This window comes from Candidatus Poriferisodalis sp. (assembly GCF_965208925.1).
Lineage (GTDB): Bacteria > Actinomycetota > Acidimicrobiia > Acidimicrobiales > Poriferisodalaceae > Poriferisodalis.
In genome coordinates this window covers 2,872,473-2,928,831 of sequence record NZ_OZ242364.1, presented here as the reverse complement: position 1 = coordinate 2,928,831, position 56,359 = coordinate 2,872,473, and the positions used below count along the sequence as shown (strand labels likewise).

Sequence of the window (56,359 nt, the reverse complement as noted above, 5' to 3'; positions counted from 1 at the left end):
GGTACATCCCCAGGCGACGCCCCGAGTACCTGCGACGCAATGCTCTCGTCGTGCTCGCCAACGTGGGCGATCCTCGCTCGCCCGCCGTCGACGAGGCGTTGCGCAGGTCGCTCTCGTCATCGTCCGACGTGGTCGCAGCGCATGCTGTGTGGGCGGCGCGCCGGCTGGGACGGGACGAACTGGTCGCCGAGGCGCGATCCGCCGGGCTCGGCAATCAGGACCCGGACGGTTTGGTGGCGGCTGAACTCGCCAGACCGGTGCCGTTGCGGCACCCAGCCGGCTGATGCGCCGTCACCTCTTGGTCACCAACGACTTTCCGCCGAAGGTCGGCGGCATCCAGAGCTACCTGTGGGAGCTATGGCGCCGCCTGCCGCCGGAGTCCACGACGGTGCTCACGACACCCCACCGCGGCGGCGCCCCCTTCGACTCGGTACAGCCCATGCGGATCGTGAGAACCCGGGACCGTGTGCTGCTGCCGCATACGGGCTTGGCGAGACGGATCCGTGCCCTGGCCGACGAAGTAGGCGCTGAGATTGTGCTGCTCGACCCGGCACTGCCGCTTGGCGCACTGGGACCATGGCTTGGCATGCCCTACGGCGTGGTGCTCCACGGCGCAGAGGTGACGGTGCCGGCACGATTGCCCGGCCTGTCCGCCGTTCTGTCACGGGTGCTTCGAGATGCCTCGATGGTGATCTCCGCGGGCGGGTACGCAGCCAGCGAAGCGGAGCGATGCGCATCCCGTGAGCTGCCCGTCATCGAGGTGCCCCCTGGGGTTGATACCGACAGGTTTGTGCCTCTCGCTGCCGAGGACCGGTTGCGTACTCGCCGCAGGTTCGGCCTGGCGCCCGGACCGCTGGTGGTTTGCCTGAGCAGGTTGGTCCCGCGCAAGGGTTTCGATGCAGTCATCGGCGCCGTATCGCGCCTCCGGTCAACCCATCCTGAATTGCAGCTGGCGATTGCAGGCGCCGGGCGGGACCGGCGGCGACTGGAACGGCTTGCGGGGCGCCTGGGCGTCCCGGTTGTCTTCGCGGGCCGCATCGGCGGCGACGACGTACCGCTGTTCATCGCCATGGGTGACGTCTTCGCAGCGCCGTGCCGCAGCAGGTGGGCGGGACTCGAGCAAGAGGGATTCGGCATCGTGTTCGTCGAGGCCGCTGCATGCGGCGTGCCTGCGGTCGCGGGCCGATCAGGTGGCAGCCATGAAGCGGTAGCCCATGGCCGGACCGGGCTCGTAGTGGAACGGCCCGCGGACGCGCACGATGTCGCCGCCGCCATCGGCGAACTGCTGTCCTCAGAACGCAAACGGGCAGCCATGGGCGCTGCGGCGCGCCGAGAGACAGAACTGCGCTTCTCCTACGATGCGCTGGCGGCCAGGCTTGAAGCGGCTCTGTCCTGATGGCGGATGCTCGCGGCGGGCGCAGCGGATGTCAGAACCGTGAAGATGCGGCGAATATGAGCCACTGGCGGCTTCGATCCTGAGACAATGGAAACAGCCGACACGGGACGTGGAACGCAGCCATGATCGACGAGATGACGATGACCACGGTCGTGACTGCGTCGCCTGAAGACTGCTACGCACTGATCTCCGACATCGAGCAGTACCCCGAGTGGGCAACCGATGTTTCCTCGGCGACGGTGATCGAGAGCGATCCGGACGGGCGGGCCGCCCAGGCCTCGTTCCGTGTCGAGGCACTGGGACGGTCCGCGAGATACACGCTTGCCTACGACCACGGCGGAGCACCCCATCGGCTCTCGTGGAAGCTCGTCGACGGAGACGTCGTCAAGCAGCTCGACGGCAGGTACGAGTTCAACCCGGCAACCGAGCCTGGCCGCACCGAGGTGCTCTACCAGCTCGCCTTGGAACTGGCAGTGCCGCTGCCGGGATTCGTCAAGCGCCGCGCGGAACGGCGCATCGCTCATACGGCACTGGCCGACTTCGCGGCGCGTCTCGAGTCGGGTCCCGCGAGCTAGGGCGCCGAGGGTCGCTGCCAGCGCCATGGAATTCCGCCGGATCGGTGGCCTGCCGCCGTACGTATTCACCATCATCGACACGCTGAAGATCGAGCGCCGGCGCGCCGGCGCTGACGTCATCGACCTGGGCTTCGGCAATCCCGACCTGCCGTCGCCCGAGCGCGCCGTGAAGAAGCTGGCGGAGGCTGCGCTCAACGCCCGCAACCACCGGTATTCAGCCAGTCGGGGCATCCCGAAACTGCGCGCCGCGGTGGGAGACCTGTACCGGCGCAAGTGGAACGTCGAACTCGATCCTGATACCGAGATCATCAACACCATCGGAGCGAAGGAGGGCTTCTCGCACCTGATGTGGACCTTGCTGGCACCCGGAGACGCCTGTCTGGTGCCGGCTCCCTCCTACCCGATTCACATCTTCGGCCCGCTCTTCACAGGCGCGAGCGTGCGAGAGGTGCCGCTCGACGTCGGCGAGACGTTCTTCGAGCGACTGGTGGAGCGCTTCGAATACTCCTGGCCGCGACCGCGGGTGATCGTGCTGTCGTTCCCGCACAATCCCACTACCGCCTGCGTGGATCTGGGATTCATGCAGCGCATCGTGGATTTCGCGCGTGAACGCGAGGTTCTGCTCGTTCACGATTTCGCCTACGCGGACCTGGGCTTCGACGGCTACGAACCGCCGTCGATCCTGCAGGCGGAGGGCGCGAAGGACGTGGCCGTCGAGTTCTACAGCCTCACAAAGTCGTTCTCGATGGCGGGTTGGCGGGTTGCGTTCTGCGTCGGCAACGCCGAGGTGATCGCCGCACTTGCCAAGCTCAAGAGTTATCTCGACTACGGCACGTTCCAGCCGATTCAGATCGCTGCGACGGTGGTCATGAATGAAGATCAGGATTATCCCCGCGAGGTACGCGAGACCTACCGCAACCGGCGAGATGTGTTGGTGCGCGGGCTGGGCCGCATCGGCTGGGAGCTCGCACCGCCGAAGGGGACCATGTTCGCCTGGGCCAAGATCCCCGAGCCGTACCGGCACATGGGGTCGGTCGACTTCTGCAAGCTGCTCGTGTCCGAGGCGAACGTCGCGCTCTCCCCGGGCGTCGGTTTCGGCCCGGGCGGCGAGGGCCACGTGCGCTTCGCGCTCGTCGAGAACGAGCATCGGATTCGCCAGGCCATCAGCCAACTGCGCGGTGCACTGGATCAACTGACCCCGCCGGGTTGACCCCGCTGCGGGGACGGCAGTGCCCTCTGCTCCGGGAATCCAGCAGGTTCCAACCTCGCAGAGTTCCCTGCCGTCCCCGCAGCTACGTCGGGTTGCTGTCAGCCCTCAGTCGGGGGACCAGTGCAGTGTCCGGTCGAGGGCGTGGCGCCACAGCTTGTGAAGCCGGTCGGCGCCGGGCCGGTCGGCTGAGGGCTCGAATCGGCGGTCGAGTCGCCACACCGACGCCGCTTCGGCGGGCGACGACCACACGCCCTCGGCCAGTCCCGCCAGCATGGCAGCCCCCAAGGCGGTGGTTTCGGTCACGATCGGCCGGCTCACCGGCGCGCCCAGCTGGTCGGCCTGGATGCTGCACAGCAGGTTGTTCACGGCTGCTCCGCCGTCGATCCTGAGTTCGGCGATCTGGCGCCCCGCAGATGCACTCATCGTCTCGACGACGTCGCGGGTCTGCAATGCCATGGACTCGATGGTGGCCCGCGCGATATGCGCCGGTGCGGTCGCGAACGTGAGACCCATGATCGCTCCCCGTGCCGTCGGATCCCACCAGGGGCTGCCCAGACCGGCGAACGCCGGCACAACGACGACGCCGGCACTGTCGGGCACGCTTCTGGCCAGCATCTCGATCGCATTGGCGTCCGTGGCCCCGGCCAGAACGTCGGTGAACCAGCCCACGGCGGAACCCGTCGCAAAGATGGAGCCCTCCAGCGCGAACGTAGGTCCAGAGCCGAGATCCCAGGCCACGGTGGTGAGCAGCCCGTCGACGGGCTCGGGGCACCTGCCCCCGACATTCATCAAGACGAACGAACCTGTTCCGTACGTGTTCTTGGCCATGCCGACGTCGTGGCAGCCCTGGCCGAAGAGCGCTGCCTGCTGGTCGCCCGCTACACCGCTGACAGCGATGCCCGGCCCCAGGGCGGTGGTGTCCGCAGTGACACAGAACCGCCCTGCTGATGGATGTATCTCGGCCAGCGCATGCATCGGCACAGACAGCAGGTCGCACATCGGCGCCGACCAGGCGCCGTCGTTGATGTCGTAGAGGAGTGTGCGCGAGGCATTCGTGGGGTCAGTGACGAATGCGGAGCTGCCGCTGAGTCTCCACATCAGCCAGCTGTCGACGGTGCCAAGAGCCAGATCTGCACTTGCCGAAACGCCGCCATCACGCAAGAGCCACTCGGCCTTCGTACCGCTGAAGTAAGGGCTGAGCACGAGGCCGGTTCGACGCCGGACCTCGGGCAGATATCCGGCAGACTCCAGTTCCACGCAGCGCGACGCCGTGCGTACGTCCTGCCAGACGAGTGCACGTGCCAGCGGCTGCGATGAGCGCCGATCCCACGCAACGACGGTTTCACGCTGGTTGGTGATGCCGATCGCCGCCACCGCGGGCATCTGCCCGCCGTCGAGTGCCCGGAGACTCGCACAGAGCTCATCGAGGGTGGCGACCGTTGCGTCCCAGATGTCGTTCGGGTCGTGCTCGACCAAGCCGGGACCTGGAAAGTGCTGAGGGAACGACCGGTATGCGTACGCCACCTCACTGCCGGTCTCATCCACCGCCATCGAACGCACGCCGGTGGTGCCTGCATCGATCGCTACCAGAAGCGCCATGGAGCCTCCCGTGTCATGGTGACTTCTCTTTCCGGCGGCCCGAAGTAGGGTCGCCCATTGTGAGGATTCTCGTGGTGGGGGCCGGCGAGGTCGGAAGCTACATCGCCGAGCGCCTCAGCCGTGAGGGCAATGACGTGATCGTCATCGACCAGCACTCGGGACGCCTCGACACGCTCGCCTCCGAAGTCGACCTGCTGACCGTGAACGGGAGCGGCACCAATCCCAGCGTGCTGGCCGAAGCCGGCCTTGATCGAGCCGAAGTCGTGGTGGCCGTCACCGATTCCGACGAGGTCAACCTGCTCGTGTGCATGCAGGCCAAACAGGCCGGTGTGCCAGCGACGGTCGCACGGCTGCAAGATGGCGACTTGCGCGGGTCGCCGGGTCGCAGCCTGCGAAATGCCATCGGCGTCGATCTGGTGCTCGATCCCGATGAGCAGACCGCTGACGCCATCATGGACTTGCTCGTGTACCACGGGGTGTCCGACATCAACGAGCTCGCGAACGGCGAGGTGCTGGTCGTGGGTGCGCGCTTGGCCGAAGATGCCCCGCTGGTCGGCAAGACCATGGCCGAGATCGGCGCGTACTACGAGCCGGAATGGGACTTCATCTTCGGTGCGCTGTCGCGAGGCGGCGATGTCACCGTCATGCGCCGCGAGACCACGCTGCAGCCGCACGACCTGCTCAGAGTGGTGTGCCGGCGCCAGGGGCGACGTGAGCTCATGGAGATCATGGGATTGAGCCGCTCTGATCTGCGCCGTGTGATGATCCTGGGCGGAGGGCGCACGGCCGGGCTGCTGGCTGGCCGGCTGCTCGAGCGTCACATTGAAGTCGTCATCGTCGAACAGCATCACGAACGCTGCCTCGAGCTGAGCGAGCGTCACGCTGGCGCGCTCGTCCTGCATGGCGACATCACCGACATCGACGTGCTCGCACGCGAGGGCGTCGGCACCTTCGACGCTGTGGTAGCCGTCACCGGAGAGGACGATGCCAACGTCTTGGCCTGCCTGTATGCCAAGTCCGAAGGGGCTACCGAGACCATCGCTGTCGTGCATCGCCTGTCCTTGCTGCCGCTGCTGGAGCAGGTGGGCATCGACGCGGCGCTGTCGCCTCGCACGGCCAGCGCCAACATGGTGCTGCGGATGGTCCGGGGTGACGTCACCGCTGTGGCGACCTTCCTCGAGGGCGATGTCGAAGTACTCGAATTCGAAGTGGGTGCAGGTTCGAGCGCCGACGGCTCGTTTGTGCGGGAGCTTCACCTGCCCGGCCAGATGCTGCTCGCAGCGATCGTGCGGGACGGAAAGGCCCGCATTGCCCGGGGCCGGAGCGAGCTGAGGGCGCGGGACCACGTGGTCGCCTTTGTGACGCCTGACTGCGTGGACGAGGTCAAGCAGGCCTTTCGGTGACACCCCGTCCGGCACGCCGGGCTGCCGAACGCGAGAGGCTTCGCCGATTGGTGGTGCGAGCGGTGCGAAGCGCTGATGGCGCGCTGCACCGGTGGGCACGCGGACCGTACGAGTCGACTCTTGCCATCACGGCCTTGGTCGTGCTCGCCGCCGCCTCGCCTGTGTTTGCGATATGTGCGGCATTTGACTGGCTGTTCGGGGGACGGGTTGCTGCCAGCGGCGAATCCGGAACCGATGCCGTCCCGCTGCTGGTCGCAGGAGCTGCCGTCGCGCTGTTCGCCCTGGGTCTGTTGCGACTGTGCCGGTTCGAGCGGCGCATCACCGAGCGCCAGACCCTGACGGCGCTGGTGCTCGGATCGTTCGCCGCAGTGGCTGCCGTCGCGATTGCGCACCTCGCGACCGGTGCAGTGGAACCCGAGGCGTTGGCGACAGCCTTTGCAGAAGCCGCAGCGACCGTCACCGGAACCAACAGCACGACTCTTTCGGGAGCCGATCTCGGCGGCGGGATGCTGGCCCTGCGAGCTGTGGGGCAATGGCTGGGCGGAGCTGCATTCATCGTGGTGCTCGTCCGCGTGCTGCCGCATCTCGGTGTCGGCGGCTTGGACACCGACGGGGGAGTGGCGACCCGATCAGCTCGCAGGCTGGCACCCCGCAGCGCCGGCACGATGGGTCGCCTCCTGCTGCTGTACGGCGCGCTCACCGTCCTGGTAGGGATCGGCTACGGGTTGGCCGGCATGCCGCTGCTGCAGAGCGGCCTGCATGCGCTGACCACCGCGGGGACCGGGGGCTTCTCCACGCAGGCGGCGTCGCTGGGCGCATTCGACTCGGCAGCCATTGAGTGGGTGGCGATCTTCGGCATGGCGGCGGGAGGCGTGAGCCTGCCGCTCATGTTCTTGGCGATCCGGCGCCGGGACCCGGCCCGGTTCATTCGCAGCTACGAATTCCGGCTGTACATCACGCTGATCGTCTTCGCCACCGTGGCGGTGATGCTGTGGACGCGTGACGGCGTCGGCTGGACGGATGTCCTGCGCCCGGATCACATCCGGGAATCGCTGTTCGCGGTGGTGTCGGTGATCTCGACCACCGGCTTCGAGACCACTCCGCTTGTCGAGCTGTCGACGGGCAGCCAGGCGCTGCTGATGGTGCTCATGCTGATCGGCGGCATGAGCGCGTCGATGGCCGGCGGCTTCAAGGTCGTGCGGCTGCTGACGCTGGCGTCCTTCATCGGACGGGAACTGCGTCGTGCCATCTACCCGTCGCTCGCCGAGCGGCTGCGCCTGGGCCGTTCGACCATCTCCGAAACGACGATCGGCCGCATCACCGGCGAGCTTCTGCTGGCAGCACTGCTGATCATCCCTGCCTCCATCGTTCTGGGCGCCAGCGGGCTGAACATCGTCGATGCGCTGACGTACGCGGTGTCCACGCTGTCCAACGTCGGGCCTGCGATGGCCGCCGCCGACTCGACCGGGCATTTGGCCGTCGAAGGTTCGACCGGCCACCTCGACGCGGTCAACTGGCTGGGACGCGTGACAGCCGGGCTGCTCATGATGTGTGGACGCATGTCGGTGACCGCCGCGGCCGTGGCACTGAGCGTTGCCGTCTATCCGGCGGTGGCTGCGGTGCGACACGGGCAGTGGCGCCGGCGCAGGCCCCACGGAGTGAGAGTGCGATGAGCGGCTTGGCAGTGCTGGCAAAGCGACGCTTCGAGTCCACGCCAGTGCACATCAGTGGGGTGGCGCTGCTGTTCGTGGCGGTCGGCATGGCGGTCTCGGCGTGTGTCGCGCTCATCGACGGCGGGGGAGGCGCATTCGCCTTGGGGGCGTCGGCAGCACTCACTGCGAGCGTGGGCAGCGCCATGATGGGCAGCACCACGGCATCGGGCCGGGCGGATTCCCCGCTGGCGTTCGCCTCGGTGGCATGGGCATGGCTGGCGGTCTCGATAGCGGGAACGATGCCGTACCTGTTCAGCGGCGTGATCGGATGGAGCGAGGCCGACAACGCGCTGTTCGAGTCCATCTCGGGATTCACCTGCACGGGCGCCACCGTCCTGGCCGACATCGACGGCGTTGCCCACGGGATCCTCTTCTTCCGCAGCATGACTCAATGGTTCGGCGGCATGGGCTTGATAGTGCTCGCGGTGAGCGTGCTGCCCGCACTGAAGGTGGGCGGTTTGGAGCTGATCGCCAACGAGGCACCCGGCCCGACTGCTGATCGCTTCACGCCGCGCATCGCCGCCACGGCTCGGCGGCTGTGGATGCTGTACGGGGATTCACCCTGGCCGTGGCGCTCGCCCTGCTGGCAGCCGGAACGAGCTTGTTCGACGCCGTGGCACACGCATTCACCACAGTGGCAACCGGGGGCTTCTCGACGCACTCGGCATCGATTGCATTCTTCGACTCGGTGGCTGTCGAGCTGGTGCTCATCGTCGGCATGATCACCTGCGGCGCGAGCTTCTCGATCCATTGGCATCTGATCACGCGCACCAGATCACAGCGCCGGAGCTACTCAGAGCTGCGCTGGTACCTGGGACTCATCGGCGGTGCCGCCATCGGGTTGCTGGTGCTGAATTCGGGCAAGCTCGACCTCGGCGACAACCTTCGGGAAGCGGCCTTCTACGCAGCGTCGTTGGGGTCGAATACCGGCTACGGCCTCACCGACTATGCGCACGAGCAGTTCTGGACGCCCTCAGCGCAGCTCGTGCTGCTGGCGCTGTTCGTGATCGGCGGCATGACCGGTTCGACCGCAGGCGGCATCAAAGTGCTGCGCCTCCAGATCGTGGCCCGCTACGCGATCCGGGAGGTCATCCGTGCTCGCCACCGCAGGGCAGTGCTGCCCATGCGCCTCGGCGACGCCACCGTGGCCGAGGACGTCGCTGCGCGGGCTCTGGGCTTCGTGCTGCTGTATCTGGGCCTTGCTCTGGCAGGCGGCGTACTGATGACCGCGCTGGGCAATGACCTCGAGACAGGATTCTCCGGTGCAGTCTCCGCCATCGGCACCGTGGGTCCCGCATTGGGCGAAGCGGGGCCGACGAGCTCAGCGCTTGCGTTCGAACGTGCATCGCGTCCGGTGATGATGGTGCTCATGCTGTTCGGCCGGCTCGAGGTGTTCCCCACGATGCTGATGTTCGTGGCGGCGGTGCGCGCCGGCACCCGCTCGCGCTATCAGCGGCCGACCACCACACGCGGACCCCGCCGGCTCACACGCCTCGGAGCGCGCAACCGAAGCTCATCGTGACGAGACCGAGCGCAGCGGGGTCAGCGGCATCAGCTCGCTGAAGTCGTCAACCCGCAGCACGCGGGGCAGCTCACCGGGTCGCACTTGGGCGATCGTGCCGGCTCCATCGGGAAGCGACTGAGCTACCCCGTCGAGAAAGACCAGCACGCCTTGACTGTCACGTGCGAGTGCCGACGCGGTGAGCACCAGCTGCGCTACAGCGCGCACACGCTGCGCTCCTTCGACTTCGAAGAAAACCTCGTTGAGGTGGATCGACACAACGTTGTTGCGCAGGAGTTGTACGTCCACGACTTCGGTGCCGGCCGGGATCGCTGACTCGAGACCGTTCTCGGCCTCAGTGGGAGTCGGTCCGGCCAGCAGGTTGTTGAGCGGGGCATCGAGGAACACGGGAGCCGCGAGCGGCCGCTGGAGCTCCACGAGCAGGCCGTCTCGCAGGAAATAGACAGCGTGCAGGGATGTGGTGGGCGTGTCAGGCTCCGCACCGACCACCGGTTCGTTCTGGTCGGGGAACACGCCAGCAGGCACTTCGATGTGAGTAGGCGCATCATCGGTGGGCAGACCGCACGCAGCGGCCGCGAGCGCGCACGCCATCGACGCGCTGACGCGTCGCAGCGCCGGCGTGCCCGGCAGGTACCTATGCCGCTTGCGACTAGGGGCTCTCACCGGTGCCCCGCAATGGGCAGCTCGACCACGAAACGGGCGCCACGCTGGCCGTCAAGCCGTGACTCGACGCGCACTGAACCGCCGTGACGCCGGGTGTGCTCGTACACCAAGGCCAGGCCGAGACCGGCACCGGTGCCTGCCCCCCGTTTGCGCGCCGCGGCGCCGCGTGTAAAGCGCTCGAAGACCAGATCGCGCTCGGACGGCGTGACCCCCGGCCCGTCGTCCTCGACAGCGACGCGCACCAGGTTGCCGGGCCGTGAGATCCCCACCCGGGTGACACCGCCACCGTGCTTTTCGGCATTGCGCAGCAGGTTGTCGAAGACCTGTGCGAGTCCCCGCTTGTCGCCGATGACCACAGCGTCAGTCGCTGCAGCACTGATGTTCAGCTCCACATCCGGCCCGAGTGTGCCGACGCGATGCTGGACCAGCTCGGTGATGTTGACGAGACCTCGCTCGAAGACCGATCCGTCGGCGTCGGGTCGGGAGATCTCCAAGAGGTCCTGCACCAGCTGCTGGAATCTGTCGACTTCGGCTGCAAGCAGGTCCAGTGCAGTTGCCCCTTGAGCGGACAGCTCATCGCGGTGGCCGTTCAGATAGTCGATCGAGCTTCGCAGGGTCTGCAACGGTGATCGCAGCTCATGGCTCACATCGGACGCGAACCTCGCGTCGCGCGCGATGCGGCGCTCCATCGCGTCGGCCATGTCGTTGAACGACTCGACGATTACAGCGAGGTCGGGATCGTCGCTGCGTTCGACTCGCGTGTCGAATCGACCGTGAGCGATGGAGTTCGCAGCATCGGACACGGTCGCAAGCGGACGCAGCAGCCGCCCGCCGGCCCAGGCGCCGACGGCGACACCGATCAGCACCGTCAGCGCCGCTCCGACACCCAGAATCAGTCGCAAGCTGGCGAGCGTGGCCTCGATCTCAGACAGCGGGACGACCTCGAAGTAGAGCGTCTCGCTGAGCTGCGACACCGCAGCCGGGCGCAGACGCAGGCCGAGTGCGAGCTGGGGGACGCCGTCGAGCCGGTACCGCATAGCGTGGGCCTGATCGGATCGCTCGACGGCTGTCACGAGCTCATCAGGAAGGTCGCTGGGCACGAGGGACGGCGACCGCCAGATGTCAGGTCCCGTACGGACGATGGAACGGCTGCCGCTCAGGCTTGGGAGCGATTCGAGCAGCACGGCAAAATCCGGGCTCTCCGCACGCAGCGAGCCCTGCACTTGGGTCGAATTCGCGAAGAACTGAGCCTCAGAGGAGTCCTGGCGCAGGCCCAGCATCGAACCTCGGGAAAGGCTGTAGGTCATCACCACGAGCAGGAACGCGGCCAGCATCGCGCCGAGAGTGAAGGCACCGACCACGCGGGCGCAGGTACAGCAACCGGCGCAGGGGCCGCGGCCAGCGCAGTCTCATGTAGTGGCAACCGGCGCAGGGGCCGCGGCCAGCGCAGCCTCATGTCACGCCCGCAGCTTGTAACCCAGGCCCCGAGCCGTCGCCACGTAGCGCGGGCTCGCCGGATCGTCCTCGATCTTGAGGCGCAGCCGGCGGACATGCACGTCCACCAGACGACCGTCGCCGAAGTAGTCGTAGCCCCAGACTCGTTCGAGCAGTTGCTCGCGGCTCATCACCTTGCCGGGATTGTCGGACAGCTCGCAGAGCAGCCGGAACTCGGTCTTGGTCAGGTGCAACTCGTTGCCGCCCTTGGTCACGACGCCTTCGTCGGGGTAGATCTCGAGGTCGCCGACAGTTCGCGGCAGGCCGCTGCCGTCCACGGTCCGACTTCGCCGCAGCAGGGCCCTGATGCGCGCGGACAATTCCTTGGGGGCGAAAGGCTTCGTGAGATAGTCGTCCGCGCCGGCCTCGAGTCCGGCAACGACGTCGTGAGTGTCGTCGCGAGCGGTCACCATGATGATCGGCACATGACTGATCCGCCTGATGGAGCGGCACAGCTCGAACCCGTCGAGACCGGGCAGCATGATGTCGACGAGCACGACATCGGTGCTCTCGGGAGTGAATCGCTCGAGAGCTTCCTCGCACGACTCGGCCTCGCTGACCTGCCAGCCTTCGTCCTCCAGCGCGAGGCGCAGCGCTGTGCGGATCCGCTCGTCGTCTTCGACTGCGAGAACGTTGGTGGTCAACGCCGTGTCCCTTTCTTGCGAAGCTGTACCGAGGCTTGGTCAGCCCATTCGCTCATGGAGCGCAGCACAAGGGCCGCGAGCGCGGCCACGCCTGCGGCGGCGGCCAAGGCGCCGATGGCCGTGCCGCCCAGCGCCGGACCGACGCATCCCCCGCTGCACTGCAGAGCGCTCGTCGCGTATCCCGCGAGACCACCGCACACAGCCGCAACGACAATTGCACCGAAGGCCAAGGCCCTGGCCAGCACCGATGGCAGCGCTGTGGGCGCCGCCGTGAGCCCGATGCTGTCGCCGTCGTCATGCATGCTCACCCGCGCCATGGTACGGCCAGGCGTGCAGCAACTCGTCAATCACCGAGCGGTCTCCGCTCATGCTCCCCATAGCCATGCGATTGGGCTCACGAGCCGCTCGGGCCCGGGCTCAGCCTCTGGCCTTGCGTGGCAGACTGCGCCAATGCCGGCTGATGTGCACCGATGGGCTGTGGCCGGCGGCATCCTCGCCGATGATGATGCCGTGCTCATGGTCAACAACCGGCGGCGCAACGGCAGTACCGATTGGAGCACACCAGGCGGTGTGGTCGATCCGGGCGAGACCGTGCTCGGAGCATTGACGCGTGAGGTCGCCGAAGAAACCGGGCTGCGGGTCTCGGTCTGGGACGGCCCGCTGTACACCGTTGAGGCAGACGGCAGCGACGGACCTGGCTGGTTCTTGACGGTCGAAGTTCACGAGGCCCGGCAATGGAGCGGCGACCTGGACATCGCCGATCCCGACGGCATCGTCTTCGATGCCCGGTGGGTACGCGTCGGTGAGCTTGAAGATCTGCTCACCGGCCAGTACGCATGGATGGCCGAGCCATTGCTGACGTACCTCGAGGGCAGCGCACCGCGCGGCCATGTGTTCCGCTACACCGTGACCGGGGACCATCGCGACGGATTGGTGGTGACGCCCGCCGCCTCATGATTCAGCCACAGCATCGACCGCCTGATGAGGCTGAGCCCGACGAGCTGCCGATCCTGCATGTCGACATGGACGCGTTCTACGTGGAAGTAGAGCGCATGCGCGATCCTTCTCTGATCGGACGGCCCGTGATAGTCGGGGGATCCGGCCGGCGAGGTGTTGTTGCCTCCGCCAGCTACGAAGCGCGGGCAGCAGGCGTGCACGCAGCCATGCCGACTGCGCAAGCACGCCGCCTCTGCCCGTCCGCCGTTGTCGTCACCTCAGATTTCTCCGGCTACATCGAAGCCTCATCGGCGATCGCGGAGGTCTTCGAGTCGGTCACGCCCCACGTGGAGCCCATCGCGCTGGATGAGGCCTTTCTGGATGTCTCCGGTGCCCACCGCCTGTTCGGTTCATCGTCGGAGATCGCGTGGCACTTGCGCAACTCCGTTCGGGAAGCGGTGGCGCTGGACTGTTCAGTTGGCGTTGCGTCGAACAAGACGCTCGCGAAGCTCGCGTCGGTCGCGGCAAAGCCGGCCGTGCACCCCGATGGACCACGGCCAGGGCTCGGTGTCTGTGTGGTCAGCGTCTCGCGGGAGCTGGACTTCCTGCAGGCTCACGCTGTCGAGGCGTTGTGGGGGGTCGGTCCCGTAACGCTCCGCCGGCTGAACGAGATAGAGGTCTACACGGTCGGCGATTTGGCGGCTGTGCCGCTGGAACGGCTGGTCTCGACGGTCGGTGCCGCGCACGGTGTCCATCTCGCAGCACTGGCGCAGGGAATCGACGACCGGCCAGTCCACCGGGGCGGGCTCCCGCGATCGGTGAGCCACGAGCAGACATTCGAAACCGATCTGACCGGCCTCGATCGCATTCGGAGCGAGACGGTGCGGCTCGCCGATGCCGTCGCATCACGCCTGCGCGCCAACGGGCTGTCGGGGCGGACCGTGACCGTGAAGGTCAAGCATCCCGACTTCTCGTTGCGGACGCGAGCACAGACGCTGCCAGCGCCGATCCAGACCGGACATGCGCTTGCCCACGCGGCGCAGGAGCTGGTCGGCACGCTTGCTCTCGACCGGGGAATCCGCTTGCTGGGAGTAGCGGTATCGAACCTGGAAGAAACCGCATCGCCAGCGACCGAGACAACGCCCGGGGCGCTCGACGGACGCGAAGCCGGCTCACCGTCACCGCGCCAGCTGGCACTCGACCTGGGCATTCCGCCCGCTAGCGGTGATGCGTGCAGTGGCGAGGCGGTCTGGGGCCCGACGGGTGACACCGAACTCGATCTCAGGCTCGCAGAAGCGCTTGATGCCATACGAGACCGTTTCGGCAGGTCCGTGATCGCCCACGGCTCAGCAGCACTGCGTGATGGCACTCCAGGCGAACGCCGTTGGGGCCGCTGAGCACAACGCACTTCGTGGGTGCGTGGAAGTAGGGCCGAGCGCGGTTCTACACTGGCAGCAACATCGGCAATACAGCATTTGGAGCCTGTGCGTGCCGCTTTCGGAAGATGAACAACGCATCCTGCTCGAGATCGAGAAGGACTTCTACGACACCGATCCTGAATTCGCGCGGGAGGTGTCGGAGACCACGCTGACTCGCCATGCGCTGCGCAACATCCGCTGGGCCGTGCTCGGCGGGATCCTGGGATTGGTCGGCATCGGCTTGGGTCTGCAGGTGCACTTTGCGCTGTCATTTGTCGCGTTCCTGGTGGTCTTCGCCAGCGCGGTGGTGATCGAGCGCAACGTCCGCAAGATGGGCAAGCTCGGGCTCGAGAAGGTCTCAGACTCGATCGCCAAGCGCTCGCGGCCGAACAATCCGGATTCCTTCGGCGACCGCATGCGACGCCGTTTCCGCAACGACCCCAGCTAAGCCCTGCTGGCGAGCCCAACTCGGTGCCGGCGGCGAGAGCGGGGACCGGCCGTCAGCGCTGCCGGTCGGCATGCGGTCCCGATGCGATCCCAGCGGCTGCGCGCGGACCGGATGCGCGCTTCGAGATGCTGTGCGTCCAGCCTGGCGTCAGTGACCGTCTGCGGTCCCGGGGGCTCGGCCGCGTAGGCAGCCTCTTGAGCGGCAGCCGCCAACGAGCGCAGCTCGCCTGAATCGATGCGCAGTCGACGGTCGACACGATCGGCGAACTCAGCGTGTGTCTCGACTGCCCGCTGGTCGATGCCAAGGTTGAACAGCGTCTCAGCAACGTCATCCCATGCGGCACCGATCGCGGCGCGGGCATCGTGACGGGCGCGGCGATGGTGCAGTGCCCGGCGGACTCGCACGGCCGACGGCACGATGATGATCCAGCCGATCCCGACCGCCAGCACTGCATAGAAGGGAACGACGAGCCATTCCGACCAGCTCCCCGTCGGCGCCTGCGAGCCCTCGAAGTCGAGGACGTCTACGAAGCCTTCGAGATCGCCTGACAGGCCTTCCAGATCTTCGAGGCCCAGCTCGCCGATGAATCCCGATCCGCCTTCGCCGGCCGCCTCGGGGTCGCCCGGCACTGCTTGCTGGGGCGCCACACCGGTGTAGACGACAGCCCCGGGAGCGCCTCGCCCTGGGGTCGGCTCGAAGTACACCCAGCGTCCGCCGATCCAGACTTCGGGCCATGCGTGATAGTGCTCGCCCCTGACCACGTAGACGCCGTCGATCAGCTCACCCGGCGTGAATCCGACCGCCACTCGCGCGGGCAAGCCGATCGCCCGGGCCATAGCGGCATAGGTACCGGCGAATTGCTCGCAATAGCCGCGCCGTTCGGTGAACAGGAACTGTTCCATGCGCTCGGTGTCGTGCCCGCTGGGCACTCTCAATGCGTAGGCGAAGTTCTCGAGGAAGAAGTTCTGCAGCGCCAGGGCCTTCGCGTACGGGCCAGCTGCGTCGGCGGTGATGTCACCCGCGAGGCTCGCCACCCGCGGGTTGAAGTTGTCTGGCAGGCCCAAGTAGTTGTCGGCAATGTCGGAGGGCACGTCTCCGCTGGCTGCCACGAGCCCTGCGACAGAGGGAACGTCGACATTCGAGCTGACCGTGTAGGTCATGCCCGACTCCAGCTCGCTGCTGTGCTCGGTGACCAGCGTGCCGGTTTCCGGGTCGTACAGCGCCTCAGGGCCGTCGTAGGCGACCGGTTCGTATGCGGCCGGCAACCAGATGCTGTCGAGCGCCCCGATGGTGACTTGCTGGGTGAGCAACTCGTCGCTGGTTCGCCCGTCCAGATGCCTGGACGCATTTCCGTAGAGCTGTTCGGATCCCCAGAACGTTCCGTCGAAGCGGCTGAGACCTGAAACCCTCCAATACGCAGGTGCATCTGCGGTAACCCGGAACAACTCGGCACCCGACGTGCCCACCAGCCGGCCTTGGGCATTAACTAGGGGGCTGATCGTCACCCTCGACGCTGGGGCACTGCCATCGAGGTCCTTCCACGAGACGATTGCCGGGGCGTCGCTGCCGGGCAGCAATGGCACCAGCAGCGCGGCGCCCAGCGCGGCGGGGATTCCCAGGCGCAGCGCCGAGCGCATGGGCACGGTTGCACGTCGTCGGTCGGTCGCACCCACTGAGGTCCGGTCCCCGGTGTAGTGGATGCCGTGCGCGGCAACGAACGCCGCGGCGCAGATGACCATCGCGGCGGCACTGCGGATGCGCCACGCATCGGTACCCAATGCCCCCACGAAGGCGAGCACGCAGAAGGCTGGAAGCAGCCCTTCTCCTACCGACTTCGCGCGCAATGCCAGTGCGTCGGCGGCAAAGGCCGCCAGCCAGATGACGGCACCGCCGACCAGCAGAAAGCCTGCGGTGGCCGGTGTCGGCGCTTCCACGATGCCGAAGGCATCCCAGGCCGAAGTCACGTCGGCCGCCGCTTGCCGCAGTGTCTCGGCGGTGGGAAGCAGGCGCAGCCAGAGTGTGTCGGAGTACAGGGCCAGTCCTTCGACGATGATCAGCATCACCGCCGATGCCGTCGCGGCCGCTGCAAGGGGCCAGCGCTGACGCCGAGTGACCGCAGCCGAGGCATGACCGCCCAACGCCAAGACGAGCCACAGCGGCGCGTAGTCCCAAGCGTCGAACAGGCGACGAGCGGTGAGCACCGCGAGCAGCGTCAGCAGCCAGAGCGAGACCTCCACCTGCCACAAGCTGCGCCCTCTCATGTGCGCACCCCGTTCGCTTGGGACGATGTCTGCGCTGCGGCCCACTTGGGTCCGAGCTCGGCGAGCGTGCGGATATCGACCACTCCCGGGCCGCCTGCCGGCAAGGCATCACCGGATCTGCACACGCGGATGACAGTCATCGACGACGTGCGCGACCCTGCTGCAGAGATCGCTTCGGCATCGCGCGCCGCATCGAATGCGGTGCCTCCGAGCACCACGACCACTGCGCCTACGGCCGAAGCCGCGGCGGCCGCAAGCGTGCTGCGCAGGGATCCTTGCGCAGATGTAGAGACGTCGGCGAGATGATCGAACAGCTGGGCCAAGCCTTCCCCCGATGTCACGAAGCCGGTGTCGGCGCCCGCCACCGTCAGCAGTCGCAGCGGGTCATGCCGAGCAGCGCTGGCCAGTACGACGCTCGCGGCGGCAGATACGGCAAGCTCGAAGCTCCCGTCGGCGAGCGGATCAGCGTCAAATGCGGTGCTGCGGGTGTCGAGCACCACCGTGACCCTGCTCCGGCGGGGCACTTCGTCTTCTCGCACCATGGGACGCCCGAGACGCGCCGTCGAGGGCCAGTGGATGCGGCGGACATCATCGCCGGCCGTGTAGTCGCGCAGCGCGTAGAAGTCCTCGCCGATGCGCTGCAAGGTGTGAGCGTCCGCAGCAAGGCCCAACGGTTCAGGCCCGCGAGCCAGGCGAGGCGGTACCAGTGTCAGCGTCGCGGGATAGACGACCAGCATCGTCCGCGGGCCGTAGCCGATGGAGGTGCGGGCCAAGCCGAACGGATCGACGACATCTACCTCTGCCGGTCCGATCTCCAAGCGTCCCCGACGTTGAGTCGGCAGCAGGTATGACGTGCTCAGACGCTCGGCGGCGAGCAGCGGGCCGACCTGCAGGCGTGCGCCGAGCGTGCCGGTCACCGGATCGGTGAGCTGGAGCACGGGGGCATGTCCGCCCAAGTTGGTGAGGACGAGCTGTACCCGTGCCTTGCCTCCAGCATGGACACGTGCCGGCTGGACCGAACGCTGGATCCTGAGACGGATCCGGCGCGTCCGCGTCCATGCCACCGAGCCCGAGATCAGTGCTATCCCCGCCAATGCGAGCACCAAGAGTTCGCCCATGCCGAACAGCCGGCCGGCGCCGGCGGCGACTGCCGAGCCGATCCCGACGGAGATGCCCCGCCGCGTCAGCACGCTGCTCAGCCTCTTAGCCGGCGGTGGGGACAGCGACGGCGTCGAAGACGTCGCGCAGTGCTGTCTGGGGCGTCAAGCCTTGCAGTTGCGCATCGGCGCTCAAGCGGATCCGGTGACCGAGCACTGGCTCAGCGACGGCCTTCACATCGTCGGGCACCACGTAGTTCCGGCCGGCGGCCAGTGCGCGTGCTTGTGCAACGCGCTGGAGGTCGAGCGTGGCGCGTGGACTGATGCCCAGCGTGATCGTGCCGCGCTGGCGCGAAGCATCGGCCACGGCGACGATGTAGCGGCGCAGCGCCGGGGCAACGTGGACTTCGGTGACGGTGCGGGTCATGGCCAGCACCTCGCTGGCGGCGGCGACGGGCTCGAGCACGATCTCCGTGGTGCCGTCGTGGAGATCGAGCACCTCGACGGCCGAGTCCGCATCCGGATAACCGATGCTGACGCGCATCAGGAACCGGTCGAGCTGAGACTCAGGCAACGGGTAGGTGCCCTCGTGCTCGATCGGGTTCTGTGTGGCGATCACCATGAACGGCTGGCCGAGCGGACGTGTGGTGCGGTCGGTGGTGACTTGGCGTTCCTGCATGGCTTCGAGCAGTGCCGCCTGCGTCTTCGGCGAAGCTCGGTTGATCTCGTCAACCAGCACGATGCTGGAGAAGAGCGCGCCGGGACGGAACTCGAATGCGCGCTCGCGCTCGTCCCACACGTTGACGCCGATGACATCCGACGGCAGCACGTCGGGCGTGAATTGGATCCGGCCGAACGGTGCGTCAATCGAAGCCGCAAGCGACTTGGCAAGGCTGGTCTTGCCGACCCCCGGCACGTCTTCGATCAGCAGGTGTCCGTCGCACAGCAAGCACAGCAGCGATAGCCCGACCGCGTCGGGCTTGCCGCGTATGACCCGCTCCACGTTCGCAGTGATGCGCTCGAACGTTTGCCGGAACGTCTCGGCATCGGCAACGTGCGATTGCGAAGGAGTGTGATTGCGCACGGCGTCTGGCTTTCGGGGCTGGAGAATTCCGTTGTGCCGGCCTCCAGGCCGGGACTCGGAGAACGCTGTGAGGCTACTCAGCATCACTTCACCGTCACCGTCGCTTCCCGCTGTCGCTTCTAGAGTGGCCCGGTGCGCCGATCACGGACTCCACGCGGCCCCCGCATCGGGGCGGCGCTCGCGGCCGTGGCCATGCGCCCGCGGCTGTGGCTCACTGCCGGGCGAGCCATGAGGCGGCTGATCCCGTCGCGCTGGTGGATGCGCCCGCCGTTCCTGCCCGTGCCTCACCGCGATTATGTGCGATTCCGGCTGTTGACCGCCGTCGGCTCTGAGGGCCGTGCAGCCGCCGCACCAGCTGATCTGATCCAATGGCTGGAATGGTGCAGACGTTGGCCCTCCGCTGCTGCGGTACAGCCGTCGCATGAAGTCCGTGACGCTGGACCGGCGGCGCTGAGGCCGTGACGTGACTTCCGTTCGAACGGTCGCGTACCCGCCGCAGCCTGTCGTCGATGCGGTCAACGGGAACGGTGCGATCAACGGCCATGCGGTCAATCGCGATGGCAAGATCACGCGGCCACGCACTGTGCTGTCGGAACGGACGCTGGTGCTCAACGTCACCTACCAACCGCTGTCGATCACGACTGTGCGGCGCGCCCTGTTGCTGGTGCTGGCGGGCAAAGCCGATGTCGTTCACACCAGGCCCGGCAGCATTCGCTCTCCTCGTCTGACGATGTCGGTGCCCTCAGTCGTGCGGCTGACGTATCACGCACGGGCGCCTTACCGGAGACGTGCCCCGCTCCACCGGCGTGCCGTGTTCGCGCGTGATGCCTTTCGCTGCCAATACTGCGGGAGGGGGGCCGAATGCATCGACCATGTCCATCCGCGCAGCCGCGGTGGGGAGCACACGTGGGAGAACGTGGTGGCCTGCTGCCGGGCGTGCAACGTGGGCAAGGGGGATTCGTTGCTGTCAGAGAGCCGGTTCCGGCTGCGCCAGACTCCCTACGCCCCCGAGCCGCTCGCCGTCGTGGCGGCGATGCGTGGCGATACCCCCTCTGAGTGGACCGACTACCTCGGCGACCTGCGACCCCAACTCGTCTGAGCCACACGATACGAAAGCGCGCACGGCTGTCTGCCATCGTGTGCCTGTGGCCATGTGGGTACACGACGAATGGCACGCAAGCGCTGCATTGCTGCATGCACGTCCGATGCCACGCGACGGTCGCCGCCGCGTCTCGTGGATGCGCCCGACCGCACCCGCACTGATCCTGGGTTCTGCCAGCCCTGACCTCTTCGGCGGGATGCAAACTGAGCTTGTCCGGCGACACAGCGGTGGGGGACTGGTATGGCTGGACCCGGGGACGAGCGCATGGGTGGACGTCTTCGTGCCGACCGGTGATCCCCTCTGGCACTCTGACGTCGGCAAGGCTTTTCACTGGCTGGGCCGCACGCTGGCCGCGGCCTTCGCCGATGTCGGCTTGCCCGCCAGCATGCATCCCGGCCCATACGAAGCTGGACCGTCAGAGGGCCTGCTCTGCTTTGGGTCGCTCGGCCCTGGCGAGGTGGTGGTGGACGGCCGGAAGCTCGTCGGCGTCTCCCAGCGTCGTACACGTGAAGGCAGCCGCTTCCAATGCGTCGCCTATGAGCGCTTCGAGCTCGGACCCCTCGCATCCGTCGTGGATGCCGCCACCGCCGCTCGCGCCCTCGACAGAGCAACCGGCTGGGCCGATCTCGGCCTCGCAGCCTCGCCCTCTGGCATCACCGAGCAGATAATCAGCTTCATCACCGCACGAGATACGCATTAGCGCCGGCACATCCGGGGTGGACAGCGTGGGTGCTTTCCCCATAAAGTGGTGCGAAGTGGTTTGTGAGGGCACAGATGCCCACACGAATCAGGTTCCCATTCGGACGCTGCGGAGGCCCTGCGGTGGAGAGTCTGTTCGTCGGTCAGCACGAGCACTCGCTCGATGCGAAGGGCCGCATCGTGCTGCCGGCAAGCTTTCGCGGCGCTTTCGAACCGTCCGGCTTCTTGATCAAGCACAGCGAGGGCTGCCTCGCTCTCATGACGCCGGACCGATTCGGCGAGATCGCGGGCAGGATGTCCGAGCGTTCCCAGTCCGGCGGGCCGCACGGGCGCGCGGCCAAGCGCTCATTTGGAGCGGGAGCCGCCCGCGTCCTGCCCGACAAGCAGGGCCGGATAGCGGTTCCTGAAGAGCTGCGCCGCTTCGCCGGCCTGCAGCGCGAGTGCGTCGTGATCGGCGCGATTGATGAAGTCGAGATCTGGGACGCGGGGCGCTGGCATGAGATGAACGCCCAGGGCGAATCGCTCCTGGCAGCACCCGAGAGCGGCATCGGGGCAGCGGAGCAGGCGTGAGCGTGTCTACCGCTGCTCGTTCTTTCCATCAGCCCGTCATGGTTGACGAGATCGCCGAAGTGTTCGCCCCTGTTGCCGGCGGGCTGTTCGTGGACGCGACCTTGGGCGGCGGCGGTCACGCCGAGATGCTCCTGCGGCAGGATCCTGAGCGGCAGCTGCTCGGCATCGATCGCGATCCGGAGGCAATCGCGGCAGCACAGGAACGGCTTGCGGCCTTCGGGGACCGGGTCACGCTTCGCTGCGAGCGGTTCGATCGCCTCGGGGAGCTGGTCGATACGGCTGCTGGCGGCCCGCTCACTGGTGTTCTGTTCGACTTCGGCGTCAGCAGCCATCAGCTGGATTCGGGCGAGCGCGGTTTCTCCCACCGTCACGACGCCCCACTGGACATGCGCATGGACTCCCGCTCGGCACTTGATGCGGGCGTCGTCGTCAACACCTACGAGTTCGCTGAGCTGCGAGACCTGTTGAGGCGCCATGCCGGAGAGCGCTACGCCCACCGCATCGCCGCGGGGATTGTGGCCGCCAGACCATTGCGTTCGACCCGCCAACTGGCCGACGCCGTCAAGGCTGCTGTGCCGGCCGCAGCTCGGCGCAGCCGTCGCCATCCGGCGATGCGCACATTCGCGGCGATCCGCATCGAAGTGAACGACGAACTGAACCTCATCGAACCCGCCATGCGAGCAGCGCTCGCGCGCCTGCAGCCATGTGGGCGCCTCGCAACGCTCGCCTATCACTCAGGAGAAGACAGCATTGTGAAGATCATTCTGCGAGAAGCGGCCGACGGCGTGTGCGAATGCCCGTCGACGCTGCCATGCATCTGCGGCGCCGCGCCCACCGTTCGCCTGCTGCGCCGCAAGGTCACCCGGCCCAGCGGTGCAGAAGTCGAGCGGAACCCGCGCGCCGCCAGCGCCGTGATGCGCGCAGCAGAGCGGCTCGAGCCTGCCCGTAGCTGATACCAGCGCCGTCAGAGAGCCGAGCTTCGCCCGATGGCCCTTGCCACTGCCCACTTCACGGTCGCCGATACTCCGCCGCGACTGGTGCAGGCGCCGGTGGGTCGCGCCGTGGGGTTGCGTCTGGTCGGCGTGACTGCGCTGCTGGCTGCTGCTGCCATCACTGTGCTCGCCGGTCTCGCGGTATTCCATTCGATGCTGGCGGCCGGGCAATATCGACTCTCAGAACTCGAGTCGGAGATCGCTGCAGAGCGAGAGCGCCTGATCGACCTTCGCTACGAGCTCCAGACGCTCCATGGTCCCGCGGAGATCGAATTGATGGGCGTGGGCGCGCTCGGCCTGGTGAGCGCGTCCGATCCGATCGATGTGCGGATCGAGCCGCGGCATATTGCCGCCGTCGACTTGCCGCAACGTCGGGTCCATGAAGGCGGAGACTGGCTCTCGATCAAGACGCTGCTGACCGACGCGTCCACAGCGCATGACCGACGTTCTTGACCGGCACACAGCTCCGGCGCCATGGCACCCGTCGATGGGTGCGCCGCCGGGGCTGCGGCCGCCGGCTGAGCGCTCGGATTCCGCGTCGCGTGCAGGCGCAGCGGCAACCGGACGGTCTGATGCGGCGACAACGCGCCGGTGGCACCCGTCGGCGGGAGCGCAGCGTTCACCTGGCGAACCGAGGACATCATCCGCAACGAAGCGGACCGAACGAGATCCCCGCCGGCGCACGGCTCGCGCCGGGTCGCCTCGCCGGCGGGCGCTGCTGCTGATCATCGCCTCGGCCGCGGCGCTGGCCACCCTGGGCGTCCGACTGGTTCAAGTGCAGGTGCTCGACCGCGAGACCTATGCCACCCTCGGTGAGCGCCAGGGGACGGCACAGTGGGAGCTCGAATCGGTCCGCGGTGCGATCTTGGATCGGAATCTGAACCTGCTCGCTGTGTCTGACAACTTGCCCACGATCTGGGCCGATCCCCGCCTCGTGACCGATCCCTACCAGACGGCGGCAGTCTTGGCATCAGTGCTCGACATCGACGCCGGCGTCATCGCCGAACGGCTCGCAAGCGACCGGCACTTCGTTTATGTGGCGCGTCAAGTGAGCCCCTCAGATGGGCTGGCGGTACAGGAGCTGCAACTGGCCGGTATCGGCGTGCGTGGGGAATCCTCACGGCTACGACCCAATGGGGACGACTTCGCGCGCGGGCTGCTCGGCGCCACCGATATCGATCAGAACCCGCTGGGCGGTGCCGAGAAACAGTTCGCCGAGGTGCTCGACGGCACAGACGGCCGTGAGGTCGCGCGTATCGCCCAGAGCGGAATGCCGCTGCCGACAGGAACCGAGCTCTTTGAACCTGCCAGCCATGGCGACGACGTGGTGCTCACGTTGCATTCGCAGATGCAGTGGGTTGCGGAGCGGTCTGTCAGTGATGCTGTCAGTGCCACCAATGCCAGAGGCGGCATGGTGGTAGTGATGCAGACCGATACCGGCGATGTCTTGGCGCTGGCGGCGGTCGCCCGCGATCGGGACACGGATGAGATCAGGCCAGTGGCCTACAACCCCGCCTATACAGATGCCTTCGAGCCGGGCTCGGTGGCAAAGAGCTTCACGGTCGCCACGGCGCTGGAAGCAGGCCTCACCACGCCGGTCGAGGTGCATTCGACGCCGGCCGCGTACACATTCGCCGACAAGGAATTCATCGAGCCCTATTCCAAGCCCAGCACGGACATGACGACCTCAGAGATTCTCGTTCATTCGTCGAACATCGGGACCATCAAGCTTGCCGAGCGGGTTGGCGCCACTGAATTGCAGCGTTCTCTGCGGTCATTCGGCTTCGGCCGCTTGACCGGAGGCGATGACGCGCCGGCGTTGCCCGGCGAGAGCCGAGGAATCCTGCGTGCTGCGAACCAATGGCGCGGCACCGACCTCGCCACGATTGCGTTCGGCCAAGGCATCGCGATCACCGCAATTCAGCTCACCGCTGCGTACAACGCCATTGCGAACGACGGCGTGTACGTCACGCCGCGCCTCGTGCTGGGCAGCGTGGGCAGCAACGGTGCGCTGCGACCGGCTGAGGTGGTCCCGACACGCCGGGTGCTGTCCGAGCGGACCGCGCAGCAGATGCAGGCCATTCTGGCTGAAGTGGTCCGTTCGGGAACCGGCAAGCGAGCGGCAATCGACGGTTACCAGGTCGCGGGCAAGACCGGCACCGCGCAGAAGCCCAGCCCTGAGGGCGGCTACTCCTCCGAGGCGTACACCAGTTCCTTCGCAGGATTCCTCCCCGCAGACCGACCTGAGCTCACCGTGGTCGTGGTGCTCGACGAGCCTGACGAATACCGAGCCGCCATCGTGGCCGCACCAGTCTTCGCGGAGGTCGCCGAATACGCCCTGCGCATGCTCCAGGTGTCGCCGGATGTCTGAGCAGCGCAGCATCACGCCGGTGATGCCGATTCCGGTGGAAGAACTGGCTGCGGCAATCGGCGGCACCTGTGTGCTGCCCGCGGCCCAACGAAACGACGAGGCCGCCGGTTCCGCGGCCCTCGTGCGCGGCATTACCCACGACAGCCGTGCAGTCACGCCCGGCGCGCTGTTCGCCTGCGTCGCAGGACAGCACCACGACGGCCACCGGTTCGCCGCTGACGCGCTGCACGCAGGTGCTGTGACGCTGCTGGTGTCACAGGTCCTCGATGTCGATGTGCCCCAGATCGTTGTGGCCGACGTGCGAGAGGTGCTCGGACCGGCATCAGCTGCGGTGTGGGGGCAGCCATGGCGCCGCTGCCCGGTCGTGGGCGTCACCGGGACAGCGGGCAAGACCACGGTCACGCACGCAATCGCCGACATTGCGAGCGCGTGCGGTACCACTTGTGAGGTCATGGGCACGCTGGACGGAACGCACACCACGCCCGAGGCACCCGATCTGTGCCGGCGTCTCAGCCAGGCTGCCGATGCGGGAACCGGGATGGTCGTGCTCGAGGTGTCATCTCACGCGCTCGCCCAGGGCAGGGTCGATGGCGCCAGCTTCGCTGCCGGAGTGTTCACGAACCTGAGCCATGAGCATCTCGATTTCCATAGGACGATGGAGGACTATTTCAACGCCAAGGCGCGCCTCTTCGACGGTCGCAGCGAAATAGCGGTGTTGAATGTCGCCGATGCTTGGGGCCGCCGCTTGGCATCGATGGCCGCTGGCACAACGGCCGAGGTGGTCGAGTGGCAGCCGTCCGACATCGACCACATCGTGGTGAGCACAGCGGGCTTCACAGGCCGGTGGCGCGGTCGATCCGTTCACTGCGGGCTGCTGGGTCGGTTCAATGCCGCGAACGTGGCGGCCGCGGCGGCGACGGCGAGCGCCCTCGGATTCGATGATGATGCGATTGCGGAGGCGATCGCTGCCGTGTCCCCGGTACGAGGGCGCCTGTGGCCGGTCAGCGGTCCGGATGATGACATCACCGTCTTGGTCGACTACGCCCACAAACCAGACGCACTTGCTGCCGCTCTGATCGGCGCACGCGAGCTCGGTGCTGCAGGCGGCCGTCTGTGGGCAGTGTTCGGAGCGGGCGGCGACCGGGATCAGTCCAAGCGGGCTCTCATGGGCGCAGCAGCGGATCGGCATGCCGATGTGCTCATCCTGACCTCCGACAATCCTCGCAGCGAGGATCCTGCTCGTATCGCATCCGATATCGCCGCGGGCGTGGTCAGTCGGCACGACGCAGACGACGGCTTGCATGTCGACTTGGACAGGTCGAGCGCCATCTCGTACGCCATCAGGAATGCTGAGGCCGGTGATGTCCTCGTAGTCGCTGGGAAAGGCCACGAGACAGCGCAGGTGACTGCCGGGCATTCCGTACCGTTCGACGATGCAGTCGTTGCGGCCGAGCACCTTCGACAGCGCAGGAGTGCACAGCGATGATTGCACTCCTCATCGCCGCCAGCTCCGCAATGTTCGTGTCGCTCGTGGGCACTCGCTACCTCATTCCCTGGCTGCAAGCGCGCGGCGTCGGCCAACCCATCCGCCTCGACGGCCCCCGAGGTCACATCACCAAGGCAGGCACGCCGACGATGGGCGGCGTCGCAGTTGTCACGGCAGCCGTCGTGGGGTATGTCGTCAGTCACCTGCGGGCCGAGACCGTCATCACGCGGTCGGGCATCGTGCTGCTGGCCGCCGTCTGCGCTGCGGGCCTGGTGGGCCTGGCCGATGACTGGATCAAGGTCAGCCGTGAGCGCAATCTGGGACTGAACAAGCGGGCCAAGCTGATCGGGTTGATTGCCGTGGGCATCGGCTTTGCCGTCGCGTCGGTGTGGTGGGTGAACCTCGATACCGCCGTCGGATTCACACGACTGGACGGTAACTCGCTGCGGCTTCCCGCTGCCGTGTGGATTCTGTGGGCAGTCATCATCGTCCTCGGCATGTCCAATGCAGTGAACCTGACAGATGGCCTGGACGGCCTTGCTGCCGGAGCCGCCGCGGTGGCGTTCGCGGCCTTTGTCGTGATCGGTTACTGGGCATTCCGTCACCCCATCTCCTACGACGTCAAGCACCCCCTGGACCTCGCCATCGTCGCCGCCGCCATGGCCGGAGCGTGCGCGGGGTTCCTGTGGTGGAATGCGCCCCCGGCGCGGATATTCATGGGCGATACCGGTTCGCTTGCCATCGGCACCGCGATGGCAGGGCTCGCGATGCTGCTGCACGTCGATCTCCTGCTGCCCGTCATCGGCGGTCTCTATGTCATCGAGACCGCATCGGTGATCATCCAGGTCGGCTCATTCCGACTCTTCGGCCGCCGCCTGTTCCGGATGGCGCCGATGCACCACCATCTCGAGTTGGGCGGATGGCCGGAGACCACCGTGATCATCCGACTCTGGGTCGTCAACAGCCTGCTTGTCGCGCTGGCGTTGGGCCTGTATTACGCCGACTTCCTGAGTCTGGATCTCGTCGAGATTCCGGCAGGCTCGTTGTGAGCGCCTCGGTCAGCCATGAACGGGCACCCGACGACGTAATGCCCGACGACGGAGCGGTCGTCGTCGTTGGCATGGGAGTGACCGGACGAGCGGTGGCCTCCGCGCTGGCAGCGCGAGGTCACGAGGTCATCGCTGCCGATGACCGACCCGGCGAGGCGGCGCGCAGAGGGGCCGCCGCAGATGCTCCATTCGACGAGATTCACGATTCCACCGATGCGGGCCTGCTCAGGAGCCTGGTCTCAGGCGCCGCAGCCGTCGTGCCGTCCCCGGGTGTGCCACCGCGTCACCTCAGCTACGCGCTGGCAGCTGCGGCCCGAGTGCCGGTGGTCAGCGAGCTGGATCTGGCAGCACAGTGGGACAGTCGACCTCTCGCAGCGATTACTGGCACCAATGGCAAGACGACGGTCACAGTCCTCACGGAGCGAATGCTGAACCGGAGCGGAATCTCCGCTGTCGGCGCCGGCAACACCGATATCGCCCTGGTGGACGCTATTGATCGCGAGGTCTCCACGTTCGTGGTGGAGGCATCGTCATTCAGGCTGCACCGGGCGCGCAGATTCGCTCCCGCGGTTGCTGCGTGGCTGAATCTGGCCCCCGATCATCTGGACTGGCATCCTGATCTGCGGGACTACGCCGCGTCCAAGGCCAGGATCTGGGCGGCACAAGGTCCCGACGATGTCGCGGTGGTTCCCTTCGGCGACACCGATGTCGAACCGTGGACCTCCGGAATCCGTTCACAACGTGTGACCTTCGCGACGCCGCGGCAGCTCGATGCGCCATGCGATGTGCGCTACGAGCGCGGCATCCTGATTGCACACGGCGACAGCGTTGTGCCAGCGGCGGAAATGCCCCGACAGCGTCCCCACGATTTGTCGAATGCTGCGGCTGCAGCGGCTGTTGCGCTGGAGATGGGTGCATCTGCCGAGGCGGTGGCGGCAGAGCTGCGATCATTCGATGGGCTGCCTCACCGGCTCGCGTTCTCGGGGCGCATCGGCGCCGTGAGCTTCTACGACGACAGCAAAGCGACGGCGCCGCATGCGACGGTGGCAGCACTGCGGGGCTTCTCCGATGCCGTGCTGATTGCAGGCGGCCGGAACAAGGGCCTCGATCTCGGGGAGCTGGCCGCTGTGGCCGATCATGTTCATGGCGTAGTGGCGATCGGCGAAGCCGCCGACGATGTGCTCGACTGCTTCAGCCAGCCTGCATGCGGCCAGATGGAGCTCGACCGTGCAGATTCGATGCCCGAAGCCGTGGAGGCTGCCCACCGGATGGCGCTACCCGACCGCGATGTAGTGCTGTCGCCCGGGTGCGCCTCTTTCGACTGGTACTCGAGCTACGGCCAACGTGGCGAGCACTTCGGCACGGCGGTGGCTGACCTCGCTGAGCGCATCCGCTCGCGGGTTCCGAGTGAGGAACAGCCATGAGCAAGCTGGACGTGCCAAGCACTCCGCCACGCCGGCCCTCATCGGGCCCGTCGGTACGCTACGCCGCCCTCCTGTCCGCGGTCTTCTTGCTGCTGCTCACCGGCGTCGTACTGGTGCTGTCGGCGACGTCAGCGACCGGAATCGGATCGTCGGACCGTCCTTTGCAGTACTTCACCCGGCACTTGTGGTCGGTCGGGATCGCTGTTGCCGTGCTGCTCGTCACGCTCGGGGTCGATTACCGGCATTGGCGGCGCATGGCAGTGCCCCTCGCAGCCGCGAGCGTGACGTTGTTGGCAATCGTGCTGGCGGTGGGAAAACGTACCGGCGGCGCTCGTCGATGGATTGAAGTCGGCCAGATCAGCATTCAGCCGGCGGAGATAGCGAAACTGGCGCTCATCGTTGCGTTGGCGGCTTTTTTGGATGCCCGCAAGGATCAGATCGAGCGTCCCGACCGGATCCTGCGGCCTGCGATGCTCCTGCTCACCGCCGGGTGCTCGCTGGTGTTGCTCCAACCGGATCTGGGAACCACCCTCATCCTGGCGGGAATCGGCATCGGCATGCTCTTCGTCGCGGGTCTGCCAGGCCGCGATCTGACCAAGATCGCTGCCATGGTCATGGTGGCAGCGCCGCTGCTGGCGTACGCGGCGCCGTACCGCCGTGCGCGGCTCGCCGGCTTCCTGGACCCGATCTCTGAACGGGCCTCGAGCGGCTACCAGACGTTCCAGAGCCTGGTGGGTCTGGCGCAGGGAGGGCTGCGCGGCACTGGCCTGGGGGCAGGCCAGGCCAAATGGGGCTGGGTGCCCAATGCACCCACCGACTTCATATTCGTCATCGTCGGCGAGGAGATGGGACTCCTCGGCGCCCTCGGGCTCCTGACCCTGCTGGGGGTCGTTGGCATAGGGGGGCTCCGGACGAGCCAGAAGGCACCAGACCTGTTCGGTTCGCTGCTCGCAGCCGGCATTGCCATCTGGTTCGTGCTCCAGACGCTGGTGAACGTCGGCGGTGTGATTGGATTGCTGCCAGTGACTGGTGTGACGCTGCCATTCCTGTCGTTCGGCGGTTCGTCACTGGTAGTGACAGCAGCGGCCGCAGGTTTGCTGCTGAATGTGACGCGGCGATCCGGTTGAGCGGTGGCAGCACCCGGCAGCACCCCGCACGCCCCCAGCGTCCTGATCGCGGGGGGCGGAACCGCGGGGCACCTGATGCCCGGCTTGGCGGTGGCGTCCGCGCTGACCGAACGTGGCTGGCCCGCGGAAGGGATCCATTTCGTCGGCAGCGCACGGGGAATCGATGCACAGATCGTGCCGGATGCTGGCTTCGGCGTGACCTTGCTCGGAGGTCGGGGCCTGACCGCACGCCGGGTGAACCTGACCAACGCGCGTGCTGCAGCGAGCTTGGCGTGGGCCACCTTGCGCGGCATAGCGCTCGTTGGACGGCGGCGTCCAGCTGCGGTGCTGTCACTGGGCGGCTATGCCGCGCTGCCCGCAACGGTGGGAGCGGTGATCTGGCGCGTGCCGTTGGTGATCGCCGAGCAGAACGCAGTCGCGTCGGCAACGAACCGATTGCTGGGCCGATTCGCACGCGCCGCGGCCGTACCGGTCCGCGGGACGGGGCTGCACAGGGAAATCGTGACCGGGAATCCCGTGCGCCCGTCAGTCGTCGAGGCTGCACTCGGAGCGGGCGACGCCCGTGCGGGGCTCGGCTGGCCCGCAGATGCAACCGTTGTGGTGGTGTTCGGCGGTTCGCAGGGCTCGCTCCGGATCAACACTGCCACCTGGACGGCGCTGCCGTCACTGCGGGACCGCGACGGACTGTTCATCTATCACGTGGTGGGCAAGCGCGATTGGGCTGAGCGGCCGCCATCGCCGCCACGGCGACCTGATGGCTCGCAGGTGCGTGACTGGTACCAGGCCGTGCCGTTCGATGAGCAATTGCCTGCCGCATTGGCTGCGGCTGACCTCGCGATCTGTCGTGCCGGGGCCTCGACCGTGGCAGAGCTGTCGGTCATCGGCACGCCTGCAGTGCTGGTGCCCCTGCCGATAGCGACCAACGACCACCAACGTCGCAATGCGGAAGAGTTGGCCGCCACCGGCGCTGCGTGCGTCGTTGCCGACGCCGAGTTCGACGGCGAGCGGATGCTGGCAGAGCTCGAGCAGATGCTCGGATCGCAGCGTCTGGCCCGAACGGAGCGTCCCACCGAATCCACCTTCGGTCGTCGAGACGCTGCACAGCGGGTAGCGCAGCTCGTCATAGATCACAGTTCAGCGGTGCCTGGCACAGTCGTCGCAGCGGATCGTTCGTCGAGAAAGCACACAACGTGACCACCTCACCGTCCGCCGCTCGAACGCCACGAGCTCCGGGACCGTCAGGCCCGTCATCCGAGCTTGAGGAGGCTCGCAGCATTCATTTGGTGGGAGCGGGCGGCGCCGGCATGAATGCCATCGGGTTGGTGCTCGCTGAGATGGGCCATGCCGTGAGCGGCAGCGACCTGCGAGCAGGCCTCGGCATGACACGACTCGCAGCTCATGGCGCTCGGGTCGTCATAGGCCATGAGGCCGCCAACATCGGCTCGGCGGATGTCGTGGCCCATTCGAGTGCAGTGCCACAAGACAATGCGGAACTGGTCGAGGCCCGCCGCCGCGGCATTCCGGTGCTCAGCCGGGCTGAGTTGCTCGCAGGAATCTGCCGGCGCAAGCAAACGCTGGCAGTCGGCGGCACCCACGGCAAGACGACCACTTCGTCGATGCTGGCGCTTTGCCTGGTAGCAGCCGGTGAACACCCCTCGTTCCTCGTGGGCGGCGAGGTGAACGAAATCGGCTCCGGTGCCGTTTGGGATACGGCGGGGGAGTGGTTCGTCGTCGAAGCAGACGAATCTGATGGGACGTTCCTCGAGTTGGGCGCCGATGCGGTAGTCGTGACGAACATCGAGCCTGACCATCTCGACCACTACGGCAACTTCGACGAGCTCGTGGCTGCATTCGAGGCCTTCGCCAGCAGTGCTGCCGGGCCACGCATCGTGTGTGCCGATGATCAAGGGGCAGCCGCCATGGCCGAGCGCGTTGGCGGCTGCGTCACGTACGGCAGGGCCCCCCAGGCCGACTACCGGATCACCGACGCGCACAGCTCGCGTACCGGTGCGAGCTTCGAATTGGTCACCGGCGCGACGTCGATCGGCCGTTGCGAGCTGCCGCTGCCTGGATTGCACAACGTGACGAATGCGGCCGGTGCACTCGCGGCGGCACTCGAGCTCGGGGCTGCCGCGTCACCGATGATCGATGCCCTCGGTCGATTTGCCGGCATCGCCAGGCGGTTCGAACGACGCGGCGAGCGCGACGGGGTGGCATTCATCGACGATTATGCGCACCTGCCCACCGAGGTGACCGCAGCGATCGCCGCAGCTCGCAGCGGAGGCTGGAAGCGGGTTGTCGCCGTCTTCCAGCCGCATCGCTACTCGCGGACCGCAGCGCTCTGGCAGGATTTTGCGGACTCCTTCGCTGATGCTGACCAGCTGGTCCTCACCGACATCTACTCCGCGGGCGAGCTGCCTCGGCCCGGTGTGTCCGCCGAACTGCTGCTCGGCGCTGTGCTCGACGCCCACCCGTACGCGTCGGTGGCGTACCTCCCAGGCCGGGCCGAACTGCGGTCCTACCTGCGAACCCATCTGCGCCCCGGCGACCTGTGTCTCACATTGGGCGCCGGTGACCTGACGACGCTCGCAGATGAGCTGCTGCATGTCTCCTGAGCAGTGGTCAGACCCTGATGCCGTTCGACGTGCAGCGACCCTGCTTGGCGATGACGCTCGCCTCAATGCCCCGCTGGGTGCGTTGACCACTTCGAGGGTCGGTGGTCCGGCAGCGGTGGCGTTCGTGGCAAACGGCCCGTCCGACCTGCGGCGTGCCCGGGAGGCCGCAGCAGCATCCGGGCTGGAGATTCTCGTGGTCGGGCGAGGATCGAACCTGCTGGTGGCAGACCACGGTTTCGAGGGCATCGCACTCTTCCTCGGCGATGCCTACGGCGAGATCGACTTCGATCATGCGAACACCGCGGTCACTGCAGGCGCATCTGTGGCACTGCCGGTGCTTGCGCGCCAGTGTGCCGCTGCAGGATTCGGCGGTCTGGAATGGGCCGTCGGTGTTCCGGGTTCCGTGGGCGGTGCCGTGCGCATGAACGCTGGAGGGCACGGCAGCGATATGGCGTCGTGCTTGATCGACGCTGACGTCGTCGATCTGCAGGCTGAGTCCGGAGACGAAGCCGAGGCCCGTGATGTCGATGCCTTGGACTTGGGCTACCGCAGCAGTGGGCTCCAAGACGGTCACGTCGTGGTTCGAGCGCGCCTGAGCGGGCAGCAAACGTCACCGTCGAAGGCGATGGATCAGATCGCGGACATCGTTCGCTGGCGCCGGGAGCATCAGCCCGGCGGGCAGAACGCCGGTTCAGTCTTCATGAACCCGCCTGCTGAGCTGGCAGGGGCTGAGTTGGCAAAGACAGTGTCCGCGGGGGCTCGCATCGACCAGACAGGTCTTCGCGGCCTGCGCATCGGCACGGCCGAGGTATCGCGCCTGCACGCGAATTTCATCGTTTCGGATCCAGGCGGCACTGCAGCAGATGTCGTCGCGCTCATGGCCGAAGTGCGGCGCCGGGTGACTGAGTCGTCCGGGATCGTGTTGCGGCCCGAGATCCGCATGGTGGGCTTCGAGACGGCACCGATGCCATTTTGAACGATGGCTCCGGGTGATACGAAGCCTCCGGCGCGGACAAAACGTCGCCGTCGGTGGCTGACCGCTGCAGCGCTCGGGGCCATCGCGACCTCGATCGTCACGATTCTTCTCGCCGCAGGCACCTTCGAAGTAGACCGAGTTCACTTCAACGGTCTGCATCGCGTGAGCTATGACGAGGCTCACGAAGCTGCCGGCATCCGCACCGGGGACTTCATGGGAACACTCGACGCCGGCGAAGCTGAACGATCACTCGAGCAACTGCCCTGGGTCGCTGAGGCACGAGTCCAGCGACGATGGCCTGCGGGCGTGGAAGTGGACATCGTCGAGCGCACCGGCGCGGCGATCACGTTGGCCGCTCCCGGCAGCTGGGTGCTCATCGACATCGAAGGTCGCGTCCTCACCTCGCCGCTCGCTGTCCTGCCTGAGTATCCGCGCTTGTCAGGCATTGCTGCGGCGCCGGGACCGGGTGGGTTCCTCGCGAGCGATGCGGATGCTCTGCTCGCGGCATTGAGTGCCGCCGACGGACAGCCGGAGTATGTGATTGCTTCGATGTGGCGGGACAGACGCGGGGACATACGCGCGCGTGTGCGCCAACAGTCCGGCAACCTCGTACTGGAGGTGACCCTGGGGGACGAGTCGGCGATCGGGGCCAAGACGGCGGCAATTGCTGCGGTCATCGGGGAGATCACGACCTCCGATGCCATATTGGATGTGTCGGTTCCGCACCTGCCGGTGCTCCGCCAATCGGGCTAAGGCGCCGCGCCGGCAGATGAGCCCTCCGTTGCAGTACCTGTTGTTTCCGCTCTTGTTCGCTTCGCTCACGGGCCGCTCGGGCCACGGCTTCGCCTCTCGGCGGCCGAGCGCAGGGTCTTGCCGATCGGCAGAGGCGTCAGTACTGTCGTCAATTGCGCTATTTTCCCGTAGAAGGTGCCCGTCGACGGCACGTGCAGTGTCGCGGCCGGCCAGTGAACGCAAGGAGCCCTGTGGCCTCACCACAGAACTACGTGGCAGTCATCAAGGTGGTGGGCGTCGGGGGCGGCGGCTCGAATGCCGTCAACCGCATGATCGATTTCGGTTTAGGCGGAGTCGAGTTCATCGCCGTCAATACCGACGCCCAAGCCCTGCTGCTGAGCGACGCTGACGTCAAGCTCGACATCGGCCGCCAGCTGACTCGTGGGCTCGGCGCCGGCAGCGATCCCGAGATCGGCACTCGAGCCGCGGAAGAGCACCGTGATGAGATCGCCGAAGCGCTGCAGGGCGCGGACATGGTGTTCATCACCGCCGGCGAAGGCGGCGGCACTGGCACCGGGGGCGCGCCGGTGGTGGCAGAGGTCTCCAAGGAGGTAGGAGCGCTGACCATCGGAGTGGTGACGCGCCCGTTTGCCTTCGAGGGCAAGCGCAGGCAGATTCAGGCCGAACAGGGCATCGAGCGGCTGAAGGAGCGCGTCGACACGCTGATCGTGATCCCGAATGATCGGCTGCTGACCGTGGCGAGCGAGCACACGTCGATCATCGATGCCTTCCGAATGGCGGACGACGTACTGCGCGAGGGCGTGTCCGGCATCTCGGGCCTGATCACCACGCCGGGCCTCATCAATACCGACTTCGCCGATGTCAAGGCGATCATGTCGAGCGCCGGTACCGCCCTGATGGGAATCGGTCGCGCCCATGGCGAGAACCGTTCCAAGAATGCCGCCCGGCAAGCAGTCTCGTCGTCGCTGCTCGAGGAATCCATTGACGGTGCCCGCGGCATCTTGCTGAACATTGCCGCGGGGCCAGATCTCGGGCTGTTCGAGGTCAACGAGGCGGCGGAAGTCATCCGCGAAGTGGCGCACGCCGAGGCCAACATCATCTTCGGCACTGTGATCGACGATTCACTCGGCGAAGAGATACGTGTAACGGTCATCGCTGCAGGATTCGACCGTTACGGACCGGGCCGTTCCGCGAGTGCTGCGCTGGGCGACTACGCCGCCTCGGAGGAAACTGGCGATGTGGCCGACCCGTTCGGCGACCTCGACGAGGACGACGAGTCGTTCGACGTGCCCAGCTTCCTGCGGTGAAGCCTGGCTCACATCACAACTGCTCCAGACTGCCGCACATCGACGTCAATCGAGACGTCGCGACGAGGCTGTACAGCTCGGCACGCTGCGCTGGCAAACGCTTCGAATGCTGACGCTGCGCCGCCGCTGCGGGAACAGCCTGGTACGCATCTCGGTCACTGAGCGCTCCGACGGCGACTGCGCTCCGGTGGACGGCACGGCCCCCGGCAATGTGACTGTCCTGCGGCAAGTCCACGGCACGCGAGTCGTCGAGGTCGGACGACCAGGAGAGCATCAGGGTGTCAGCGCAGACGCGGCGTGGACGTGGGCACCACGAGCCGCACTGGCCGTGCGAACTGCTGATTGCGTGCCGATTGCTCTGTACGGGACCGATGCAGCCGGCCGAGGGGCGGTCGCGGCGGTGCACGCGGGGTGGCGAGGCCTGCTTGGTGGCGTCGTCGCCGCAACCGTCGCCGAACTCAGCCGTCAAGGCATTCGTGACTTACGTGCCGTCGTCGGACCTCACATCTGCCCGCAGCACTACGAATTCGGTGCCGAACAGCTGGATTCAGCCAGCAGGACACTTGGGCCATCGGTGTCGAGCACCACGCAATGGGGCACCCCTGCGTTTGACCTGGGCGAGGCCACACGGCTGCTGCTGCGACGCAGCGGGGCCGTCATCGACAGCGAGATCGGCCGCTGTACTGCCGCCGACGAGCGCTATTTTTCGCATCGAGCTCGTGACGAGCAGGGCCGGACCGCTCTGCTGGTGTGCCTTGAGGTTCAGCAGGAAGGCCCGCACGATCGATGATGGACGCCGACGAGATCCGCCGACGCATCGAGCGAATCAAGCATCGGATCGCTGATGCCGGCGGCGATGTTGCTCACGTCGGCATCGTGGCAGTGACCAAGGGATTCGACAGTTCGGCCATCGAGTCCGCTGCTCACGCTGGGTTGTCGATGATCGGTGAGAACTACGCCCAGGAGCTGCACGGAAAATGGAGCGAAATCGCCACTGCGACCAAGACCGCCCTCGAGATCCACTTCATCGGGCGTCTGCAATCGAACAAAATCCGGCAACTAGCCGGAGTGGTGGACGTGTGGCAGAGCGTGGACCGGATGCGGCTGGTCTCTGAGATAGCGCGCCACGATCCCGGTGCTGCCATCTTCGTGCAGCTCGACGTGAGCGGCAGTGCGACACAGGGCGGCTGCCCGCCGGATGAGGCCTCGTTGCTGGTGGCAGCCTCCCGTCAGGAAGGACTCGATGTGGCCGGTTGCATGGCCATCGGCCCGCAGGGTTCGCCGTCTGAGATCGAACGAGCCTTCAGGGAGGTTGCCCGATTCGCGGATCGCCACGAACTCGAGCATCGCTGCATGGGAATGAGCGCAGATCTCGAGGCTGCGGTCCGAGCCGGTTCGACCATGGTGCGGATCGGGACTGCCCTCTTCGGCAATCGCCCGCCCCGAAACAGCTCAGCGCAGGGTGCCTGACCGCAACTTGACAAGTCGGTACCCTGTGCGACCGAGACAGTTTCTCGACCGGGACTGTCGTTATCGAGGTTCTGCATGGCATCGTTCATGAAGCAGGCAATGAGCTATCTGGGTCTGGGCCCCGATGACAGCTATGCGCCGCCGCCAGAACGCGCCATGCCTGGCGATATGCCCACGGCTGAGGCATTCGCCGACCAGACCGGCCAGAGCGGTGTCACCGTTGTTGAACGACCGGCGGCAACGACTCCCCAGACCGCGCCCGCCGCGCCGACCTCGGCCGTGCGCCGTGTCGCCACGTCGACAGCACAGCCGTTCGTGTTGATGCCCCGGATGTTCGATGATGCACAGCAGATCGGAGACCGCTTCAAGCGCGATCAACCGATCATCCTGAATCTCCAAGGGCTCGATCGCGATACCGCACGCCGGCTCCTCGACTTCGCCAGCGGCCTGTGCTACGCCCGTGATGGAGAGATGCGCAAGGTCGCGAACGCCGTGTACATGCTCGTGCCCGCAAACGTCGTGGTAAGCGATGACGAGCATCATGCAGTTGCCGCACAGGACGCCTCCGCGCAGGACGTCGGCCGCTGAGACGCTCTACCGCGGACCCCCAAGCGGAGCGATGAGATGCTGTGCACGCTGATATCGCTCTACGTGTTCGCCATCTTTGCGCGTGTGCTGTTCAGCTGGATCCCGCTTGCTCCGGAGAGCCCGGTCATGGTGGTGCGAACGTGGCTGGTACGCATCACTGAACCCGTCATGGGCCCATTGCGGCGGGCGCTCCCCGCGGTGCGGCTGGGCCGTGTGGCGCTCGACCTGTCGCCGATCGTGCTGATCATCGGACTGCAGGTCTTCGTGGCGGGCATGCTGCTGGGATGCTGAGACGCTGGTACATTCCGCGCCATGGCGAGCCCTGATTCCCCCCCCGTCGACCCCTCTGATACCGAGGGCGAGGGCTTGCTCGAGACCATCGGCGCGCAGCTCGCGACGCTGGCTGCGCAGGTGTCCGAGATCGACCAACGCATGAGCAGCGTGGAATCGGGCACACCATCACAGCCGGTGGAGGTGCGGCTGTCGCCCGAGACGGTGGCACAGATTGCCGATGCACTTGCTGCACTGCAGGCGGCAGGCAGTCAGGCTCTGGACGAAGCGTTCAAGACCGCGAGCGACGACCTCAACGAGGCACTGTCCGGTCTCGTGCGGTCCGAGATATCGAGGACGCTGACCGACGCCGGTTACACCGTTGAGGTCACCGAGGTCGCTGAACCCGGCACCGGCGACGCGCCGTTCGAGGACGACATCGGCTCCGACGCGACCGCCGAGAGCGATACGGAGGCGCTGCCTGAGCGAGAGCCAATCGCGGCCTCTGTTCGCTCCGCGCCCGACGCTGCGGCCATGCCGTCGATCGTTGCACCGCTGGCCGCAGCCGAACGCGCAGACGCCGCGTACGAATCGATCCGCTCCGGGTCGGAGAGCAACACCGGCGTCGATGACGCCGACGACGTTGACGGTGATGTCATCGACACGGACCGAGCGCCGCTCCGGCTCGACGAGCTCGATGACCCCTTCCTGGATGCTCTGATCCGCAAAGAACCCCTGTCTGCTTAAACGGCTGCGCGCGAGCAGACCACCAGATCGAGGTCGGGCTCGTCGCTGCCGTCGAGCCAGCGGATCTCCTCGGCCAGCACGGCGGCCTCTACCAATGGCTCGTGCTCGCGGATCGCATCCAGATTCGGCGGGCTCCAGCGGATCGTCAGATTGATGCGGTCGGTGACCTCGAAGCCGTGCTCTTTGCGAGCTTGCTGGATGTGGCGGATCAGATCGCGGGCAGCACCCTCGGCTTCCAATTCAGGCGTGACCGTGGAGTCCAGCGTCACGATCAGTTGTTGGTCTTCCAGCACCGACGTTGTGGCCGGGTCCGCGGGTTGCAGGGTGAGCTGGTACTCGCCGTCGCGCAGCTCGTGACCTCCGGCGACCACCGCGCCCTCGGCAGTGACTCGCCAGTCGCCCGTTCGGGCGGCCACGAAGACGTCCTGGACGGCGCCGCCCAAACGCGGCCCCAGCACCGAGCCATCCGGGCGCAGCACATGGGTCGCGAGGTCGCCGAGTTCGTCACAGAGCTTCACCTCCCTTACGTTGATCTCCTCAGCCAGGAGCATGGCGAATGGTTCGAGCAGCTCAGCGCCGACGCCGGCCACGGTCACGCTCCGGAGCGGCAACCGGACGCGCAACCCGGCATCCTCGCGCACTCGCAGGGCCGCCGAGGCCGCCGCTCGCACCGCATCCATCCGTTCGACGAGATCAGGATCGAACGGGAGCAGCTCGGGATCAGGCCAGTCGCTCAGGTGCACGCTCTCGCCGCCGGTCAGCCCGCTGTAGATCTCCTCGGTGATCATCGGCAGCAGCGGGGCCGCCATGGCCGCAAAGATTCTCAGCACCGTGTACAGCGTGTCGAAGGCGTCGGGTTCGCCGGCCGTCCCGCCCTCAGCGGACCGGACTCGGGTGAACTCGCCCCAAAAACGCGTCCGGCTGCGGCGGATGTACCAGTTGTTCAGCGCGTCGATGAATGACTGCAGCTCGGCGGCAGCCCCCGGCAAGTCGTAGGCATCGAAACTTGCCGTGACTGACTGCAGCGTGGCCCTGGTCTTGGCCAGCAGGTAACGGTCGAGCACATGGGCGGAGTCGGCTCGTGCCTTGGCTTCGTAGCCATCAGCATTCGCATACAGCGTGAAGAATGCGTAGGAGTTCCAGATCGGGATCAGCACCTGCCGGGCGACCTCGTCGATGCCGCCGTCGGAGATGCGCGTATCGCCGCCCCGCACAATGTTCGTCGCCATGAGGTACCACCGCAGCGCGTCGGAACCCTGATTGGCGAAGATGTCAGTGGGCTCGGTGTAGTTCCGCAGCCGCTTGGACAGCTTGTTGCCGTCGGCGGCGAGCAGCACGCCATGGCAGATCACATTCTGGAACGCCGGCTGGGAGAACAGCGCTCCTGCCAGTACGTGGAGCGTGTAGAACCAGCCGCGGGTCTGGTTGATGTACTCCACGATGAAGTCGGCGGGGAAGTTCTTCTCGAACCACTCCTTGTTCTCGAACGGATAGTGCACCTGCGCGAAGGGCATCGAGCCCGATTCGAACCAGCAGTCGAGCACTTCGGGCACGCGTCGCATGGTCGAGCGGCCCGTGGGATCGTCCGGATTCGGGCGTGTCAGCTCGTCGATGAAGGGCCGGTGCAGATCCGTCGGGCGCACGCCGAAGTCGGCTTCGAGCTCGTCGAGACTGCCGTAGACATCGATTCGCGGGCAGTCGGGGTCGTCGCTCATCCAGATCGGGATCGGCGAGCCCCAGAACCGGTTGCGACTGATGGACCAGTCGCGGGCACCTGCCAGCCATTGGCCGAACCGGCCGTCGCGCACATGGCCGGGCACCCAGTTGATCTGCTGGTTGGTCTCGGCCAAGAGATCTGAGATCTCGGTGACCTTCACGTACCACGAGCTGATGGCCTTGTAGATGATCGGCGTGTCGGTGCGCCAGCAGTGCGGGTAGTTGTGCTCATAGCTGTCGTGGCGCAGCACCAGGTCGCGTCGTTTCAGCTCGGCGATGATCTTCGGGTTCGCCTCGAAGACGTTGAGGTCGGCCCACGGCGTGACCGGCTGGGCGAAACAACCGCGGTCATCCACCGGCACGGCATCGCCGATCTCGATGCCGTGGACTTCGCAGAGCGACTGATCCTCCTCGCCGAAGCCGGGTGCCAAGTGGACCACGCCGGTGCCTTCCGAAGTGTCCACGAAATCGCCGGCGAGCACCCGGAACGCCTCGGTTCGATGAGCGAAGAACTCGAACATCGGCGAGTAGCGGCGGCCCGCGAGTTCAGCGCCGGTCATCGTGCCCACAACGGTGTACGGCTCGAGATCCGCTGCGTACCGCTCCAGACAATCCGACGCGAGGACGTAACGGCCAGCGCCGAGCGCCTCCGATTGCACCACGGCATAGGTGATCTCGCCGCCGACGGCGACCGCGAGATTGGACGGCAGGGTCCACGGCGTCGTCGTCCATGCGAGCAATCGCAGCGGACCGTCTGTGTTGTCTGAGCTGCCTGCGCCGGCTGGCTCATCGGTGTCCGCGAGTTCGAACCAGACCGTGATGGCGGGATCCTGGCGAGGTCTCGTGGCGTCGTCGAGCCTGATCTCGAAATTGGAGAGCGGGGTCTCGGCGCCCCACGAATAGGGCATGACGCGGAACGCCTGGTACACGAGGCCGCGGTCCCAGAGCTGCTTGAACGCCCACATGACCGATTCCATGTAGGGCAGGTCCATCGTCTTGTAGTCGTCGTCGAAGTCGACCCATCGTGCTTGGCGGGTGACGGTCTTGCGCCATTCGGCCGTGTACCGCAGCACTGAGTCACGACATTGGGCGTTGAAGCGTTCGATGCCGAAGTCGGTGATTGCTGCGCGCCCGCTCACGCCGAGCTCGCGTTCGGTCTCCATTTCGGCAGGCAACCCATGGCAGTCCCAGCCGAAGCGCCGGTTGACGCGGTGGCCACGCATGGTCTGGTATCGAGGCACCACATCCTTGACGTAGCCAGTCAGCAGGTGGCCGTGGTGCGGCAACCCGTTCGCAAAGGGCGGACCGTCGTAGAAGACGAACTCATCGTCCGCGGATCTGTTCGCTATCGACCTCTCAAAAGTCCCTTGTTCGTGCCAACGCGCAAGGATCCGTTCCTCGATCTGCGGGAAGTCTGCTTGCGCAGGCACACGTGGGTACACGGTGTCGGTCGGCTCTCGCTTCACCAGCGCCTCCTGGGCTTCGCCTCACGGCTTCGCCTCCGGGATGCGGACCCGCCCACGAGCCAGCCCACGAGACAGCGAGGGTACCCCTGAGGCAGGGAAATCAACGGGGTTGCGAACTGCCGAACGCAGTCGAAATCGGCGACCTAGACTGCCGCGTCGCTTCTGTGGGGAGGAGCCATGGCCACTGCGAAGAAGGCTTCCGCCCGTAAAGCCGCCGCGAAGAAGGCGCCGGCACGGAAGCGGCCGGCAACCTCCTCGAAGGCCAAGAGCGCCGCTAACAAGGCAGGCGCCGCCAAGAAGGCACCCGCGAAGAAGGCTGTTGCGAAGAAGTCCGCAACGAAGAAGGCTGGGGCAGCCAAGAAGACATCTGCGAAGAAGGCCGCTCCCCGCCGCAAGGCTCCAAAGCCCCGCTTCGGTGAGGTGTTTCTCGAAAAGCAGCGACAGGCGCTGCTGGCTGAGCGCCGTCGCTACACGGAGCACGCCGAGCGGTACGAGGCCGAGGCTGAGCAGCTCGTGAGCGAACGCGAGCCGGGTGATGTTCAGTTCGATGAGGAATCAGGCGAGGGAGATTCCATCGCCGTCGAGCGCGATCGGGCTCTGCAGATCTCGGCGCGGGAGCGTGAGGAGATCGCCGAGATCGATGCAGCTCTCGCCCGCATCGAAGACGGCACCTATGGCATCTGCGTCGTTTCGGGCAAGCCGATCCCCAAGGAGCGCTTGGAAGCGATCCCGCACGCTTCCATGCGGGTGGAGGTCAAGAGCAGCGGTCCGGCGTGGCGTCGGCCCTGACCGGCACGAGGTGTTCGCAAGCCGCCCGTCAACCCCGCAAACCCGCGTGACGCGCAGTCTCGGCATCGCTGCTGCTTCGGGTGCAGTTCTCTGCCTGGATCAGATCACCAAGGCATGGGCCGTCGCCGCTCTGGACGACCGCATCATCGATCTCGTGTGGACGCTGCGCCTGCGGCTGGTCCACAACACCGGCTTCGCCTTCTCGGCGGGCCAGCAACTCGGCCCGGTGCTGGCGCTGGTGGCCATCGTGATCGTCGGCTTGCTCTGGTTGTGGCGACGTCGCGTCCACGGCCGATGGGCCTCCATCGGTCTCGGTGGGATCATCGGGGGAGCGCTGGGCAACCTCACTGACCGTGTCTTTCGCGGCGCAGCCTGGGGACGTGGCGCGGTCGTGGACTTCATCGACCTCCAGTGGTGGCCGATCTTCAACGTGGCTGATGCCTTCATTACGGTGGGGCTCGTCGTCGTGTTGATCGATCTCTATCGCAACGAGCGGCGTCGGACCGGGGCCTCACCGGAGGGGTCTGCGTGAGCGATCGGGCAGGACACTTCGAGATTCCAGAATCGCTGTCCGGCGAACGCATCGACCGAGCGCTGTCGCTGTTGACCGGGAGATCCCGATCAGACACCGCGAAGATGGTGGCGCAGGGGTGTGTCCGGATCGGCGGGCAGACCGCTCGAGCCGGTTCGGTGCGGGTCGCTGCGGGCGCGACGGTAGTAATCGTCGACGCACAGGCTTCCGCAACCGTCCGTGAACACCACGGCGAGATCGTCCCCTTCGATGTCTTGCACGTCGATGCGGACATCGTGGTCGTGGACAAGCCGGCCGGCGTCGTGACCCATCCAGGCAGCGGGCACTCCGCGGGCACGCTCGCGGACGCACTGGTCGAGCGGTACCCGGAAATGGCCGAAGTGGGCCAGCCCGGCAGGCCCGGCATCGTGCACCGGCTCGACCGCGGAACCAGCGGCGTCTTGGTCTGCGCACGCAGTTCACGGGCGTATGACGTGCTCGTCGAGCAGCTCTCGATGCGGCAGGTTCGCAGAACCTATGCCGCCCTCGTACGAGGACACCCTTCCTCGCCGACGGGCACGATCGACGCGCCGATCGGCCGGGATCGGACGCATCGCACGCTCATGGCAGTGACATCCGAGGGTCGCGAGGCCCGGACGCACTACGGCGTCGTGGAGACCTATGTGCATCCTGGGGAGGCCTCGCTGCTCCGCTGCCGGCTCGAGACAGGGCGGACACACCAGATCCGGGTGCATCTGGCCAGCATCGGGCTGCCGTTGCTCGGCGACCTGACCTACGGCGTGCCGGATCCATTCGGCATCGGCCGTCCGCTGCTGCACGCGATCCGGCTCGCCTTCCAGCACCCCGTCACCGGCGCCGATGTGAGCTTTGGGGCCCCGATGCCGGACGATTTCGCCGAGGCGCTGGCATGCTTCGGCGCCGAGCCGTCAGTATTCCCGACAGAGTGAAGCCTCAAGTGGCTGAGCCAGCGGCTCCGGGCCATGGCGCACGACCACGGGCTATCTCGGCCACTGCAGCGAGGCTGTAGGAATCCAGCTCGGCGCGCATGCGATGGCCGACCGAGTCCCAGATTGCGAGCAAGACGCACTGACCTTCGTGGTCGCAGGCACCATCCTGGTGAGGCTGGCCGAAATCGCCGAGAGCGATCGGGCCGTCGACTGCCCGAACGATCATCCCGATCGTGATCTCGGCTGGATCGCGCGCCATGACATAACCGCCGCCGACACCGCGCTTGGACCGGACCAGGCCGGCGCCTTTGAGCGCAAGCAGTATCTGCTCGAGGTAGGGCTGGGGAAGACCTGTGCGTTCCGCAATATCGCGCACCGAGGTCGGCCGGCCGTTGTCGTTGAGGACCAGGGACAGCAACGCGCGGCTCGCGTAGTCTCCCCGCGTCGAGACCGCCACGGTGGCAGCGTAGCCCCGGTGCCGGCTCAGCCTCCTAAGGTCGGTTCCGTGGACGGTGACGCCATCGAGCACAGTGGGAACAGCGGGGCACTGGCACTTGACCGCACGCTGCCGACGTACGACGACCGCTGTATCACCGGCGTGGCTCCGGCTCTCCTCGCCGGCGCAACAACTGATCTCATCAGCGATGCCGTCGCAGCTGCACGCACGGCGGTGCTGTTGGTCGTAGACGGCCTCGGCTGGCACCAGCTGCGCCGTCATCGATCGCTCGCGCCGACGCTTGCTGCAGCGAACGATGCGGCGCCGCCAATCACCACGGTTGCACCGAGCACCACTGCAACAGCTCTGACATCGCTGACCACCGGGGCAGCACCGGGTGAGCATGGACTTGTCGGCTACCGCATTGCGACCTCTCTGGGACTGCTCAACGTGCTTCGCTGGCGAACCGGCGGTCGGGATGTGCGAGCTGCGCTGCCGCCGCACGAACTGCAACCCGTCGAGCCCTTCTGCGGCCAGGCCGCTGCCGTCGTGACCCGCGCGGAATTCCGCCACAGCGGCTTCAGCGGTGCTCACCTGCGCGGCGGCACGTTCCGGGGATGGCACGACTTGCCTGGCTTCGTCGCCGCAGTGCGAGATGCCGTCGATGAGGGCTTCCGGTTCATCTTCGCCTATCACGACACGGTCGACAAGATCGCTCACGAGTTCGGCCTCGGCGAGCGCTATCGCTCCGCCCTCGCAGAGACTGAGCGTCTGGCTGTCGCATTGCGCAGTGGTCTGCCTCCCGAAACCCCGCTCATCGTCACTGCCGATCACGGCGTCGTCGAGGTGCTCGAGCCACCGGTGATGGTCGATCCGGAGGTTGTCGCTCTCACCGAGGGCTGGTCAGGAGAGGCCAGGCTGCTGTGGCTGCACGCCTGCGCAGGCGCCGAGTCTGATCTCGCAGCCGCCTGTGAGCGCTACGCCGCCATTGCCGAGATCGCTCCAGTCGCCCAGGTACTGGACGAGCAATGGCTGGGTCGCCATGTCACCGTCGCGGCCAGGGCCCGGCTCGGCGACGTTGCGCTGGTGCCCCGTGGTCTGCAGGCCTTCACCATGCCCGACGAGGACCAGCCTCACCATGCACTCATCGGCCGTCACGGAGGCCTGACCGCAGAAGAAATGCTGGTGCCATTCGCACAGCTCTGATCACCCCGGGCGGCTGTGCTGGGTCAACGTGTGCCCAGTGTTTATGCGGCCGGGAGCGCTGCGACCCGGCGGGGATGGAATTTCCGCCAGATAGCATTTTGCTGGTGGTAGGCGATCCAGTTCCAGACCCAGAACAGGGCGAGTTGCTGGAGAGCGGACCACTCACGGAAGACGGCATCGACGACGAGGCCTTCGTCCCCGAACCGGCGAAGCTCATGCGCATCGGCGGCATGATTCGCAAGCTGCTCGAAGAAGTCCGCCACGCGGAACTCGACGAAGCAGGCCGCGATCGCATGCGCGACGTGTATCACCTGTCGGTTGACGAACTGGCAACAGCGCTGTCCGAACCGCTCGCTGACGAGCTGAACCGGATTGCGCAGCCGTTCGACGAGGACATCCCGTCGGGTCCTGAGCTGCGGATCGCCCAGGCCCAGTTGGTGGGATGGCTCGAAGGGCTCTTCCACGGCATCCAAGCCGCGGTATCGGCGCAGCAGATGATGGCAGAGCGACAGCTGCGCACGATGCGTGGCAATGCACTCGAAGCCGGCGGGCAACCCCAAAGCTCGTCAGCGGCGGGACGGGGCGGTGTCTATCTGTGAGCAATCAGCGAAGGCAATAACGACCGAATCGATTGGCCGGCATCCGGGGGACCGGTCGGCGAGCATCGCAGGGGGCGAGAATCACATGGCGCTCGAGATTGAGACAAAGGACTGCACGGCACTCAGCGATGCTGAGATCTCCGAGATGGCCGAGCTGGTCACCGGCGAGAACGTTCACTTCGACGTCGGCCACCTGTCCAAGCAACGCGATGCGTGGGTGCTCATCACCCACGTGCGAGACGGTGCCAAGCTCGCTGCATACGGTTTCTGCACGCTCGAGCGGGTCGGCGGCGACCCGACAGTGCTGATGGGCGCCGGCGCTACACGGCGTTCGGCTCGCCGTGACAGCGCGCTGCGGGCGATGATGACCGACCAGCTGCGGCGCGCCGTGCTGGCGTTTCCCGACGAGGACGTGCTGGTGGCCTGCCAGATGGCAGACGCAGCCGCGTTCACGGCTTTCAAACCGCTTGACCGGGTGGTGCCTCGTCCCGGCTACGAGCCGAACGGCGAGGACCGCGCCTGGGGACGGCGACTGGCCAAGCGCTTCGACGTGCAGGGCGAGTACAAGGCACGCGAGTTCAAGGTGTATGGGGACGGCGGGCCGTCATTCGTGCTGAATCACACGGCACCGCGTCCTGAGAAGATCGACCCGGCGATGATCGGACTGTTCGACGGTTTCGACACTGCCAACGGCGATGCGCTGATCGCGTTCGGCTGGGCCAGCCGGGAAGATCTCGCGAAGTTGCTGTAGCGCTCGAGGCCTCATGAGCCTTCGGGCGAGCCGAGCGCATGCGCCAGTGACCCCCGGATTCAGCGAACTCGCCCGCCGGCGACGGATGACCCGGCACTTCTTGCCGGACCCCGTCGACGAGCCGTTGCTGGCACGCGTGCTCGACTCGGCGCGCCGAGTGCCGTCAGCTGGCAATGCACAGGGGTTCGATTTCGTCGTGCTGTGCGGTCCGGAGGAGACGGCTCGCTACTGGGATACGGCCATGCCTGCGGATCGACGGGCTGGCTTTCGCTGGGCCAGTCTGCTCGCCTGCCCCGTCTTGATCACGGTGTGGGCAGATCCACGGGCGTACCTCGAGCGCTATGCGGAGCCCGACAAGGCACAAACCGGCCTCGGCCACGACGCAGGGACCTGGGCGACGCCGTACTGGACGGTGGATGCCGCGTTTGCCGCGATGGCGCTGCAGTTCGCCGCGATCGACGAGGGTCTCGGTGTTCTCTTCTTCGGGATGTTCGAACATGGCGATGCGGTCGCCTCCGCACTCGGGGTTCCGGCGTCGCACGACGCTGTGGGCGTGATTGCCGTCGGATGGCCGGATCGAGCTGCGGAGACTGCCGGCGGCCCCGCCGCCAGCGAGAACCGCCCGCGGCGCCCGCTGTTCGGTGCCGAACAAGCCCCGACCCGTGACGGCGGCAGCACCGCCAGCCGGCCCGTGGTGCACCGGGGCCGCTGGCTGGGTCACTGGTAAGTTGCTGGGGTGGCCGACGAGAGCGCGCCGAATGGAAACCCGCCTGACCGGATCTCCCCAGACCAGATTGCGATGGTCGAGTACCTGCATCTGGACGACGAACCTCACCTGGTCGCGAACGTATGCGACAACTGTGGGGCCACATATTTCGACCGGCGCAATGCGTGCGCAGCGTGCGGGGCGCGCGACTTCACAGCATCACGGCTCGCCAACACTGGCTCGGTGCGGACCTTCACGATCGTGCACCGAGCAGCGAGGGGCGTGCCGGCACCGTACGTCTCTGCTGTCGTCGATCTCGACGGCGGCGGGCGCGTCAAGAGCAACATCATCAATGTCGAGCCCAAGCCCGAGAACGTGACTCTGGGGATGCGCGTTCGCCTCGCCACGTATGTGACGGCGACCGACGACGACGGCGTCGAAGCTGTCGCTTTCGGCTACGAGCCGGCCGCAGCATGACCCTGCGCCATGGGTGACCGTCACCGAACCTGACCTGAACATCGACCACCATCAAGAAGCAATACCTCCGAAAGAGAGCACCCATGAGCAGCGAAGAACCCGTGTGGATTCTCGGCACCTCGATGACCAAGTTCGGGCGCTACACGGACAAAGACCTCATCGACCTGGCTGCCGAGGCTTCGCTGGGCGCACTCGATGACGGCGACGTGACCATGGCCGACATGGACGTCCTGGCGGCCGGATGCCTGTACGAAGCCAACGGCGGTGTCGGCCAGCGTCTGCAGAAGCAGCTGGGCCAGACCGGCATCCCCGTCTACAACGTGGCCAACGCCTGCGCTACCGGGGCGACAGCCGTGCGCACGGTGATGATGGCGATCAAGGCCGGCGAGGCGCAGATGGGCCTCGCTGTGGGCGTCGAGCAGATGGGCAAGATGGGCATGCTCGGTGCCGACCGGGCTGCCCGCTCCGACAAGCAGGTATTCGAGCGCAAGGGCCGTTTCGGTTCGGTGGTGGGTGTCGAGGGACGCCTGGGCACCAACATGATGCCGGGCGTGTTCGCGCAGGCCGGCATGGAGTACGCCTACGAGAACGACGGCGTCGGCTTCGAGCAGTTCGCCAAGGTGGCGCAGAAGAACCACGAACACTCCACGCTGAACCCGCTGGCGCAGTACCGCAAGGCGTTCACGCTGGAAGAGGTGATGGGTTCTGAGGTGATCGCGTATCCGAACACCTTGCTGATGTGCTGCCCCACCGGCGACGGTTCGGCAGCAGTGGTGCTGGTGTCCGACGAGAAGCTGAAGTCGCTGCCGCGTGAGCAGCAGCGCCGTGCTGTCAAGGTCTCGGCTTCTGTGCTGACGTCAGATCCCTGGACCGAGGGCTGCCAGGTGCAGCCCGATGTGAACACGCTCACCCGCAACGCCGCCGATGCTGCCTACGAGGCCTCTGGAGTCGACCCTGCCGACCTCGACCTCGTCGAACTGCACGACTGCTTCGCCACCGCCGAGCTGCGCCACTACGACAACCTGCGGCTGTGCGAACCCGGCGGTGCCGGCGAGTGGATCGACAAGGGTGGTCCCTGGCGTGACGGCGAGATCCCCGTCAACGTCTCGGGCGGCCTGCTGTCGAAGGGTCACCCGATCGGCGCCACCGGTGTTGCCAACCTGTTCGAAGTGGCCACCCATGTTCGCGGCGAAGCGGGCGACCGCCAGGTCCCCGACGCCAAGGTGGGCCTGGCTCACGTGATCGGCCTCGGCTCCAGCTGCGGCGTGCACATCCTGGAGCGCTCCGCCCTCTAGACGAACTCAGCTATTGAACGCTTCGAGCGTGGGTGTCAGCTCGTCGAGGTAGCGCAGCGTCTCGTCAGCCGACGGCAGATCGAAGTTCACCGGTGTGAACACGAACTGGCTCACTCCCGCGTCGGCGTAGGACTCCAACCGATCCAGACGCGGCCTGCCCCAGATGTAGAGCGTGATCGGGATGTCATCGGCATCGTCACGACCTGCTTCGGCCGCCAAGCGGCGGAATCGCTCGATTCCGCCGACCACATCCGGCTTGCCCGCGACATTCATCACGCCGACGTCAATGGGACACCATTCGTCCGCATACTCCGCCGCATGCTGGATCCCGAGCGGGCCGGCATTGCCGAGAGAGATCGGTACGGACCCGTTCACCGGCTTGGGATAGATCCACGACTCGCTGTGACGGTCCCAACGGCCGTCGAGGGCCGGTACTGGGTCGTGCGCCCAGATGGTACGCATGGCCGCCACCCGTTCCCGCATCGCGCTGTAGCGCTGAGGGAAGCGCATGTCGGGCCGGTGATCGGCCAATTCCTCCTGGTTCCAGCCGACACCGATGCCGAGAACCACACGGCCATCTGACAGCACATCGGCCGAGGCCACCGTCTGGGCGAGATCGATGAGGTCGTGCTGCAGGATGAGGCAGATGCCCGTGCCGAGCTTGATCCTCGAGGTTCGGACCGCAGCCACCCCGATCGAGACGAACGGGTCCATCATGTGGAGGTACGTGCCGGGCAGCTGGCCGCCGTTGGGATAGGCGCTCTCGCGCGATGTCGGGATATGGGTGTGCTCGGGATACCAGACCGAGTAGTAGCCCCGCTCTTCGAGCTCATGGGCCAGATCACCTGGATCGATGCCGCCGTGGTGATTGCCGGTGAGGTACCCGAATCTCATGGCGCGCAGCATAAGTCGCGTGCCCTTGTGTGCGCCCGCAGCGGAGGCGGCAGGGGCCCTCTAGCCGCGGCCGACCAGGGGCATCGCGTTGGCCATCACGGTCATGGTGAGCACGTTGGTGTCGGCAGGGAGCTCTGCCATGTACAGCACCGCACGGGCCACGTCGTCGACGTCCATCAGCGGCTCGGCACGGATGCTGCCGTCGGCTTGGGGGACGCCCGTGGCCATCGGTGCGGTCAGCGGCGACTCGGCGTTGCCGATGTCGATCTGACCGACGGTGATGCCGTGATCCCGCCCTTCCAGCGACAGGGCCTTGGTCAGCCCGGTGATCGCGTGCTTCGTAGCCGTGTAGGGCGAGGAATGCGGTCGGGGTGTCTGCGCCGACACCGATCCGTTGTTGATGATGCGGCCGCCGGAGGGATCCTGGCGCTTCATCTGGGCGAACGCCGCTCGAGCGCAGAGCCACGAGCCCGTGAGGTTCACCCCGACGGCGGCCATCCAGTCGGCAATCGGCAGCTCGTCGACCGGTACCGGGCGCGTGCCCACGCCGGCGTTGTTGAACAAAAGGTCGACGCGGCCGAACCGGTCGGTGGCTGCAGCAAAGAGCGCATCGACCTCCTCTGGAACCGCTACGTCGGCGGTGACCGCCAGCGAATCAGCGGCACACTGATCAGCTACCTCATCGAGCAGCTCCCGGCGACGGCCGCACACGACGGTCCTCCAGCCCGCGGCGGAGAGTGCGAGTGCGCACGCCCGACCGATGCCAGTGCCGCCACCCGTAATGACCGCCACCCGGTCGCTCATCGTTGTGCTCCTTGTTGTTGTCGGCGCTTCTGGATGTTTGCCCACTCGTCACGCAAGCCGACGGTGCGGTGAAAGAGCCGCGGCGCGGAACTGCTTGGCTCTGCATTGCCCGCAGCAGCATTGTCGGCACAGAAGTACCCGAGCCGTTCGAACTGCACCACCTGGCCGGGAGCGATATCGGTGACTGCGGGTTCGGCAACCCCGGTGCAGATCTCGTGCGAGTTCGGATGCAAGTCGTCGAGCGGATCACCGGTGCGCTCGCCCGGGAGCTCAGTGTCGAAGAGTCGCTCGTACAGTGACGCTTCGATGGGCACGGCGTGCGCGGCACTGACCCAGTGGATGGTGGCCTTGACCTTGCGACCGTCTGGGGCCTGACCGCCGGAAGTCTCGGGGTCATAGGTGCAGCGCACCTCGGTCACCTCTCCGCCGGCGTCGGTCACGGCGTCAATACAACGCACGAAATAGCCCGCGCGCAATCGCACCTCGCGTCCTGGCGCCAGCCGGAAGTACTTGGGCGGCGCCTCCAGCCGGAAATCGTCCTGCTCGATCCACAATTCGCCGCTGAACGGCACCTGCCTAGTGCCTGCCGACTGATCCTCGGGATTGTTGACAGCCTCCCGGTACTCGACAAGCGGATTCCCGTCATCGTCGGTCGGCCAGTTCGTGATCACCAGCTTCAGCGGTCGCAGCACGGCCATCCGTCGTGGCGCGGTGGCGTTCAACTCGGTGCGCACGAACGATTCGAGCAGCTCGGGTGCGTGCCGGCTGTTAGTACGCGCCACGCCGATGAAGCCGCAAAAGTCCCGAATGGCCGAGGGGGGATAGCCGCGTCTCCGCAGCGCCCGCAGCGTCGGCAAGCGAGGATCGTCCCAGCCGTCCACATGACCATCCTCCACGAGACGGCGGAGGACTCGTTTCGAGGTGATCGTGTGGGTCAGTTCCAGGCGGGCAAATTCGGTTTGATGCGGACGGTCGCCTGCATGTCCCAGATCGTCGGTGGGCAAGTGCTCCAGGTACCAGTCGTACAGCGCCCGGTTGTCTCGGAACTCGAGCGTGCACAGCGAATGCGTGACGCCTTCGATCGCATCGCCCTGACCGTGGGCCCAGTCGTAGGTGGGGTAGATGCACCACCGGTCGCCTTGCCGGTAGTGATGCTGGTGGCGGATGCGGTACATCACCGGGTCCCGCATCTGCATGTTCTCGTGCTGCATGTCGATTCGGGCCCGCAGCACCCGGCTCCCTTCCGCGTGCTGGCCGGCTGCCATCTCCCGGAACAGGCGCAAGTTCTCCGGCACTGGGCGGTCCCGGAACGGGCTGTTGGTTCCCGGCTGGCCAAAGCCTCCTCGTCCGGCCGAGATGGCCTCAGCGTCCTGGTCGTCGACGTACGCCAGTCCTTGGCTGATCAGCAGCTCCGCCCAGTCGTAGAGCTGATCGAAGTAGTCGGAGGCGAAGCGGGTCTCCTGCGGATCGAATCCGAGCCACCTGAGATCTTCGATGATGGCCTCGACGTATTCGGGGCTCTCGGTGGCAGGGTTCGTGTCGTCGAATCGCAGGAAGCAACGCCCGCCGGACTCTGCCGCAACAGTGAAGTCGAGGCAGATTGCCTTCGCATGACCGACGTGGAGATACCCGTTCGGCTCAGGCGGGAAGCGCGTCTGAACGCGGCCCCCGAACCGGCCTGAGGCCGTGTCCGCGGCGACGAGGTCCCGGATGAAATCACGCCCATTGGCCTCGCCCGGGTTCGAATGCCCCGCGGCGAATCGATCAGGCACAGGTTCAGGAAGCGACCGTGACGTGCGGTGGGGGCCACGTCCCAGAGACAGTGCCGGTCGTGACCAGGTAGTCCATCACGCGTTCCAGCTGACCCAGCAGCGCTTCGAGATCGCCGGCATCGAGTGCTTCGGCCGCTGCCAGCGAGAGACGATCGGTCTCGGCCTCAACCGAGCGGCGGGCGGCGTTGCCTTCGTCGGTCTGGGTGCCCTCGTCGGTGATCCAGCCGCGCTCGACGAGCCGGGCACAGGCGGCGTCCCATTCATCCAGCGTCCAGCCGCGGATCTTCTGGATGGTTGCGCCATTGCCGTGCCCGCCGCTGGTCATCATGACGTGACACTCAACCGCATCCAAGTTTCCTGCGGCCAGAGCGATGTTGTGAGCATCGAAGCGGAACTCCCGCAGCAGCGTGCAGCCGTGCCACAGGTCCATAGTGGCATCGCCGCCGTCCTCGCTGGGCCAGGGCTGCTGTGCCCAGGCGCCGTAGAGGGGCCGCGCACCGGCAGGCAGGTCGGCGGTGAAGCTGCGCAGCGTCGCTGCAGCACCGGCGATGTCGGCAGGCTCGGGGTAGTCGCCCAGCGCGCGACCCATGGACGCGGTGGTGAGCTCGCGGTAGCGGGCCAGCACCGCATCGGGCTCCATGACGTCCCAGCATCCAGGCACCGCGCGGGAAACCATGCGCGGCGCGAAGTTGTAGAAGACCGACGTCACGGTGGGAGCGCTCACGGCGCCCATGGGAGCGGATCGGTAGGCAAAGTACGCATGCCACCAGCCCTTGAAGCCGTCGTCGTTGAATCCGTAGATCTCCGGTGAGTAATAGGCCACCGTGTGGATGGGCTCGACGAACCGCCCCAGCCGCCGGATCGGGCTGCGACGGTCCTCGCTGCGGGGGATCTCGCCCATGTGTGCTCCTCGGACCTGTGGCTCTCGTGCGTCGATGCCTGCGGGCGGCTACACGACCCGCCCGAGGTGGCCGCCATGGTATGGCCCGAGACTTCGAGACGCGATGCTCATCGTGGGGCACCAGCCCGAACCCACTCGACGGGGCCGCACTACGGTTCGTGCCATGACCGTTCATGGAATGCAGCACGAGACGAGTGTGGAAATCGCTGCGTCTCCGCAGGCCGTCTACGACCTGGTGTCCGATGTGACCCGGATGGGGGAGTGGAGCCCCGAGAACGTCGGAGCCGACTGGACGGGCGGAACGCCTGGCACCGAAGGCTCGACGTTCGAAGGTCACAACCGAATCGGCGAACGCGAATGGAGCGTGCCCTGCACGGTCACCGTGGCACAGCCGCAGGAGTGCTTCGAATGGGTGACTCGGCCGGGCGATCCTGAAGGACCGTATGTGCGCTGGACCTATCGCATGACACCTGCTGATGCCGGCGGCACATCGCTGACCGAAGTCTGGGACGTGCTCTCGCTGCCGCCGACGCTCCAGCCACTCAGTGCCGAGCAGCTCGCAGCACGGGCGGACGTTGTGCGTGCCGGCATGGCCGAGACACTCGCCGCCATCAAGGCCACCGCCGAGTCATAGCCCTGTCGGCGACTGTCACGCCCAGGGCTAGGAGGTGCAGCCCAGGCCGTTGCGGTCGCGATCCAACCGGTACGGATCCACACCGATCTCCTTGACCCGGACCGGCTTCTGCTCGGCGGTCAGGTCGCCGCAGTTGAGCGCATCTCCCGGCAGGTTCGGCAGGCACGGCTCATAGGCCGGGTGGCAGTTGTCGGTGGACTCCTCGGCGGCCTCCTGGACTGCGTCGGGCTCTGCAGTGGCGGAGGACTCGTCCTCGGTTGCCGTAGAGGGCCCTGCAAGCGTCACGCTCGCCGTCACTGGGGGGCTGAAGTCGAACTCGGCGCCAGAGCAGGACTCGAGCTGGGCATCGATCGATCGCTGCTCGGCGGTGTCCATCGTCAGGCTCCAGCGCGCCTTGACCGCAATCCAATCCGCTGCGTACTGGCAGCGGTAGCCCGGCTCAGGCGGCCACCAATCCTGTGGGTCCCTCGCACCCTTGCTCCGGTTCGTCGACGCGCTCACTGCGATGAGCGAACGTGGGTCGGCCAGATCGTTCCCGAAGCGAGTCCAAGTGTCGGCCGACCAACCGTGGCCGCCCGATTCCCATGCCTCGGCGAGCGGCACGATGTGGTCGACGTCAAGGTCGGCTGCCGCCAGCACGATCACCGAGTCGTAGGCAGAGAACCACGTGCCGTCCGGGAGCTGTTCGGCGGCCAGCACCCGATCTCGTGTCGACCGGCCACCGCTGTAGAGCCAGCCATCGAAGACCGCCTCCCGGTCGTAGCCGGTTCGGTGCTCAGCTTCGACACGCAGCCGTTCGAATATGCCGATCACGCTCTGGCGTCGCTCCCGGTCGGCGGCTTCTGCCTCGGGATCGCGAACCGTGGCTTCAGGGAACGTGACCTGTGGGAACGCCTCCGAATCTTCTTCCTCAACGATGGTCTCGCCGGCGTCAGCCGACTCGGTGGCGTCGGCGGCACCGTCATCGCTCGCAGACTCGCTGTCGAGCCGAGGGTCGGCTTCATCCGCCGCGACTGACACGGCGGTGTCGAGTTCTGGTTCGGTCGACACGGGGCGAGAATTCGTGTCCGAAGGAGCCGGTTGATTCGCCGTAGCTGTCCCGGGTTCGTCCGTCCCCGTGCCACAGGAAGCAAAGAGCAGCGCGGCGCTCACCAGCAGGCGTCGGAGCTTCCACCCCGCAGCGATGCGATGGCTCTCGATCTGCCCCCATGGCCGCACGCGTTCAGGACGCTAGATCCCGCAATGGCCCGTGAGCGGGATGACCCCACACGCTGTCCGCAGCCGTACGCTCCTTGCATCAGTTGAGCAAGAGCGCCGCGGAGGGCAGCCGCATGGATGCGATGGACCTGGGGAGTCTGAACTGGTGGGCGATCGTCGTGGCGATCGTGTTCAACCAAGTGCTCGGTGCCGCGTGGTACAGCACGCT

Annotated in this window: 57 protein-coding genes (2 of these 57 only partly in view); 42 read left to right on the top strand and 15 right to left on the bottom strand. The window is 66.6% G+C overall.

The window, feature by feature from the left end:
• The 4 genes from queG to ACOGI5_RS12865 all read left to right on the top strand — a co-directional run.
• Positions 1-284 carry the end of a tRNA epoxyqueuosine(34) reductase QueG gene (queG, locus tag ACOGI5_RS12880; RefSeq protein WP_419864811.1) on the top strand. 904 nt of this gene lie to the left of the window's left edge, so the window shows 284 of its 1,188 coding nt (coding positions 905-1,188); its start codon lies beyond the left edge, outside the window; it ends in the stop codon at positions 282-284.
• Positions 284-1,396 (top strand): glycosyltransferase family 4 protein, encoded by a 1,113-nt coding sequence (locus ACOGI5_RS12875; protein ID WP_419864810.1) that lies wholly within the window; start codon positions 284-286, stop codon positions 1,394-1,396. Before queG ends, ACOGI5_RS12875 begins: the two co-directional genes overlap by 1 nt.
• A 122-nt stretch (positions 1,397-1,518) precedes the next feature.
• A complete protein-coding gene (locus ACOGI5_RS12870; protein ID WP_419864809.1) occupies positions 1,519-1,971 on the top strand; it encodes an SRPBCC family protein in 453 nt (150 codons plus the stop codon).
• A 25-nt stretch (positions 1,972-1,996) separates the two neighbouring features.
• A complete protein-coding gene (locus ACOGI5_RS12865; protein ID WP_419864808.1) occupies positions 1,997-3,181 on the top strand; it encodes an aminotransferase class I/II-fold pyridoxal phosphate-dependent enzyme in 1,185 nt (394 codons plus the stop codon).
• A 105-nt stretch (positions 3,182-3,286) separates the two neighbouring features.
• Here the strand turns inward: ACOGI5_RS12865 and ACOGI5_RS12860 are convergent, their stop codons facing one another.
• The gene (locus tag ACOGI5_RS12860) at positions 3,287-4,780 is read right to left on the bottom strand and encodes an FGGY family carbohydrate kinase (RefSeq protein ID WP_419864807.1); all 1,494 of its coding nucleotides are present in this window, start codon (positions 4,778-4,780) and stop codon (positions 3,287-3,289) included.
• Positions 4,781-4,839: 59 nt separating this feature from the next.
• Here ACOGI5_RS12860 and trkA point away from each other — a divergent pair, with 59 nt between their 5' ends.
• From trkA to ACOGI5_RS12840, 4 genes are all read left to right on the top strand, one after another.
• Positions 4,840-6,183, top strand: coding sequence for a Trk system potassium transporter TrkA (trkA, locus tag ACOGI5_RS12855; protein WP_419864806.1), 1,344 nt, complete (start codon positions 4,840-4,842; stop codon positions 6,181-6,183).
• A 62-nt stretch (positions 6,184-6,245) separates the two neighbouring features.
• The gene (locus ACOGI5_RS12850) at positions 6,246-7,856 is read left to right on the top strand and encodes a TrkH family potassium uptake protein (RefSeq protein ID WP_419864805.1); all 1,611 of its coding nucleotides are present in this window, start codon (positions 6,246-6,248) and stop codon (positions 7,854-7,856) included.
• Positions 7,853-8,617 (top strand): potassium transporter TrkG, encoded by a 765-nt coding sequence (locus ACOGI5_RS12845; RefSeq protein ID WP_419864804.1) that lies wholly within the window; start codon positions 7,853-7,855, stop codon positions 8,615-8,617. Before ACOGI5_RS12850 ends, ACOGI5_RS12845 begins: the two co-directional genes overlap by 4 nt.
• Positions 8,509-9,417, top strand: a complete 909-nt coding sequence (locus ACOGI5_RS12840; protein ID WP_419864803.1) for a TrkH family potassium uptake protein — start codon at positions 8,509-8,511, stop codon at positions 9,415-9,417. Before ACOGI5_RS12845 ends, ACOGI5_RS12840 begins: the two co-directional genes overlap by 109 nt.
• Here ACOGI5_RS12840 and ACOGI5_RS12835 read toward each other — a convergent pair.
• From ACOGI5_RS12835 to ACOGI5_RS12820, 4 genes are all read right to left on the bottom strand, one after another.
• Positions 9,409-10,080: a GerMN domain-containing protein gene (locus tag ACOGI5_RS12835; RefSeq protein ID WP_419864802.1), complete on the bottom strand. Its 672-nt coding sequence runs from the start codon at positions 10,078-10,080 to the stop codon at positions 9,409-9,411. The genes ACOGI5_RS12840 and ACOGI5_RS12835 overlap by 9 nt on opposite strands.
• Positions 10,077-11,441, bottom strand: a complete 1,365-nt coding sequence (locus tag ACOGI5_RS12830) for a sensor histidine kinase (RefSeq protein WP_419864801.1) — start codon at positions 11,439-11,441, stop codon at positions 10,077-10,079. Before ACOGI5_RS12830 ends, ACOGI5_RS12835 begins: the two co-directional genes overlap by 4 nt.
• Before the next feature lie 96 nt (positions 11,442-11,537).
• Complete coding sequence (locus tag ACOGI5_RS12825; protein ID WP_419864800.1) at positions 11,538-12,218, bottom strand: response regulator; 681 nt, start codon at positions 12,216-12,218, stop codon at positions 11,538-11,540.
• On the bottom strand, positions 12,215-12,526 hold the full coding sequence (locus ACOGI5_RS12820; RefSeq protein WP_419864799.1) for a hypothetical protein: 312 nt from the start codon (positions 12,524-12,526) through the stop codon (positions 12,215-12,217). The genes ACOGI5_RS12825 and ACOGI5_RS12820 overlap by 4 nt, the downstream gene beginning before the upstream one ends.
• Before the next feature lie 142 nt (positions 12,527-12,668).
• Between ACOGI5_RS12820 and ACOGI5_RS12815 the strand changes: the two genes are divergently transcribed.
• From ACOGI5_RS12815 to ACOGI5_RS12805, 3 genes are all read left to right on the top strand, one after another.
• Positions 12,669-13,175, top strand: coding sequence for an NUDIX hydrolase (locus ACOGI5_RS12815; protein WP_419864798.1), 507 nt, complete (start codon positions 12,669-12,671; stop codon positions 13,173-13,175).
• Positions 13,172-14,551 (top strand): DNA polymerase IV, encoded by a 1,380-nt coding sequence (gene dinB / locus ACOGI5_RS12810; protein ID WP_419864797.1) that lies wholly within the window; start codon positions 13,172-13,174, stop codon positions 14,549-14,551. The genes ACOGI5_RS12815 and dinB overlap by 4 nt, the downstream gene beginning before the upstream one ends.
• Before the next feature lie 91 nt (positions 14,552-14,642).
• On the top strand, positions 14,643-15,020 hold the full coding sequence (locus ACOGI5_RS12805) for a DUF3040 domain-containing protein (protein WP_419864796.1): 378 nt from the start codon (positions 14,643-14,645) through the stop codon (positions 15,018-15,020).
• On the opposite strand, the gene ACOGI5_RS12800 is transcribed toward ACOGI5_RS12805, so the two are convergent.
• From ACOGI5_RS12800 to ACOGI5_RS12790, 3 genes are read right to left on the bottom strand one after another with little or no spacing between them, the layout of a single operon-like run.
• Positions 15,017-17,281 carry a transglutaminaseTgpA domain-containing protein gene (locus ACOGI5_RS12800; RefSeq protein ID WP_419864795.1) on the bottom strand — a complete coding sequence of 755 codons (2,265 nt, stop codon included), beginning with the start codon at positions 17,279-17,281 and terminating at the stop codon, positions 15,017-15,019. The two genes, ACOGI5_RS12805 and ACOGI5_RS12800, sit on opposite strands and share 4 nt — an antisense overlap.
• On the bottom strand, positions 17,278-18,471 hold the full coding sequence (locus ACOGI5_RS12795; protein ID WP_419864794.1) for a DUF58 domain-containing protein: 1,194 nt from the start codon (positions 18,469-18,471) through the stop codon (positions 17,278-17,280). Before ACOGI5_RS12795 ends, ACOGI5_RS12800 begins: the two co-directional genes overlap by 4 nt.
• A gap of 13 nt (positions 18,472-18,484) precedes the next feature.
• A complete protein-coding gene (locus tag ACOGI5_RS12790) occupies positions 18,485-19,462 on the bottom strand; it encodes an AAA family ATPase (RefSeq protein WP_419864793.1) in 978 nt (325 codons plus the stop codon).
• Between the two features lie 463 nt (positions 19,463-19,925).
• Between ACOGI5_RS12790 and ACOGI5_RS12785 the strand changes: the two genes are divergently transcribed.
• From ACOGI5_RS12785 to ACOGI5_RS12690, 20 genes are all read left to right on the top strand, one after another.
• Positions 19,926-20,561 carry an HNH endonuclease gene (locus ACOGI5_RS12785; protein ID WP_419864792.1) on the top strand — a complete coding sequence of 212 codons (636 nt, stop codon included), beginning with the start codon at positions 19,926-19,928 and terminating at the stop codon, positions 20,559-20,561.
• Positions 20,562-20,613: 52 nt separating this feature from the next.
• Positions 20,614-21,264 carry a lipoyl protein ligase domain-containing protein gene (locus ACOGI5_RS12780; RefSeq protein ID WP_419865486.1) on the top strand — a complete coding sequence of 217 codons (651 nt, stop codon included), beginning with the start codon at positions 20,614-20,616 and terminating at the stop codon, positions 21,262-21,264.
• Positions 21,265-21,386: 122 nt separating this feature from the next.
• On the top strand, positions 21,387-21,833 hold the full coding sequence (locus ACOGI5_RS12775; RefSeq protein ID WP_419864791.1) for a division/cell wall cluster transcriptional repressor MraZ: 447 nt from the start codon (positions 21,387-21,389) through the stop codon (positions 21,831-21,833).
• Positions 21,830-22,786 (top strand): 16S rRNA (cytosine(1402)-N(4))-methyltransferase RsmH, encoded by a 957-nt coding sequence (rsmH, locus tag ACOGI5_RS12770; RefSeq protein ID WP_419864790.1) that lies wholly within the window; start codon positions 21,830-21,832, stop codon positions 22,784-22,786. Before ACOGI5_RS12775 ends, rsmH begins: the two co-directional genes overlap by 4 nt.
• 33 nt (positions 22,787-22,819) lie before the next feature.
• Positions 22,820-23,278 carry a hypothetical protein gene (locus tag ACOGI5_RS12765; protein ID WP_419864789.1) on the top strand — a complete coding sequence of 153 codons (459 nt, stop codon included), beginning with the start codon at positions 22,820-22,822 and terminating at the stop codon, positions 23,276-23,278.
• The gene (locus ACOGI5_RS12760) at positions 23,262-25,196 is read left to right on the top strand and encodes a peptidoglycan D,D-transpeptidase FtsI family protein (RefSeq protein ID WP_419864788.1); all 1,935 of its coding nucleotides are present in this window, start codon (positions 23,262-23,264) and stop codon (positions 25,194-25,196) included. Before ACOGI5_RS12765 ends, ACOGI5_RS12760 begins: the two co-directional genes overlap by 17 nt.
• Complete coding sequence (locus ACOGI5_RS12755; protein ID WP_419864787.1) at positions 25,189-26,682, top strand: UDP-N-acetylmuramoyl-L-alanyl-D-glutamate--2,6-diaminopimelate ligase; 1,494 nt, start codon at positions 25,189-25,191, stop codon at positions 26,680-26,682. Before ACOGI5_RS12760 ends, ACOGI5_RS12755 begins: the two co-directional genes overlap by 8 nt.
• The gene (mraY, locus tag ACOGI5_RS12750) at positions 26,679-27,731 is read left to right on the top strand and encodes a phospho-N-acetylmuramoyl-pentapeptide-transferase (RefSeq protein ID WP_419864786.1); all 1,053 of its coding nucleotides are present in this window, start codon (positions 26,679-26,681) and stop codon (positions 27,729-27,731) included. The genes ACOGI5_RS12755 and mraY overlap by 4 nt, the downstream gene beginning before the upstream one ends.
• Positions 27,728-29,155, top strand: coding sequence for a UDP-N-acetylmuramoyl-L-alanine--D-glutamate ligase (murD, locus tag ACOGI5_RS12745; RefSeq protein ID WP_419864785.1), 1,428 nt, complete (start codon positions 27,728-27,730; stop codon positions 29,153-29,155). The genes mraY and murD overlap by 4 nt, the downstream gene beginning before the upstream one ends.
• Entirely contained in the window at positions 29,152-30,282 is a 1,131-nt protein-coding gene (gene ftsW, locus ACOGI5_RS12740; RefSeq protein WP_419864784.1) for a putative lipid II flippase FtsW, read from the top strand. The genes murD and ftsW overlap by 4 nt, the downstream gene beginning before the upstream one ends.
• 3 nt (positions 30,283-30,285) lie before the next feature.
• Entirely contained in the window at positions 30,286-31,476 is a 1,191-nt protein-coding gene (locus ACOGI5_RS12735; protein ID WP_419864783.1) for a UDP-N-acetylglucosamine--N-acetylmuramyl-(pentapeptide) pyrophosphoryl-undecaprenol N-acetylglucosamine transferase, read from the top strand.
• An 89-nt stretch (positions 31,477-31,565) separates the two neighbouring features.
• A complete protein-coding gene (gene murC / locus ACOGI5_RS12730) occupies positions 31,566-32,897 on the top strand; it encodes a UDP-N-acetylmuramate--L-alanine ligase (RefSeq protein ID WP_419864782.1) in 1,332 nt (443 codons plus the stop codon).
• Entirely contained in the window at positions 32,887-33,873 is a 987-nt protein-coding gene (gene murB / locus ACOGI5_RS12725; RefSeq protein WP_419864781.1) for a UDP-N-acetylmuramate dehydrogenase, read from the top strand. The genes murC and murB overlap by 11 nt, the downstream gene beginning before the upstream one ends.
• 3 nt (positions 33,874-33,876) lie before the next feature.
• The gene (locus tag ACOGI5_RS12720) at positions 33,877-34,626 is read left to right on the top strand and encodes a cell division protein FtsQ/DivIB (protein WP_419864780.1); all 750 of its coding nucleotides are present in this window, start codon (positions 33,877-33,879) and stop codon (positions 34,624-34,626) included.
• 230 nt (positions 34,627-34,856) lie between these two features.
• Entirely contained in the window at positions 34,857-35,933 is a 1,077-nt protein-coding gene (gene ftsZ, locus ACOGI5_RS12715) for a cell division protein FtsZ (protein WP_419864779.1), read from the top strand.
• 106 nt (positions 35,934-36,039) lie between these two features.
• A complete protein-coding gene (locus ACOGI5_RS12710; protein ID WP_419864778.1) occupies positions 36,040-36,723 on the top strand; it encodes a polyphenol oxidase family protein in 684 nt (227 codons plus the stop codon).
• Positions 36,720-37,403, top strand: coding sequence for a YggS family pyridoxal phosphate-dependent enzyme (locus tag ACOGI5_RS12705; RefSeq protein WP_419864777.1), 684 nt, complete (start codon positions 36,720-36,722; stop codon positions 37,401-37,403). Before ACOGI5_RS12710 ends, ACOGI5_RS12705 begins: the two co-directional genes overlap by 4 nt.
• Before the next feature lie 75 nt (positions 37,404-37,478).
• Complete coding sequence (locus tag ACOGI5_RS12700; protein WP_419864776.1) at positions 37,479-37,991, top strand: cell division protein SepF; 513 nt, start codon at positions 37,479-37,481, stop codon at positions 37,989-37,991.
• A gap of 36 nt (positions 37,992-38,027) precedes the next feature.
• A complete protein-coding gene (locus ACOGI5_RS12695) occupies positions 38,028-38,282 on the top strand; it encodes a YggT family protein (protein ID WP_323673199.1) in 255 nt (84 codons plus the stop codon).
• Between the two features lie 21 nt (positions 38,283-38,303).
• Entirely contained in the window at positions 38,304-39,008 is a 705-nt protein-coding gene (locus tag ACOGI5_RS12690; RefSeq protein WP_419864775.1) for a hypothetical protein, read from the top strand.
• Here the strand turns inward: ACOGI5_RS12690 and ileS are convergent.
• A complete protein-coding gene (ileS, locus tag ACOGI5_RS12685; RefSeq protein WP_419864774.1) occupies positions 39,005-42,190 on the bottom strand; it encodes an isoleucine--tRNA ligase in 3,186 nt (1,061 codons plus the stop codon). The genes ACOGI5_RS12690 and ileS overlap by 4 nt on opposite strands.
• A 177-nt stretch (positions 42,191-42,367) precedes the next feature.
• On the opposite strand from ileS, the gene ACOGI5_RS12680 reads away from it, so the two are divergent.
• The 3 genes from ACOGI5_RS12680 to ACOGI5_RS12670 are packed head-to-tail and all read left to right on the top strand — an operon-like array spanning position 42,368 to position 44,458.
• A complete protein-coding gene (locus tag ACOGI5_RS12680; RefSeq protein WP_419864773.1) occupies positions 42,368-42,979 on the top strand; it encodes a TraR/DksA family transcriptional regulator in 612 nt (203 codons plus the stop codon).
• A gap of 46 nt (positions 42,980-43,025) precedes the next feature.
• Positions 43,026-43,511, top strand: coding sequence for a signal peptidase II (gene lspA, locus ACOGI5_RS12675; protein WP_419864772.1), 486 nt, complete (start codon positions 43,026-43,028; stop codon positions 43,509-43,511).
• Positions 43,508-44,458, top strand: a complete 951-nt coding sequence (locus ACOGI5_RS12670) for an RluA family pseudouridine synthase (protein ID WP_419864771.1) — start codon at positions 43,508-43,510, stop codon at positions 44,456-44,458. Before lspA ends, ACOGI5_RS12670 begins: the two co-directional genes overlap by 4 nt.
• A 4-nt stretch (positions 44,459-44,462) precedes the next feature.
• Here the strand turns inward: ACOGI5_RS12670 and ACOGI5_RS12665 are convergent, their stop codons facing one another.
• A complete protein-coding gene (locus ACOGI5_RS12665) occupies positions 44,463-44,915 on the bottom strand; it encodes an RrF2 family transcriptional regulator (protein WP_419864770.1) in 453 nt (150 codons plus the stop codon).
• Positions 44,916-44,963: 48 nt separating this feature from the next.
• Between ACOGI5_RS12665 and ACOGI5_RS12660 the strand changes: the two genes are divergently transcribed.
• The 6 genes from ACOGI5_RS12660 to ACOGI5_RS12635 all read left to right on the top strand — a co-directional run bounded on the left by ACOGI5_RS12660 (position 44,964) and on the right by ACOGI5_RS12635 (position 49,928).
• Positions 44,964-46,100, top strand: coding sequence for an alkaline phosphatase family protein (locus tag ACOGI5_RS12660; protein WP_419864769.1), 1,137 nt, complete (start codon positions 44,964-44,966; stop codon positions 46,098-46,100).
• Between the two features lie 104 nt (positions 46,101-46,204).
• Entirely contained in the window at positions 46,205-46,699 is a 495-nt protein-coding gene (locus ACOGI5_RS12655; protein ID WP_419864768.1) for a proteasome activator, read from the top strand.
• Positions 46,700-46,784: 85 nt separating this feature from the next.
• Complete coding sequence (locus tag ACOGI5_RS12650) at positions 46,785-47,450, top strand: hypothetical protein (protein WP_419864767.1); 666 nt, start codon at positions 46,785-46,787, stop codon at positions 47,448-47,450.
• 46 nt (positions 47,451-47,496) lie between these two features.
• Entirely contained in the window at positions 47,497-48,177 is a 681-nt protein-coding gene (locus ACOGI5_RS12645; RefSeq protein ID WP_419864766.1) for a nitroreductase family protein, read from the top strand.
• A gap of 72 nt (positions 48,178-48,249) precedes the next feature.
• Positions 48,250-48,633 carry a Zn-ribbon domain-containing OB-fold protein gene (locus ACOGI5_RS12640; protein WP_419865485.1) on the top strand — a complete coding sequence of 128 codons (384 nt, stop codon included), beginning with the start codon at positions 48,250-48,252 and terminating at the stop codon, positions 48,631-48,633.
• An 83-nt stretch (positions 48,634-48,716) separates the two neighbouring features.
• The gene (locus tag ACOGI5_RS12635; RefSeq protein ID WP_419864765.1) at positions 48,717-49,928 is read left to right on the top strand and encodes a thiolase family protein; all 1,212 of its coding nucleotides are present in this window, start codon (positions 48,717-48,719) and stop codon (positions 49,926-49,928) included.
• Positions 49,929-49,934: 6 nt separating this feature from the next.
• On the opposite strand, the gene ACOGI5_RS12630 is transcribed toward ACOGI5_RS12635, so the two are convergent.
• Genes ACOGI5_RS12630 through ACOGI5_RS12615 form a run of 4 tightly spaced genes read right to left on the bottom strand, consistent with a single transcriptional unit; the run spans position 49,935 to position 54,299 of the window.
• Positions 49,935-50,822, bottom strand: a complete 888-nt coding sequence (locus tag ACOGI5_RS12630; RefSeq protein ID WP_419864764.1) for a TIGR03619 family F420-dependent LLM class oxidoreductase — start codon at positions 50,820-50,822, stop codon at positions 49,935-49,937.
• Between the two features lie 60 nt (positions 50,823-50,882).
• Positions 50,883-51,626 carry an SDR family oxidoreductase gene (locus tag ACOGI5_RS12625; RefSeq protein WP_419864763.1) on the bottom strand — a complete coding sequence of 248 codons (744 nt, stop codon included), beginning with the start codon at positions 51,624-51,626 and terminating at the stop codon, positions 50,883-50,885.
• Positions 51,623-53,398, bottom strand: coding sequence for a glutamine--tRNA ligase/YqeY domain fusion protein (locus ACOGI5_RS12620; protein WP_419864762.1), 1,776 nt, complete (start codon positions 53,396-53,398; stop codon positions 51,623-51,625). The genes ACOGI5_RS12625 and ACOGI5_RS12620 overlap by 4 nt, the downstream gene beginning before the upstream one ends.
• Before the next feature lie 4 nt (positions 53,399-53,402).
• A complete protein-coding gene (locus ACOGI5_RS12615; RefSeq protein ID WP_419864761.1) occupies positions 53,403-54,299 on the bottom strand; it encodes an SCO6745 family protein in 897 nt (298 codons plus the stop codon).
• A gap of 163 nt (positions 54,300-54,462) precedes the next feature.
• Here ACOGI5_RS12615 and ACOGI5_RS12610 point away from each other — a divergent pair, with 163 nt between their 5' ends.
• Positions 54,463-54,933, top strand: a complete 471-nt coding sequence (locus tag ACOGI5_RS12610) for an SRPBCC family protein (RefSeq protein ID WP_419864760.1) — start codon at positions 54,463-54,465, stop codon at positions 54,931-54,933.
• Positions 54,934-54,960: 27 nt separating this feature from the next.
• On the opposite strand, the gene ACOGI5_RS12605 is transcribed toward ACOGI5_RS12610, so the two are convergent.
• Entirely contained in the window at positions 54,961-55,983 is a 1,023-nt protein-coding gene (locus ACOGI5_RS12605; RefSeq protein WP_419864759.1) for an HNH endonuclease family protein, read from the bottom strand.
• 251 nt (positions 55,984-56,234) lie between these two features.
• Between ACOGI5_RS12605 and ACOGI5_RS12600 the strand changes: the two genes are divergently transcribed.
• Positions 56,235-56,359, top strand: partial view of a DUF1761 domain-containing protein gene (locus ACOGI5_RS12600; protein WP_419864758.1) — the 5' end (the start) only. 331 nt of this gene lie beyond the right edge of the window; only the first 125 of its 456 coding nucleotides appear in the window; it begins with the start codon at positions 56,235-56,237; the stop codon falls past the right edge of the window.

Bases quoted from the DNA above. Each gene is read 5' to 3' on its own strand.
- ACOGI5_RS12695 (WP_323673199.1), top strand. From the start codon at position 38,028: ATGCTGTGCACGCTGATATCGCTCTACGTGTTCGCCATCTTTGCGCGT.
- ACOGI5_RS12865 (WP_419864808.1), top strand. From the start codon at position 1,997: ATGGAATTCCGCCGGATCGGTGGCCTGCCGCCGTACGTATTCACCATC.
- ACOGI5_RS12760 (WP_419864788.1), top strand. From the start codon at position 23,262: ATGACCGACGTTCTTGACCGGCACACAGCTCCGGCGCCATGGCACCCG.
- ACOGI5_RS12800 (WP_419864795.1), bottom strand. From the start codon at position 17,281: ATGAGAGGGCGCAGCTTGTGGCAGGTGGAGGTCTCGCTCTGGCTGCTG.
- ACOGI5_RS12625 (WP_419864763.1), bottom strand. From the start codon at position 51,626: ATGAGCGACCGGGTGGCGGTCATTACGGGTGGCGGCACTGGCATCGGT.
- ACOGI5_RS12780 (WP_419865486.1), top strand. From the start codon at position 20,614: ATGTGGGTACACGACGAATGGCACGCAAGCGCTGCATTGCTGCATGCA.
- ACOGI5_RS12690 (WP_419864775.1), top strand. From the start codon at position 38,304: ATGGCGAGCCCTGATTCCCCCCCCGTCGACCCCTCTGATACCGAGGGC.
- ACOGI5_RS12755 (WP_419864787.1), top strand. From the start codon at position 25,189: ATGTCTGAGCAGCGCAGCATCACGCCGGTGATGCCGATTCCGGTGGAA.
- ACOGI5_RS12815 (WP_419864798.1), top strand. From the start codon at position 12,669: ATGCCGGCTGATGTGCACCGATGGGCTGTGGCCGGCGGCATCCTCGCC.
- ACOGI5_RS12630 (WP_419864764.1), bottom strand. From the start codon at position 50,822: ATGAGATTCGGGTACCTCACCGGCAATCACCACGGCGGCATCGATCCA.
- ACOGI5_RS12765 (WP_419864789.1), top strand. From the start codon at position 22,820: ATGGCCCTTGCCACTGCCCACTTCACGGTCGCCGATACTCCGCCGCGA.
- ACOGI5_RS12870 (WP_419864809.1), top strand. From the start codon at position 1,519: ATGATCGACGAGATGACGATGACCACGGTCGTGACTGCGTCGCCTGAA.
- ACOGI5_RS12615 (WP_419864761.1), bottom strand. From the start codon at position 54,299: ATGGGCGAGATCCCCCGCAGCGAGGACCGTCGCAGCCCGATCCGGCGG.
- ACOGI5_RS12705 (WP_419864777.1), top strand. From the start codon at position 36,720: ATGATGGACGCCGACGAGATCCGCCGACGCATCGAGCGAATCAAGCAT.
- dinB (WP_419864797.1), top strand. From the start codon at position 13,172: ATGATTCAGCCACAGCATCGACCGCCTGATGAGGCTGAGCCCGACGAG.
- ACOGI5_RS12610 (WP_419864760.1), top strand. From the start codon at position 54,463: ATGACCGTTCATGGAATGCAGCACGAGACGAGTGTGGAAATCGCTGCG.
- murB (WP_419864781.1), top strand. From the start codon at position 32,887: ATGTCTCCTGAGCAGTGGTCAGACCCTGATGCCGTTCGACGTGCAGCG.
- ACOGI5_RS12875 (WP_419864810.1), top strand. From the start codon at position 284: ATGCGCCGTCACCTCTTGGTCACCAACGACTTTCCGCCGAAGGTCGGC.
- mraY (WP_419864786.1), top strand. From the start codon at position 26,679: ATGATTGCACTCCTCATCGCCGCCAGCTCCGCAATGTTCGTGTCGCTC.
- ACOGI5_RS12845 (WP_419864804.1), top strand. From the start codon at position 7,853: ATGAGCGGCTTGGCAGTGCTGGCAAAGCGACGCTTCGAGTCCACGCCA.
- ACOGI5_RS12860 (WP_419864807.1), bottom strand. From the start codon at position 4,780: ATGGCGCTTCTGGTAGCGATCGATGCAGGCACCACCGGCGTGCGTTCG.
- ACOGI5_RS12680 (WP_419864773.1), top strand. From the start codon at position 42,368: ATGGCCACTGCGAAGAAGGCTTCCGCCCGTAAAGCCGCCGCGAAGAAG.
- ftsW (WP_419864784.1), top strand. From the start codon at position 29,152: ATGAGCAAGCTGGACGTGCCAAGCACTCCGCCACGCCGGCCCTCATCG.
- ACOGI5_RS12635 (WP_419864765.1), top strand. From the start codon at position 48,717: ATGAGCAGCGAAGAACCCGTGTGGATTCTCGGCACCTCGATGACCAAG.
- ACOGI5_RS12650 (WP_419864767.1), top strand. From the start codon at position 46,785: ATGGCGCTCGAGATTGAGACAAAGGACTGCACGGCACTCAGCGATGCT.
- ACOGI5_RS12710 (WP_419864778.1), top strand. From the start codon at position 36,040: ATGCTGACGCTGCGCCGCCGCTGCGGGAACAGCCTGGTACGCATCTCG.
- ACOGI5_RS12720 (WP_419864780.1), top strand. From the start codon at position 33,877: ATGGCTCCGGGTGATACGAAGCCTCCGGCGCGGACAAAACGTCGCCGT.
- ACOGI5_RS12700 (WP_419864776.1), top strand. From the start codon at position 37,479: ATGGCATCGTTCATGAAGCAGGCAATGAGCTATCTGGGTCTGGGCCCC.
- ACOGI5_RS12640 (WP_419865485.1), top strand. From the start codon at position 48,250: ATGGTCGAGTACCTGCATCTGGACGACGAACCTCACCTGGTCGCGAAC.